The sequence below is a fragment of the Pseudomonas sp. S09G 359 genome (assembly GCF_002843605.1).
Lineage (GTDB): Bacteria > Pseudomonadota > Gammaproteobacteria > Pseudomonadales > Pseudomonadaceae > Aquipseudomonas.
In genome coordinates this window covers 3,000,712-3,058,382 of sequence record NZ_CP025263.1, presented here as the reverse complement: position 1 = coordinate 3,058,382, position 57,671 = coordinate 3,000,712, and the positions used below count along the sequence as shown (strand labels likewise).

The following is a 57,671-nucleotide window of genomic DNA, read 5'->3' as shown; positions in this document are numbered from 1 at the left end:
GAAGTGCAGTTTGCCGAGTGGACCCGCGAGGGCGTGGTACGTCAGGCGGCTTTTGTGGGGTTGCGTAGCGACAAACCCGCCGCGCAGATCATCCATGAGCAGCCACGTGCGGCCAAATCGTTGAAGGCAGCAAAAGCCCCGAAAACCAGCGGCGTGAACATCACCCACCCCGAACGAATCATCGACCCACAAAGCGGTACGCAAAAACAGCAACTGGCACAATTTTATCAGCGCATCAGCGAGTGGCTGCTGCCCTTCCTGCGCCATCGTCCCGTATCGTTACTGAGAGCGCCGGAGGGCATCGAGGGCGAACAGTTCTTCCAGAAACACTCAGAGCGCCTGGCGATTCCCAACATCAAGCAACTGGACCAAGCGCTGGACCCGGGCCATGCGCGCCTGATGGAAATCGACACTGCCCGCGCGCTGCTCGGCGCGGTGCAGATGGGCACTATCGAATTGCATACCTGGGGTGCGACCTCCGACAAGATCGAAACGCCGGACCAGTTTGTACTTGACCTCGACCCGGACCCCGCGCTGCCGTGGAAAACCATGCTGGAGGCCGCGCAGTTGACCCTCTCGGTGCTGGACGAGCTGGGCCTCGAGGCGTTCATCAAGACCAGTGGCGGCAAAGGCCTGCACCTGGTCATACCGCTGGCGCGACGCGACGGCTGGGATACGGTGAAGGCCTTTGCCAAAGCCATCGCCCAGTTCATGACCGCGCAACTGCCCGAGCGCTTTACTGCCACCTCTGGGCCGAAAAACCGCGTGGGCAAGATCTTTATCGACTACCTGCGCAATGCCCGTGGGGCCAGCACGGTAGCCGCCTATTCCGTGCGCGCAAGGCCCGGCCTGCCGGTGTCGGTACCGATCAGTCGCGAGGAGTTGCAAGGGTTGCGTAGCGCCCAACAATGGAGCGTGGCCAACCTGCAACAGCGCCTGGACGGTTTGCAAGCGGACCCATGGGCGGGCTATGCCAATCGGCAGAAAATCACCCGCAAGATGTGGGACAAACTGGGCGCCACGCCTCCGGCGTGAGCCGCGCCCAGCAGGCTTCAGATAAGGATGAAAATGGCCGCCAATGCCGCAAAGATCGCCCACTTTTCCAAGTAGTAACGTGTGCGATTGCGTTTTTTCAGCTCTTTGCCACGCAGGCGAATCTTGTACAGGCGAGTAAAGGCACGGTTCAAGCCACCGGTCTTGTCCCCCGCATCGTTGGGCGAACCAGCGGCCGCCATCACGTTGCGGCTGAACCAACGGTTGAACGCCGCCGCCCAGCGGTATTTCATCGGCCGTTCGATATCGCAGAACAGGATGATGCGATTCTGTTGCGTGGTGTTCTCGGCGTAGTGGATAAAGGTTTCATCAAACATCACCGCCTCGCCGTCACGCCAGTAGTAATTTTCGCCGTCCACATTGATGTAGCAGCCCGGATCATTCGGGGTATCCAGGCCCAAGTGATAGCGATAGGAGCCGGCATACGGGTCACGGTGGCGTACCAGCTTGGAGCCGGGTGGCAACTCGGCGAACATCGCCGCCTTGATCGAGCCGATGCTCTGCACCAGCTCGGTGGTCCGCGGGCACAGCTTCATCGCCGAGGGGTGACTGTCGCCGTACCACTTCAAATAAAAGCGCTTCCAGCCCGACTTGAAGAACGAGTTGAAACCGACGTCGTTGTATTCATCGGAGCGCTTGATTTCGCCGGCGCGCAGCAGGTTCTGGCCTTCCTCGCGGATTTCCTGCCAATGCGCCTGCAGCGGGCTCAGGTCAGGGAAATCGCTGGGTGACAGGTAGGGTCGGCTGGGCAGCTTGGAGAACAGATAGAGGAAACAGTTGATCGGTGCCAGGAAGGTCGAATGATCACTGAGTTGGCGGCCCAGCTTGTGCCGCACTCGACCGCGCAGATGTACATACGCGATGGATGCAACGTAGAGAACAACGATGATGAGTTTCAAGGGATTTCGTCACACGTCAGAAGAGAACAGGCTGCTCATGCGTGCCCACAACGGCCGAGGATCGATAGCAGCACCTGAAATCACAATTCACACAATCGGCACGCAGGGTTGCTGGACAACCCGGCTCATGGCCATTGGCAGTTATTTAGCCACAGGTTGTAACCAAAAGTTAACTAAGAATTGTGAAAAGCTGTCTTCTGAATGTGCTGGGTAAAGACCTCGGCCGGCTCGCCAGGTGGCAGACCCGCGAGGTCTCTGCCACCTCCCTATCGGCGCGGAAAACGACGTTCGTCGAGCACTGAAAAAGGCCCGGTTTCACGTCGAACCTGAACGAAATGCCGGATCAGGGCGAACAACACCCCCAACATCAACCCTGCGGCCACACTCAATGCGATGATCATGGCGCCCCTGGGCTTGATCGGGCTCAACGGCTCCTGCGCCTGGCGGTCCACCGTCACCAGTTTCAGTGCGCTCATGTCGATGTTCAGGCCGCGCAGCCGCGCCTCTTCCGCCCACAGTGGCTCAACGTTCTGCAAGAACACATCTTCATTCTCGCGGCTGGCGAGCACCTCGACTTCGCGGTTGATATCGAGCATACGCAATTCCTTGCCAATCTCGGCCACCCGGGGGTTGGTGAAGTCATCGTTGGTACGCCGACGCAGCGCATTCCGCTCAGCCTCCAGCACCTCGCTCCCCATGAAATACAGCGGCAGCTTCTGGTTGGTCACCACAGTGCGCATCACCTGCGTTGAGCCGCGGTATGCATCGGCGCCCATGGCCGAGGGCGCAGTGGGGCTCTTGATGCCAACCGAACTGGCAATCGAGATTGCCTCTTCCAGCTCCGCAAGATGGTTAGCACGTTCCATCTTCATCTGCAGGCGCAAGGCGGTGAGTTCGTCCTGCAATTGAGCACGCTTGACCTTGTCGGCCTCCAGTAACCGGGCGATTTTCGAAGCCTTGCCTGTTTCGTAGTTGGTACGCGCCGCGTCGATCTTGCCATTAAGCTCATTGAGGCGGTTGTTGACGATCACCTTGAGGTCCGCCCCTACCTGCTGGCGCTCCATCGCAATGGCGTAGTCGACAAAGCCATTGAGAATCGCCACACCGTCAACGCCCTGGGGGTACTGCATTTCCAGGCGGATGTAACTGTTGAGTGCGTCGGCCTTGTTCGAGCCCGGCAGCATCAAGTTGATGGCGTTGCGGTTGAAAGCCTCAAAGCTCTGCTCCAGGCTTTGGCCTGGCTGCTGAAAGGCTTCGAACAGCGCGGGGTTGTCCCTGAAAAACCCGAGACGGGCCTCATAGGAATCCAGTCGGGTGCCGACCTTGGCGAGTGCATCGGCTGGCGGCAACTTGTAGACTTCGGAGCGGTTGAGCGCATCCAGCTCATTGATCGCCGCAGGCCGCAGCACGCTACTCACCTGGTAGACCCTGGGTGCCAGAAATGCGTAGCCTACTCCCAGAAGGCCCGCCAGAATCGTGCAACCGATAACCAGTCTTTTTTGTTTCCAGATCGCGTGGAACAGTTCAAACAGATCAATTTCGTCCGAAGGCAAATGTTGATGTAGCTGGGGAGTGTTGTTCAAAGTTCATACACCCTGATGAGTTGAAATCCAGCGCCCAAAAACACAGACCTGAATAACAACGGAATAAACAGGGGGCAACGTCCGGGTCCAAGGCAAAAGCGACCCTCTACCAGCAACAGGACCACCCAATGGCCTTAAACCTCACACCTGAACAGAGCAAGGTTTCGTTTGCATTACACGGGTGTCATGTCAGACAGACACTTCGAGCATAGACGGTCCATTACAAGACGTTACCCGTCGGGCAGGCAAAATAACCCTAATTACCTGTATTTAAAGAAGAAATATGATGAAAATTCAAATATAAGAATATTCCTACGCCTGATTGCAGAGTCGGTGAATAAAAAGCCCGCATTTCCTACAACCCTCGGTGATTCGCCCCTTATCAAAAAGGAATTTGTATGACGTCCCGTTCAAATCCGGACTTTCAGGCCCTGCAAGGTGCCTGGGAACAAACCTCACTCGAAGACAGTGGCGTACTCAACCCCGTCGATGCCCACAGCGCCCCAGGGGCAATCACAACCATTACCGAGGACCGCTTCGAAGTGAAGACGGTCAGTGGTGAGGTGTTGTTGGCCGGCCGGTTTTTCCTCGACAGCAGCACCGTTCCCAAGAGCATTACCTGGATAGACTCCATAGGCGAAGACGCAGGCAAGCTGTTACCCGCCAGTTATCGCCTCCAAGGGGATGAGTTTGTGTTCATTGCGGCAGATGAAAGTATGCCCAGGCCGACCGTGTTCAGTACTGGCCCAGGTCAAACTATGCGCACCTTCGTTCGCCGCGCTTAATCAGTGGGCCATTGAACCGGCGCACGCATTCTCACAAAGCACGCACTTGCGGGTCTATAGGGCGAAGCCTGCCTATTCCGGTGAATCCCTTAGCCCGCCGCTGCTCGCGGGGCGCTTGGTAGCCGTCAAGGTAAAGCACAGGGGGATCTGGGCCGGCAGGTGCTCGTACTTGTCATACAGCTCTTCACGGTTGGAGTGGGCGTACTCGTGCAAATGGCTGATCTGCAATTGCGCGTCAATCGCAGCGCTGACCACCTCCCCCAGCGTGTGCACATACCAATAGGAGGTTGGCCCGGCGACTTCGCCCTGGCCCTCATACACAATCGATTCCTGCAGCACGAACGGTTCACGCTGAAAGTACGAATTGGCCGGCAGCAACGGGTTTTGGGCCCGGGGATCAAACACCTCCAGAAACGGATGGGTCTCATACATCACCAGTGTGCCGCCGGGTTTCAGGGTGCTGGCGACATGGCGCATGAACAGCCCGACATCCGGCATCCAGCCCAGCACGCCGATGGTCAGCAGGGCGATATCAAAACGCCCATGCACCTGCTCTGGCAGATGGTGGATATCGCTTTCGATAAACTCAGGGTTATGCGGCGACGCACCTGCCAATTCTCTGGCCTGCTCCAGGAACGCCCGGGATTGGTCCACGCCCACCACCGAGCGCGCGCCCAGGCTGAACAACGACAGGGCTTCACGACCGTTGTTACAGCACAGTTGCACCACATCCTTGCCGGCGACGCCGACCTCTTGCAGCAAGCCTGTAATGGTGGGGTCCAGGCAGGAAAAATCAGCGGCGCCGACCTTGCTCGACAGCGCGGCCCAGGTGTCGGTGGTTTTGTGCAAGTCGGCGGATTGATCCCAGGCGTCCTTGTTGCAGGCAATCGCCTGTTGAGCTGAGGGCATGTCCATTGCGTCTCCAGATAATCGTTACAGCGGGGCTCAGAAAATAAGCCAAGTGCCCACGGATTAAAACCCCGAGAAGCACGCGAAACTTAACGCATAGCGCGCAGGTCATTACGCCATGGGTGTTCAGCCGTTGAGCGCCCTTGCCGAAGACCGCGCCATGGCCAAACACTCCGATCTGCGTAATACCCTGTCTCTGGACAGCTTGAATTTTTTCCTGGCGGATGTTCGCGACGGCCTCGGGCCCTATCTCGCCATTTACCTGCTGGCCGTGCACAAGTGGGACCCGGCCAGTATCGGCGTGGTCATGACGTTGGCGGGTATCACTGCGCTGATCACCCAAGGCCCGGCGGGCGCATTGATTGATCGCACCCACAGCAAGCGTGCGGTGATTGCCGTGGCGGCGATTCTGGTGACCGCAAGTTGCCTGCTGCTGCCGTTTGTCAGCTCGTTCAGCCTGGTTGCCCTGACCCAAGCGGCCAGCGCCATTGCGGCGTCTGTGTTCGCGCCGGCCATTTCTGCGATCTCCCTGGGCATCACCGGGCCACGCGCCTTTACCCGGCGCACCGGACGCAATGAAACCTTCAACCACGCCGGCAATGCCGTGGCCGCGCTGCTGGCCGGTGGCCTGGCGTACCTGTTTGGACCGGTGGTGGTGTTCTACCTGATGGCCTTTATGGCGGCGGCCAGTGTAATCGCGGTCAGTTGCGTGTCGGCCAGTGCCATCGACCATGACGTGGCCCGCGGCTTCGACCCTGCCCACGCCGGCGATCACGAGCAACCCTCAGGCCTGCGGGTGTTGCTGGCGAACCGCCCCTTGTTGCTGTTTGCCATCTGCTGCGCCCTGTTCCACCTGGCCAACGCCGCCATGCTGCCGCTGGTCAGCCAGAAGCTGGCGCAGATCAACCTGCAGATGGCCACGCCGCTGACCTCCGCGTGCATTGTCGCCGCGCAATTGGTGATGGTACCGACCGCCTGGCTGGTGGGCATCAAGGCCGACCTGTGGGGGCGCAAGCCGCTGCTGCTGGTCGGGTTCATGATCCTGCCGCTGCGCGGCGTGCTGTATACGCTGTCCAACGATCCCTATTGGCTGGTCGCCGTGCAGATGCTCGACGGCATCGGTGCGGGGATTTTTGGCGCGCTGTTCCCGGTGATCGTCAAGGACCTGACCCAAGGCACCGGCCGTTTCAACGTAAGCCTTGGCGCGCTGTCCACGGTATTCGGCCTGGGCGCGGCATTAAGCAGCAGCCTGGCCGGTTTCGTGGTGCAGCAGGCCGGCTACGACGCAGCGTTCCTGACCCTGGCGGGCGTAGCCGCGGTGGCGTTGGCGCTGTTATGGCTGGCCATGCCGGAGACCTTGGTGAAAGCATCTTTCGTGTGCCATACAACTGTCGCCTGACATATGCGACAATGCGCGCCAAATTCCAACACACATCCCCCATTTTTTGCTCAGCGACCGGGTTTCGCGCCTTGATGTCGCTGTTGATGCATGCCTGAAGGCTCCTGCCGCCACGCTCGCAACCCATTGATAGGTAAAGTAATTGATCTCCACAGCTAACATCACCATGCAGTTCGGCGCCAAGCCGCTCTTTGAGAACGTCTCGGTCAAGTTCGGCGCCGGCAACCGGTATGGTCTGATCGGTGCCAACGGTTGCGGCAAGTCGACCTTCATGAAAATCCTCGGTGGCGACCTCGATCCGTCCGGCGGCCAGGTCATGCTGGAGCCGAATGTGCGCCTGGGTAAACTGCGCCAGGACCAGTTCGCCTACGAAGAATTCACCGTGCTCGACACCGTGATCATGGGCCACGAGGAGCTGTGGAAGGTCAAGGCCGAGCGCGACCGTATCTACTCGCTGCCGGAAATGAGCGAAGACGACGGCATGGCCGTGGCTGAGCTGGAAACCGAATTCGCCGAAATGGACGGCTACACCGCCGAATCCCGTGCCGGTGAATTGCTGCTGGGCCTGGGCATCCCCCTGGAACAGCATTTCGGCCCGATGAGCGAAGTGTCGCCTGGCTGGAAACTGCGCGTATTGCTGGCCCAGGCGTTGTTCTCCGACCCAGAAGTGCTGCTGCTCGACGAACCGACCAACCACTTGGACATCAACACCATCCGCTGGCTGGAAAACATCCTGACCCAGCGTTCGAGCCTGATGATCATCATCTCTCACGACCGTCACTTCCTGAACAGCGTGTGCACCCACATGGCTGACCTGGACTACGGCGAGCTGCGCCTGTTCCCGGGCAACTACGACGAGTACATGACCGTGGCGACCCAGTCCCGCGAGCAATTGCTGTCGGACAACGCCAAGAAGAAAGCGCAGATCTCCGAGCTGCAATCCTTCGTCAGCCGCTTCTCGGCCAACGCCTCGAAAGCCAAGCAGGCGACTTCCCGGGCCAAGGCGATCGACAAGATCCAGCTGGCCGAGGTCAAGCCTTCGAGCCGCGTAAGCCCGTTCATCCGCTTCGAACAGACCAAAAAGCTGCACCGCCAGGCGGTCATGGTCGAGAAGATGGCCAAAGGTTTCGACGGCAAGCCGCTGTTCAAGGACTTCAGCTTCCAGGTTGAAGCCGGCGAGCGCGTGGCCATCATCGGCCCGAACGGTATCGGCAAGACCACCCTGCTGCGCACCCTGGTCAACGAGTTGACCCCGGACGCCGGCAGCATCAAGTGGACCGACGCCGCGGAACTGGGCTACTACGCCCAGGACCACGCCCACGACTTCGAAGACGACATGACCCTGTTCGACTGGATGGGCCAATGGACCCAAGGCGAGCAAGTGATCCGTGGCACCCTGGGACGCATGCTGTTCTCCAACGACGAGATCCTCAAGTCGGTCAAGGTGATCTCCGGTGGTGAACAGGGTCGCATGCTGTTCGGCAAGCTGATCCTGCAAAAGCCGAACGTGCTGATCATGGACGAACCGACCAACCACTTGGACATGGAATCCATCGAAGCGCTGAACCTGGCGCTGGAAAACTACCCGGGCACGCTGATCTTCGTCAGCCACGACCGTGAGTTCGTATCGTCCCTGGCCACCCGCATCATCGAGTTGAGCGCCAACGGCGTGATCGACTTCAGCGGCACCTATGACGACTACCTGCGCAGCCAAGGCGTAGTTTTCTAATACACGCCCTGCTGCACCGAAAAGCCCCGCCCACTGTGACGGGGCTTTTTTGCATCCGGCCGCCCCTGGCAACTGGGCTTATTGTGGCAAACCCGCTTGTTGTGGGCACCAGGCTTGTTGTGAGCAGCAGGCTTGTGTGGGCACCAGGCTTGTTGTGAGCAGCAGGCTTGTTGTGGGCACCAGGCTTGTGTGGGCACCAGGCTTGTTGTGGGCAGCAGGCTTGTGTGGCGAGCGGGCTTGCCCGCGTTGGGGCGCGAAGCGGCCCTAAACCCTGCCACCGCGTTTTTTATTGGTAGTACTCGGCGACTGAATTGGGGCCGCTTCGCAGCCCAACGCGGGCAAGCCCGCTCGCCACAGCAAGCCCGCTCGCTACAGCAAAAACTGTTTGCCACAACAAGCCCCCTCGCCACAATGAACACTCGCTATCAGGCTGGGGGCTGTAAAAGTAGTTAGCCTGCTTTCTTTTCCCCCACACCCTTGCCATGATGCCCTCACCGCCCGCCCGCGAACGAGTGCCCATGTCCAACGCCGCCCCCTCCTCCCTGTCGATCACCCTGCAGATCGTCTCCATCGTCTTCTACACCTTCATCGCGTTTATCTGCATCGGCCTGCCGATCGCGGTCATCCCTGGCTTTGTGCATGAACAGCTGGGTTTCAGCGCCGTGGTGGCCGGGGTGACCATCGGTTCGCAATACCTGGCCACCCTGCTCAGCCGCCCGATGGCCGGGCGCATGTCCGACAACGTGGGCACCAAGCGCGCGATCGTGCTGGGGCTTGCGGGCATTCTGGTGAGTGGCGTGCTGACGTTTTTCGCCACGCTGGTGGCCAGCATGCCAGGCCTGAGCCTGGGCATTCTGATCGTTGCACGGCTGCTGCTGGGCGTGGCCCAGGGCCTGATCGGCGTCGGTACCATCAGTTGGTGCATGGGCGCAGTGGGCGCCGAACACACGGCCCGTTCGATTTCGTGGAATGGCATTGCGTCCTACGGTGCCATCGCCATCGGTGCGCCGCTGGGCGTGGTGATGGTCGCGGAATATGGCTACAACACCCTTGGCATTGCCCTGACGGTGCTTGCGGCGCTGGGCCTGGTACTGATCCGCAACAAGCCCTCGGTGCCGGTGGTGCGCGGCGAGCGGCTGCCATTCTGGGCGGTGTTCGGGCGCATCGCGCCGTTTGGCGCCAGCCTGTGCCTGGCCTCCATCGGCTACGGCACGCTGACCACCTTTATCACCCTGTACTACCTCAATCGCGGCTGGGCCGGTGCGGCGTACTGCCTGACGGTGTTTGGCGTTTGTTTTATCCTGTCGCGGCTGGTGTTTATCTCCGCAATCAACCGCTTTGGTGGCTTCAGCGCAGCGATTGCGTGCATGGCTATCGAAACCCTGGGCCTGACGCTTTTGTGGCTGGCGCCGTCCACCGGCGTGGCGTTGATCGGTGCCGGGCTGACCGGCTTCGGCCTGTCACTGGTGTACCCGGCGCTGGGTGTAGAGGCGATCAAACAGGTGCCCAATAGCAGCCGGGGCGCCGGGCTGAGTGCGTATGCAGTGTTCTTTGATCTGGCCCTGGCAATCGCCGGCCCGCTGATGGGGTTTGTGGCGTTGAACCTGGGCTATGGCTGGATTTTCTTCTGCGCCGCGCTGCTCTCGGTCACGGCCCTGGGCGTGACGCTGCTGCTCAAGCGTCGCGCTTACTGATCAGCGGTCTGCAAACCGGCGCGGGAGGATTGCCCTAAGGTGTGGCTAAAGAAGCGCCCGGCCTCGGAGATCAGGTCGCGGTGAATGCCTTCGCGGTCAACGCCATCGGCATCCGTGCAGATCGCCGGCATCGCGGCCAATTGGTCACTGTCGCACGGAGCCATGAACACGAAGTGCCCGGCCCCGGCCAGCAGCTTGAAGTCCGGTGGCTCCGGCAGCTTGCGCGCCAGGGCAGCGGCGTTCTTGTCCACGGCCACCAGCTTGTCGCCATCGCCGCTGTAGAGCAGCACCGGCACATGTACGTCGGCCAGGGTGTGGCGGCCAAACATCAGGCTCAGCGGCGCCATCAGCATCAAGGCATGGATACGCGGGTCGGATTGTGGCTGCAGGTCGTCACGGTCCACCACCAGCTCGCCTTTGGTGGTGCAGGCGTCGCGGTCTTCCGGACGCTCCTGGCAATAGCGGCGCAGGCGGTCGAAATCCGGCTTGGCACCGGCCAGGATCAATGCGGTTTCACCGCCGGCCGAATAACCGATCACCCCCACCTGATCGATGTTGACGAACGGCGACAGCATCGGGTCGCCGAGCGTGGCGGTGATCGCTTCGGAAATCTGGATCGGCCGGCCATACAGGTTGCTCACTGTGCCCAGGCGGCTGTGGTCCTTGTAGTTGTCGCCAGGGTGCAACACCGCGACCACCACAAAGCCCTTGCGCGCCAGGGACGTGGCCAGGTCATGCAGGGCCAGCGGCGTGCCGGTGTTGCCGTGGGACAGCATCAGCATCGGGAAACGCCCGATGGCAATCTTGGAATCTTCGGTGGCGGCGACGTGGTAGGCGCCTAATTGGGTAGTGTGCTCGTCGCCGGTGGAAGGATAGAACGCAACCGCTTTAATCGGCTGCAGGTCCAGCGGGTCGAGAAACGTCATGCGATGAAAGCCCACACTCCAATGGGGGTGCGGCGCAGGCGCGGCGTGCACTGAAATCAGGCCACCGAGCAGGGAAAGAACCATAACAGCACAAAGACGCATCATGAGGATGTCCACCTTTGCTGCATTAAAACCGCCATGTCTGAATGAAAAGTCCATGATTCATGGTGCTCGCACCGGGTGATAAACCCATGTGTGCATATCCTGGGCCAAGGTAAAGACAGCGGGTAAACGAAAAAACTCCGTACTCCAGTCATTTTCAGGCGACCAGAATACAGAGTTTAGGCGCTCGGTTTCAGATTGAAACCGAGAGCAGACGAACTTTACACAAGCCTTACGCGGCGGCGAACAATTGTTCGTTGATCAATACGTTGGCGTCGTTCAGCGACTTGCTGCGCACTTCATCACCGTAAGCCAGGCCTTCGGCCCGCACGATTTCGATATCGGTGATGCCGAGGAAACCGAACAGCAGCTTCAAGTAGCCTTCATGGGCGGCGCCCGACGCTTGGCCGGCGTGCAAACCACCGGCGGTGGACACAATGATAACTTTCTTGTTGCCGCACAGCCCTTCTGGGCCGGCTTCGGTGTAGCGGAAGGTCTGGCCGGCGACGGCGATGCGGTCGATCCAGGCTTTCAGCTGGGTGGGAATGGTGAAGTTGTACATCGGTGCGCCCACCACAATGGCATCCGCAGCCAGGAATTCAGCCAGCGACGAAGCGCTCAACTCGGCTTCGTGCTTTTGCGCCGCGTCACGCAGTTCAGCAGCGGTGCCCAGTGCACCCAGGGTCGCGCCGGAGAAGTGGTTGATGCCTTCGCTGGCCAGGTCACGGTAGGTCACTTCCACACCCGGCTCAGCCGCTTGCCAGGCCTTCACTACACCAGCGCTGAGCTGACGGGACGCCGAGTTGTCGCCGAGGATGCTGGAATCGATATGCAACAGTTTCATGGTGGTTCTCCGGGTGTCGATAAGATGTTGGTAAGACTACGCATGAAACCAATAGCCGATAAGCACGCTGAAATGCGATAGTTCGTCCCATCAACAGGACAATAGGCTGATCATGCAAGACCTCAACGACCTCTACTATTTCGCCAAAGTCGTCGAAGCCGGTGGTTTCGCGGCGGCCGGCCGGCTGTTGGGCATCCCCAAGTCTCGGCTGTCGCGGCGCATTGCCGAGCTGGAGGAACGCCTGGGCGCACGCCTGCTGCAACGCACCACCCGGCAACTGACCCTCACGGCCGTGGGCGAGCGCTACCTGCGTCATTGCCAGGCGATGCTGCTCGAAGCCGAAATGGCCGACGAGGCGGTGGCGAGTATGTCCAGTGAACCCCGTGGGCGGTTGCGGGTGAGCTGTCCGATAGGCATGGCGCAGCACATCCTGCCGGAGCTGGTGGCGGGGTTCCTGGCGGCGCACCCACTGGTGCAGTTAGAGATGACCCTGGTCAACCGCCGTGTCGACCTGGTGGCCGAAGGTATCGACGTGGCCCTACGCGTCCGCGAGCTGGGCGATGAAGACCCGCTGCTGGTGACCAAACGCCTGCGCCAGGCCCAGGCTGTGCTGGTCGCCAGCCCGGCCCTGGTGCGCGATCTGCAGATCAAGACCCTCGACGACCTCAAGCAACTGCCGATTCTTGGCGCCCTGGAGGCCGATCGGCTGGTGCACCAGCGCATCCTCGACCCCCAGGGCAACCCCCACGACCTGGCGATGGAAGCCCGCCTGGGCATCGACGATTTCATCGTACGCCGGGCCAGCGCCGTGATGGGCCTGGGTTTTACTGTACTGCCGATGATGTATTGCGAAGAGGAACTGGCCAGCGGTCGCCTGGTGCAACTGCTGCCGGAATGGTCGTTGCCTGGCGGCTGGCTGCAGGCCGTGTACCCGCATCGGCGTGGCGTGCTGCCGGCCATTCGCGCCTGGATCGACTACCTGGAAGAGGGCTTCAAGGGCTGTGGAGACCGTTTGCTATGAAGATGAATGAAGAACAGGTTGCGCAATTCTGCCTGGGCCTGCCCGGCGCGCGGGAGGACTATAAATGGGGCGGCGTGCGCGTATTTTCGATTGCCGGCAACAAGATGTTCGCCCTGCAAAACCTGCGCGGTGACTCACTGGCGTTCAAGGTCAACAAGGAGCTGTTCCTCGGCCACGTCGATCGCCCAGGCATCCACCCGGCGCCTTACCTGGCGCGGGCGCAGTGGATCATCATGAACACGCCCTACCCGCTGGGCGCCGAGGAGCTGCGCGGCCTGTTGCAGCGCTCCCACCAACTGGTGGTGAGCAAGCTGCCCAAGCGTACGCAGATCGGCTTGTTGCTAGAGGACTGAGAGCAAGGTGCCGCCGAGGAACAGCTGATCCAGCCAGAACACCTGGTGCAGCAGCACAATCACCCAGAACAGCACCTGGTACGACACCTTACGCGTCTTGTGCCGGAACACCTGCTGGGCAATCAACGCCCCCGGCCAACCACCCGCCAGCTCCACGGCGTGCAGGATGTTTTCCGGGGTGCGCCAACTGTCGGTGCGGGCCTTGCGCTTGTCGCTCCAGTACAGGAAAAACGCGATCACGCTGACCACGCCATAGGCCACCAGCGGAATTACGGTTTCGCCGCGGTACCACACCAATACCGAGCCCAGCAGCGGTGCCGCGCACAGCAGCACGAAGATCAGCGCCTTGAGGCGCGGATGCTGAATGTTCATGGCTTGACGGCGGACCAGTCGATCCAACCGAACTGCCACGTGGCCAAAATCACCAGGCCGAAGGCGATCCGGTACCAGGCAAATGCCGCATAGCTGTGGCTCGCGATAAACTTGAGCAAGGCCTTCACCGCAATCATCGCGAAGATGAACGAGGTGACAAAACCAATCGCAAACACTGGCAGGTCATCCGGCTGGAACAGGTGACGGTATTTGTAGCCCGAATACACCGCGGCTCCGACCATAGTCGGCATCGCCAGGAAGAACGAGAACTCGGTAGCAGTCTTGCGGGACAGGCCAAACAGCAGGCCGCCGATGATGGTCGCGCCGGAACGCGACGTGCCCGGGATCATCGCCAGGCACTGGGCCAGGCCGACCTTGAGCGCGTCTTTCCAGGTGATGTCATCTACCGTTTCCGCGCGCACCGCATGCTGGCGTCGCTCCGCCCATAACATGATGATGCCGCCGATCACCAGCGCCGTGGCCACGGTGATCGGGTTGAACAGGTAGTGCTTGATCAGGTCGGCAAAAATCACCCCCAGCACCACCGCCGGCAACACCGCGATGATCAGGTTGACCGTGAAGCGCTGGGCGTTAGGCTGGGTTGGCAAGCCGATCACCACATCGAGGATCTTGCGGCGAAACTCCCACACCACCGCCAGGATCGCGCCGAGCTGGATGATGATGTTGAACGCTTCGAAACGCTCGCCGCCGAAGCCGATCAGATCAGCCACGATAATCTGGTGGCCGGTACTGGAGATCGGCAAGAACTCTGTCAGCCCCTCCACTACGCCAAGAATCAATGCCTGAATGGCGGTCCACAAATCCATACTTCCCCCAAAGGTCATGCTCGACGGCATGCCTTATTGATCTTTTTTAGTGGTTCACTGACGGCACGGCCGGGCGTTTATTTTCAACGCCGGCCTGCAAAAATTGCGTGAAAAATCAGGCGGAACTCAGGTTTTCCGATTTCAGGCCGAAAGCCTATCAGACAAGCGGGAAAAGTCGATGCAACGCCCACAATTATAAAAAGCACGGAGTGACAGGACGATGAACAGTTTGCGCAATATGTCGATCAGCCGACGCCTCTGGCTGATCCTGATAGTCGCCGTGCTGATGCTGCTGGCCTTGGGTTTGCTGATGCTCAAGCAGATCCATGACGACCTTTACCAGGCCAAGCGCCAGCAGACCCAACACGTGGTCCAGACCGCCAGCGGGATCCTGACGTTTTATCACGGGCTCGAAACCACCGGCGTCATGACCCGCGAAGCCGCCCAGAAACAAGCCCTGAGCGCGGTGCGCGGGTTGCGTTATGACCATGACGACTATTTCTGGATCAACGACCTCACGCCGGTGATGATCATGCACCCGGCCAACCCCAAGCTCGACGGCCAGAACCTCTCGGCGATCCGCGACCCGGACGGGTTTGCGGTGTTCAACGAGTTCGTGATCCTGGCCAAGGCCAAAGGCGCCGGCATCGTCAATTACCGCTGGCCCAAGCCGGGTGCCGACGCGCCAGTGGCGAAAACCTCGTATATCCAGCTGTTCGAGCCGTGGGGCTGGATCATCGGTTCCGGCGTGTACGTGGACGATGTGCAGGCCGAATTCAGCGGCCAGGTGTGGAAAGCCTCGTTTATTGGCCTGGGCATCGCGCTGGTGATGGGCTTGCTGGTGGCGCTGATCGCCCGCAGCATCGTGCGGCCGTTGCAGGCAGCCGTGAACGCCATGGGCAATATCGCCAGTGGTGAAAGCGACCTGACCCGCAGCCTCGACACCCATGGCCGCGATGAAGTGACCCAACTGTCCCAGCACTTCAACAGCTTTACCGCCAAGCTGCGCCAAGTGGTCAGCCAACTGCAGGTGTGCGCCAATGCCCTGGGCCAGTCCTCCCTGGAACTGGGCACCAACGCCACCCAGGCCCATGACCGTAGCCAGCAACAGTCACAGCAGATGGAACTGGTGGCTACCGCGATCAATGAGGTCACCTACGGCGTACAGGACGTCGCCAAGAACGCCGAACACGCCGCCAGTGAAATGCGCGACGCCCAGGCCCAGGCGCAGCAGGGCCAGGTCAATATCGACAGCAGCCTGCAACAGATCGATCAGCTGTCCACCACCATCAGCCAGGCCGTGGAGGTGATTCGTACCCTGTCCAGCGAAAGCACACAGATCGGCGGCGTACTCGAAGTGATCCGCTCCATCGCCGACCAGACCAACCTGCTGGCGCTGAACGCCGCGATTGAAGCCGCGCGCGCCGGCGAACAAGGCCGTGGGTTTGCCGTGGTGGCCGACGAAGTGCGCCTGCTGGCCCAGCGCACGCAGAAATCCACCGCTGAAATCCAGGTGATGATCGAACGTTTGCAAGGCCATTCGGAAGCCGCGGTGAAGGTGATCAGCGACAGCCATAGCGCGTCACAACTGACCATCGAACAAGCCGGCCAGGCCGGCGCCAGCCTCACCGCCATCGGCCAGGCACTGCGCAACCTCAACGGCCTGAACGCCTCAATTGCCAGCGCCACCCTGCAACAGGCGCATGTGGTGGAAGACATCAACCAGAACGTGACCCAAGCTGCTGGGCTGTCCCACAGCACGGCGTTGGCCGCAGAGCAGTCGAGTGTGGCCAGCACACAATTGCGTGGCCTAAGCGAACAACTCGACGGGCTACTGCGCCAATTCAAAATCTGACTCGGTTGAAAATGTGGGAGGGGGCTTGCCCCCGATGGCGTTGCGTCAGCTGCAGATAAGCTAGCTGATACACCGTCGCACCGCCCCTCCCACATTTGCCCTCCGCTGTTTTGAAGATGGCTTGCCTCTGGTTACAATCCCCGCCCTCTCCCACTCCCTCAAGGAACCGCCATGTCCGGGCTTGAACTGTTCGCCGCTGCCCTGGGGGTGATCGCCGTCTGGCTGACGGTCAAGCAGAACCCCTGGTGCTGGCCCATTGGCCTGGTAATGGTGTTGCTCTACACCTGGGTGTTCTTCGAGGTAAAACTCTATTCCGACATGCTGCTGCAAGTGGTCTACGCCGTGCTGCAACTGTACGGCTGGTGGCAGTGGACGCGCGCCGGCGCGGTCAAGCAAGGGCGCCAGGTCACCAGCCTGGGGGTACCGGCGATCATGCTCAGCCTCGCCGTCGGCGCCGTCTTCAGCCTGTTGCTCGGCGCCGCCATGGCCCATTGGACCGACGCCGCGCAGCCCTGGCTCGACGCCGCCCTCACCGGCTTCAGCCTGGTGGCGCAAATGTGGATGGCGCAGAAACGCGTGCAATGCTGGCCGCTGTGGATTGCCGTGGATGTGATCTTCGTCGGGCTGTTCCTCTATAAAGGCCTGTACCTCACCGCCGCGCTGTACGCGTTGTTCACCGTGATTGCCGTACAGGGCTGGCGCGAGTGGCGCGCCGACCCGGCGTTACAGGCATGAAGGTGGTGGTACTGGCAGGGCCTGAATCCAGCGGTAAAAGCTGGCTGGCCGCTGAGTTGCACGCGCACTTTGGCGGGCTGATGGTGGGTGAATATGTGCGGTATTTCATCGACCACCACCAGCGCGACACCACGCTGGCGGATATCCCGGCCATCGCCCGTGGCCAACTGGCCTGGGAGGACGCCGCCCGCGCCCAACAGCCACGCCTGCTGATCCTCGACACACACCTGCTCACCAATACACTGTGGAGCCAGACCTTGTTCGGCGACTGCCCGGTCTGGCTGGACGATGAGCTGCTGGCCCGCCACTACGACCTGCACCTGCTGCTGTCGCCCGAAGATGTGGAGTGGAGCGCCGACGGCCAGCGCTGCCAGCCGGAGCTGGCGGACCGTCAGGCGTTTTTCCAGGAGAGCCTGGACTGGATGTACCAGCATCGCCAGCCAGTGCTGGTGATTCGCGGCGATTGGGAGGAGCGCCGCACGGCGGCGTTTACTGCAGTGGAACAACTCCTTCAGCCATAAACACTGCACTTAAATGTGGGAGCGGGCTTGCTCGCGAAAGCGGTGTGTCAGTCAATCAATGTGTTGCTGACACACCGCCTTCGCAAGCAAGTCGAATCGTCGCACCGCCCCTCCCACAGTTTTACACCGCGTCAGGCGTTAGTAACCCAGCGATAAGCCCGTATTGCGGCGCGGATCATTCGCGCCATAGAAGCGGTTATTGCCTACCGGTTTGCCACCCAATGCAGGCGCGCCCACCAGGATCGCCGCCAAGTGGTTGGCATCCTGCGGGCCGGCAAACTTGTGGCCCCAGCTTTCGAGGATTTTCTGCGTATCCGGGCTCACCGCAAAGGTCTCCAGGTTGGTGGTTTCCGGCATCCACTGCTGGTGGAAACGCGGCGCGTCCACGGCTTCCTGGATGTTCATCTTGTAGTCGATCACGTTGAGGATGGTCAGCAAGGTAGCAGTAATGATGCGGCTGCCCCCTGGCGTGCCCACCACCATCACGGCCTTGCCATCCTTGGTCACGATGGTCGGGCTCATCGACGACAGCGGCGCCTTGCCTGGGGCGATGGCGTTGGCTTCACCCTGGACCAGGCCGTACATGTTCGGCACGCCGACCTTGACGGTGAAGTCGTCCATTTCGTCGTTGAGGATCACCCCGGTCTTGCTGGCCATCACGCCCGCACCGAACCAGTCGTTGAGGGTGTAGGTGACGGACACCGCGTTGCCCCACTTGTCGACGATGGAATAGTGGGTGGTGTTGTTGCCTTCATGGGGCGACACACCGGGCTTGATCGCCTGGGAATCCCCGGCTTTCTGCGGTTCGATGGCAGCGCGCAGCTTGGCCGCGTAGTCCTTGTCCAGCAGATGGGCGATCGGGTTCTTCACGAAGTCCGGGTCGCCGAGGTAGCTGTTACGGTCCACATAGGCGTGGCGCATCGCTTCGATCTGGTAGTGCAGGCCCTGGGCCGAGTGGTAGCCCAGGTCGGCCATCGGGTAGCCTTCGAGGATGTTCATGATCTGGCAGATCACCACACCACCGGAACTGGGTGGCGGCGCGGAGACGACGTGGTAACCCCGGTAGTCGCACTCGATGGGCGCCAGTTCGCGGGTCTTGTACTTGTCGAGGTCAGCCTGGGTAATGATGCCCTTGCCGGCCTGGCTGGAATCCACCAGGGCCTTGGCCACCCAACCTTTATAGAAGCCGTCGCTGCCCTTGGCGGAAATTTCCTTGAGGGTCTTGGCCAGGTCTTTCTGCACCAGCTTCTGGCCCACCTGCATCGGCTGGCCGTTATGCAGGAAGATCCCGCGCAGGTCTTTGTCTTTCTCGAACTCGCCGGTGGCGGTGTGCAGCAGGTCGATATCACCCTGTTCCAGGGCGAAGCCGTTTTCCGCCAGCTTGATCGCCGGGGCAATCACTTGGGCGCGCTTGAGGGTGCCGTATTTGCTCAGGGCCAGTTCCATGCCGGACACGGTGCCGGGCACACCCACGGCCAGGTGACCCTTGGCGCTCAGCCCGTCGATGACGTTGCCGTCCTTGTCCAGGTACATATTGGCGGTGGCCGCCAGCGGGGCTTTTTCGCGGAAGTCGAGGAAGGTCTTGCGCCCGTCTGCCAGTTGCACGGTCATGAAACCGCCGCCGCCGAGGTTACCCGCCGCCGGGTACACCACTGCCAGCGCATAGCCCACCGCCACGGCCGCATCCACCGCGTTGCCGCCGGCCTTGAGTACATCCACGCCCACATGAGTGGCCAAATGCTGGGCCGTCACCACCATGCCATTTTCACCGGCCACCGGGGCCTGGGAAGCGGCTTGCACACCGCTGACCGTCAACACCAGTGCAGTGGCAATCAAGGTACGGCTGAAGGGTTGGTATTTCATCCATGGCTACTCTAGTTATTGAGACGCACCAAAATAGCCCGTTGCGGATTTAATCCCCAGCGCAATGGCGTTTTTATTACAGAACTTGTCGGTCACAGAACGGACGGCAAAAAGCCCATGCTATATTTCGCGCCCTGACTGTCTGCAAGGCGCTTTGAGATGGTGATCAAAAAGACCGGTATTCGGGCCCAACAGGCCGATCAGACGCGTGCGCGCATCCTGCAGGCGGCGGTCAAGGTGTTCACCCGCGACGGCTATTCCGGCGGGCGTGTCGACACCATCTCCAAGGAAGCCGACTCCAACGACCGCATGCTTTATTACTATTTCGGCAGCAAGGAGCACCTGTTCGTCTGCGTGCTCGAACACACCTATGAACAGTTCAACAAAGCCGAAAGCAAACTCAAGCTGGACTTGGATTCACCTGTGCAGGCCCTGCGCGAGCTGGTGGCGTTTATCTGGAACTACTACGTCAAGCACCCGGAGTTCGTGGCGATCCTGAGCATCGAGAATCTACACCAGGGCAAGCACGCCAAGCAGTCTGGCGAGATGCGCAGGTTGTCGGGGGAAGCGGTCGGCGTGCTGCGCCCGATCATCGAGGCCGGCCAGGCCCAGGGCGTGTTCCGCGAGGATGTAGACCTCAAGCACGTGTACTTGATGATCGCTTCGCTGTGCTACTTCTATAACTCCAACCGACACACCCTTAGCTCGTTTCTGGATCAAGACCTGGCGGATAAAGGCCAGCAGCAGGATTGGCTGGGGTTTATTACCGACCTGATAGTCAACGGAGTATCCCCTCTCTCCCGGCAAAAATGAGATCCAAATGTGGGAGGGGGCAAGCCCCCTCCCACATTTGGATCTCAATTGTGTCAGTGAGTACCGGGGTTCGCGCGAAGGTGTGCAACCCTTTGCGCCAGTCCCTTCCACTGCGGCGCATTCGGCGCAAATTGCCCGCGCAAGTATTCGGCCAAATCCGCCACCTGGCTATCCGACAAACTGTCCTTGAACCCCGGCATATACCCCAAATCCCTGGTCGCCGGCTTGCTGATGCCTTGCAGAATCACCTTGATCAAGTTATCCGGCTGGTCGCTGAACACATTGGTATTGGTCGCCAGCGACGGACTCACCCCGAACAACCTCGGCCCCAGGCCGTCGGCATGACAGGCCTTGCACGACCCTTCGAATACCCGTCGGCCGTTGGGATTGGGCACCGTAGTCGCCACCTGCACTTGGGCAACGGCCTCGCCATTCAACGACGCCAGGTACACCGCCATCGCACGGATATCCGCCTTGGGCAATTTCGACAGTTCACTCACCACCGGCCCCATCGGGCCCGCCGCCACACCATGGGCATCGGAGTAACCGGTGCTCAGATAGCTGAACAACTGGTCCTCGGTCCACGGCGTGGGCGCTTTGGACAAGCCCGTCAGCGCCGGCGCCTCCCAGCCGTCCACCGTGCCGCCTGCGAGAAAGGACTTGCCGCCCTTCTCCGCCCCCATCAGATTTCGTGGCGAATGGCACGCAGCACAGTGGCCCAGCCCATTCACCAGATAATTCCCACGATTCCATTGCTCACTGCGCTCAGGCTGCGGGGTGATTTCACCGCGCCTTAAGTTCAGTGCATTCCACCCCGCCATCAAGGGCCGAAGATTGAACGGGAACTTCATTGCATTCGGCGTCGGCGCCTGGCTCACCGGGGCCTGGGACATCAGGTAGGCGTACAGCGCCTGCATGTCCGCATCGTTGATATTGCGAAACGCCGTGTAGGGAAACGCCGGGTACAGGTTGCGCCCATCGCGGCCAATGCCGTCACGCATCGCCCGCTCAAACGCCGGGTACGACCAGGCACCAATTCCGGTATGCACATCCGGGGTGATATTGCTGCTGTACAACGTGCCGAACGGCGTCTGCATCGCCAGCCCGCCGGCATTCGGCGCGCCACCGGGCGCCGTGTGGCACACCGCGCAGTCGCCCACCGCGGCCAGCAGGCGCCCGCGCTCCAGGGTCGCCTTGGACCAGGTGCCGGCACTGGGCGGTGCAATCGGCGCAATTTCATTGTGGAACGGCCAGGCGGTTGCCAGCAGTGCGCCCAAGGCGGCGAACAACGCGCCAAACCACCACTTGCGGCGTTTTTCCGGGGACTTGGCCGGTTCGCCCAAGGTGCCTGCATTGAGGGCGGCCAGCACCCGTTCGGGGGTGATCGGCAACTCGCGAAAACGAATGCCGGTGGCATCGTAGATCGCATTGGCAATGGCCGCCGCACTCGGCACCGAGGCCGACTCGCCGGCGCCCATGGGCGGCTGGTCCTGGCGCGGCATCAGCATTACGTCAATCTGCGGCACCTCGGGAAAGGTCAGGATCGGGTAACCGCCCCACTCCTTGCTCGCCACCGTCGACTCTTCAAAGGTCACGCGCTCTTTGAGCACGCGGCTGGTGGACTGGATCACGTTGCCGTGGATCTGATGCTGTACCCCCGCCGGGCTGATCATCATCCCCGAGTCATGCCCGATCACCACCCGCGTCACCGACACATCGCCAGTGTGTTTGTCGATGGCGACATCCGCCACCCACGCCGCCCACGCTGCGCCGAAGCCGGGGAATTTGCTGTGGATGTAGCGCGCGTAGGCGAAGCCGCGACCACGCAGCAGGTGGTCCTCATTGGCGGTCTGCATCGGTGCGGTGCGCGGCGCCCAGTTGGCACGTTCAGCGGTGGACTTCACCAGGTCGATGGCGCGCTCATCCTTGAGGTAACGCAGGCGATACTCCACCGGATCGACGCCGGCGGCAAACGCCAGCTCATCGATATAGGATTCATGCGCAAAGGTGTTGGGCAACGCCGACACACCGCGCATCCATGACGCGCGCACGATGGGTGCCATGTCATTGATAGTCACGCGCAGGTTGTCGATCGCGTAGGGCGGGATCGAGGTGCGGTCGCCCATCTCGAACATCGCCGCCACCGGCTCGACGCGGCCGGTGAGCAGCAGCGCCAGGGTCGGCGCGCCGTTGGATGGGTAGCTGGTAGCAAAGTCGTAGGCGGCAATGCTGCCATCGGCGTTGAGGCCGCCGTCCACCTCCATCAACTGCGCCGTACCCTTGGGTTCCCACAGGTGTTCCTGTTCACGGGTGAGCTGCACACGCACCGGCTTGCCCACGGCACGCGACAACAGCAAAGCGTCGGCGCACACATCGTCCGCGCAATTGCGCCCGTAGCAGCCGGAGGCTTCCATGCGGATCACATCGATCAGGTTTTCGTCGCATTCCAGCAACCAGGCAAGATCCGCGCGCAGCAGGTGCGGGTTCTGGCTGCCGGACCACACGCGGCTGCCGTGTTCCTGGTAATCGGCGACGCCACAGGACGGGCCTATCGAGCCATGCATCTGATACGGCCACAGATAACTGCGTGGCATACGCTGGCTGGCGCCTGCCAGGGCCTGGTCGACATCGCCCTGATCGAGCACCGTGCGACGCACCCGTGGGTTGTCGCGGATGGCCTGCTCTACATCACTCATGTCCGGCAGCGCGTTATTCCACGGTTTCCACTGTACCTGCAGCTCATGGGCGGCCTTGATCGCCTGTTCTTCGCGCAGCGCGACCACGCCGACAAAATCGCGGATCACCACCACCGCGACAACCCCGGGGATATGCGCGATAGACGCTTCATCCACACTCAGCAGGCTATTGCCGACAAACTCACCGCAATCCAACCCGGCATACGGCGGGCGCACCACGCGGCCATGGAGCATGCCGGGCACGCGCATGTCGTGCACGTAGGTCAACTCGCCGGTGGCCTTGCCGGGGATATCCACGCGCGCGGCGCCCTTGCCCACCAGACGGTAGTCTTCGATGGCCTTCAGTGGTGCATCGCCGCTGATGCGCAACTGGTCGTGCTGGCCACGGACCAGCTCGCCATAACTGATGCTGCGCCCGTCTGCCGCATGGATAACCCCGGCTTCAACCTTGAGGCTGGCCGTGCTGACACCCCAACGCCCCGCCGCCCGCGCCAACAGAAAACGCCGGGCTTCAGCCGCCGCGTTGCGCAGCGGGATGGCGGAGATCTGCAACGTCGCACTGGCAATCGTTGCGCCCTGATTGGGCACACGCTCGGTGTCGCCAAGCACCATCGTGACCTGCTCAAGGGTCAGGTCCAACTCTTCGGCAACGATCTGCGCCAGCGCGGTGCGGATGCCGGTGCCCAGATCCACATGACCATTGAACGCATACACCAGGCCGTCATCGTTGACGGCGATAAACAACCCCAATTCCTTGGGCTTTACGGTTGGCGTGCCACCTTTTGCCACGGGGCCCGAGGGCGGCAGCACGTCATCGACAATCAACAAAACACCGGCCTTGGCCAGCCACTGGTCTCGGGAAAGGCTCATGGTCATCAATCCACGCTCATAAGGCGCGCGGCACGCAGCACGGCACGCAGGATTTCGATATGGGTACCGCAGCGGCAGAGGTTGCCCGACAGCTCGTTGCGCACCTGGGCTTCGCTGGGGTTGGGGTTGCGGTCGAGCAAGGCCTTGGTGGTCATGATCATGCCGTTGAGGCAGTAGCCGCATTGCGCCGCCTGCTCATCGATAAAGGCTTGCTGCACCGGGTGTGGCGCCTGCCGTGTGCCCAAGCCTTCGAGGGTGACAATCTCGCGCCCTGCCGCGCCGGCCAAGGGGAATACGCAGGACCGTGCAGCGACGCCATCGATGATCACCGTGCAAGCGCCGCACTCCCCCAGGCCGCAGCCGTACTTCGGGCCGTTGAGCGCCAGGTCGTTGCGCAGCACCAGCAAGAGCGGGGTGTCCGCCATGGCGCTGACTTCGCAGGTGTTGCCATTGACCTCAAGCGTTACCGTGATGTGCTGGCTGATCATTCGCTTCGCCCGTAACAGTTGATGAAGCAGCTACTACATGAAACAGCCAAAAAAAAGCATCGCGGACCTGGGGTCTCGCGACACACATGACTGATGAAGTGACCACTACATCAACTCAGAGCAAAAACGGTGCCAAGGGCAGATTGAGCTGCCGGAGGTGAGCTGGTTTTTTTGTGGTGAGCTGTTTCTTTGTGGTGAGCTGTTTCTTTGTGGTGAGCTGTTTTTCGTGGCGAGCGAGCTTGCTCGCGTTGGAGTGCGAAGCGCTCCCAGCTTTTTGGGGGCCGCTGCGCAGCCCAACGCGAGCAAGCTCGCTCGCCACAACAGCACACTTGCCACAACAGCTCGCTCGCCACAAAAAACAGCTCACTTGCAACAACAGCTCACTAGCCAAAATGGCTCACTCAGTACAACCGTCACTCTTGGGGATCGTCGATCATCTTGCGCAGCAAAAACAGCACCGCCACCCGTTCTGCCGGGTTGAGGTTGCTCATGGTCAACTCACTGATCTGCGCCGCGCGGGGCGCGGTTTGCGCGACCAGTTCAGCGCCTGCGGGAGACAGGTCGACCACGACTTTGCGCTTGTCCTGGGGGTCGGGCTCCAGGCTGATCAACTCCTTGGCCTTGAGCCGCTCGACAATACCGCGAATGGTTGCCTGGTCCACGGCAGTCGCCTTGACCAGTTCGGTGAGAGAACTTGCACCGTGATCGCGCAGCGCACACAGGGTCACGAACTGCACGGCGGTGAGCTGGGAATCGCCGACATTCTGCTGAAAAATCGCCAGGTGGCGCTGGTAGGCCTTGCGCAACAGGTGGCCAACTTGTTCAGAAAAAACGTAGGAATCAGGCACGGCGAGGCTCGGTGGGTGGTGGGCGTTGGGGAGGCATGATGGCGGGCTTGGTGGATGTTCTCAAGGTCAACACAATCAAAATGTGGGAGGGGGCTTGCCCCCGATAGCGGTGTACCCGTCAGCTTATTTGCAACCGACCCACCGCTATCGGGGGCAAGCTCCCTCCCACATTTGAATATTCAGCGTGCCAGGGAGGCTTGCGGTGCAACCACGTCCCCCGCAATCACCACTGCCTCATCATCCAGATACACATCGCAATGCCGCAGCGGGATATCCATATGGCACGGCGTCTTGCGCGTGCCGCCCACTTCGGTATTTGGCCCGGTAGAGAACAGGAAATTGCCATAGAACGCCCGCGCATCCATGCACATGCCGTCGTTCTTGTCGTGCAGGCCCATGGCCGTCCACTGCGCCTTTGGCTGCAAACCCCAGCCGATATGGGAGATGCCATACACCTCAGGGTCGTTGAAATACTTCATGTAGTCGCGCAGGTACTCGGCCTCGAACCCGCCGTGGATGCGGGTGATAAAACCCTTCTCGATCTCCAGGGTGATCTTCTCGCGGGTGTAGGTCTTGAACGGTAGCAGGATGTCGCCGATATCCAGTACCAGCACGCCCTCGGCCGTTTCTTCGTTGGGCCAGGAAAACAGGAAACCGCTCGGCCAGTGGTCCCAACGCCCAGGCTCATCGGCAAAGCCGTACTCGGTCACCGACGGGTATTGGCCCAATGCCGCGCGAAAATCACTGCCGGCGCGGGATTTCACCTGAATCGAGCGCGCCTTCTTCAGCATCTGTTCGGCCGCCAGCACGCGCACCTTGTCTGCTTCGGTGGGCAGCATACGCGCCAGCACTTCCGGTGGCTCTACGGCCAGGAGGATGCGCGTACCGGTCTTGAGGATCTGCTCCTGCTCCGGCGAGTGCAGCAGCATCATGGTGTCAACGATCAGGTCGGCAGCCTCCAACGCCCGTTGCGCAGCGATATTGCCGGTGAGCGCGGTGTCACCGCAGTAGGCGGTCATGTCATTGCCCATCGCCTTGGGATGGTTGAACGCCGGCAGCTCCACTGCGTACACCTTGGCCCCCAGGCGCTGCGCGGCGTCCATGGCGGCGCGCACCGTGCGCGGGTCGGAGTAATGGCTCTTGAGCACGGCGACGCTCTGGGTCGGGTCGACCTTGGACAGCGTCAACACATGTTCAAACATCTGGGTGAGTTCGCAATCGCTTACCGGCATGTTCCTGTCTCCTGTGGGCTGCACCAAGTTCAGGCGTCGCGCTTCACCTTAGTGCATTTTTATAGCGTATACGCCAATTAATAACGATAAGACCTGAATTGCAGGCGGACTGCAAGCGTCGAGCCAAAACGTTACATATCCACACATACCCAACATTTGCTAGCTACGACCGGTTAAACAAAGCCAGTACAGGCAAAAATAAAATTTCACCAGCAGTCTTCCCATTTCAAAAAATGAGCGTATACACTTTAAATGCCTTGCGGACAGACGCCGCCGAAACCAAAAAGAGAGAGGATCACGCCCCATGGGAAGCACACAAAAAATCGCCATTGTCGGTGCCGGCCTGGGCGGTGCCGCAGCAGCCACCCTGTTGCAACAAGCCGGTTTCGACGTAGACATCTATGAACAGGCGCCGGAGTTTTCCCGCCTGGGCGCAGGGATCCACATGGGCCCCAACATCATGAAAATCTTCCGCCGCATGGGCATCGAAAAACAGCTGGACCTGATGGGCTCGCACCCCGAGCACTGGTTCAGCCGTTGCGGCGAAACCGGCGACTACCTCTCGCGCATCCCTCTCACCGGCTACGGCGCGTCCTATATCACCGTGCACCGCGGCGACCTGCACGCCTTGCAGATGTCCACCCTCAAGCCCGGCACCCTGCATTTCAACAAGCGCCTGGAAACCCTCGAAGAAACCGACACCCAGGTGCGCCTGACCTTCGCCGACGGCGAAGTGACCTACGCCGATATCGTGATCGGCGCCGACGGCATCAATTCGAAGATCCGCGAAGAACTGCTCGGCGTGGAAAAACCGCTGTACAGCGGCTGGGTGGCGCACCGCGCACTGATCCGTGGCGACCAGCTGGCCAAGTACGATTTGAAGTTCGAAGACTGCATCAAGTGGTGGACCGAAGACCGCCACATGATGGTGTACTACACCACCGGCAAACGTGACGAGTACTACTACGTGACCGGCGTACCCCACGCCGAATGGGACTTCCAGGGCGCCTTCGTCGACAGCAGCCGCGAAGAGATGTTCGATGCCTTCAAGGGCTACCATCCCACCGTGCAAGCACTGATCGAGTCCACCGAAAGCGTGACCAAATGGCCGCTGCGCAACCGTAACCCGTTGCCGCTGTGGAGCCGAGGCCGCCTGGTGTTGCTGGGCGATGCCTGCCACCCGATGAAACCGCACATGGCCCAGGGCGCCGGCATGGCCATCGAAGACGCCGCGATGCTCACACGCTGCCTGCAGGAAACCGGCATCAGCGACTACCGCACCGCCTTCCAACTGTATGAGGCCAACCGCAAGGAACGTGCGTCCCGCGTACAGGCGGTGTCCAACGCCAACACTTGGCTGCGCACCCAGGAAGACCCGGCGTGGGTATATGGCTATGACTTGTACGCCCAGGAGCTGAAATCGGGGGTGGCCGCGTGAGCAGCTTTCTCTACGGCGGCAACGTACAGGCCAATGGCATCCGCCAGCACTACTTGCGCTACGGCGGCCAGGGCCCGGCGCTGATCCTCATACCCGGCATCACCAGCCCGGCGATCACCTGGGGGTTTGTGGCCGAGCGCCTTGGCGCGCAGTTCGACACGTATGTGCTGGACGTGCGCGGTCGCGGCTTATCCTCTTCCGGCCCCGAACTGGATTACAGCGCGGACACCTGCAGCGACGACATTGGCGCCTTCGCCGATGCGCTCAAGCTGGGCAGCTACCACCTGGTCGGCCACTCCATGGGCGCGCGTTTTGCCGTGCACAGTGCGGTCAAACACCCCCAGGGCGTGAACCGCGTGGTGCTGATCGACCCGCCGGTGTCCGGCCCGGGCCGCCGCGAATACCCGAGCAAGTTACCGTGGTACGTCGACTCGATCCGCCAATCCCTGGTCGGCATGGATGCAGAGGCGATGCGCGCGTTCTGCGCCACCTGGACCGAAGCACAACTGCAGCTGCGCGCCGAATGGCTGCACACCTGCTACGAGCCGGCCATCGTGCGTGCCTTCAATGACTTCCACGAGGTGGACTTCCACCAGCACCTGCCCCACCTCAAGGCCCCTGCCCTGTTGATGGTGGCCGGCCGCGGCGGGGTGATCCTCGATGCGGACATCGCCGAAATCCAGGCCTTGCAACCGAGTATTCAGGTCGCCCGCGTGCCCAACGCAGGCCACATGATCCCGTGGGACGACTTCGACGGTTTCTTCGACGCCTTCGGCGACTTCCTCACCCAATAAGAATGGAGACCACCATGCACAAGCTCTACCGCATCGGCCAGATCGTGCCGAGCTCCAACACCACCATGGAAACCGAGATCCCGGCGATGCTCACCGCGCGCCAGGCCATCCGCCCCGAGCGCTTTACCTTTCATTCAAGCCGCATGCGCATGAAGCAAGTCCGCAAGGAAGAACTGGCGGCCATGGACGGTGAGTCCGACCGTTGCGCCGTCGAGCTGTCCGACGCCAAGGTGGATGTGCTGGGCTATGCCTGCCTGGTGGCGATCATGGCCATGGGCCTGGGCTACCACCGCAACTCCGAGCAGCGCTTGCGCAAGGCCACCGCCGACAACGACGCCAACGCCCCGGTCATCACCAGCGCCGGCGCCTTGATCGAAGGCCTCAACGTGATGGGTGCCAAACGCATCGCCATCGTCGCACCGTACATGAAGCCACTCACTGAACTGGTGGTGAACTACATCCGCGAAGAAGGCTTTGAAGTGGTGGATTGGCGCGCGCTGGAAATCCCCGACAACCTCGAAGTGGCCCGCCACGACCCGGCCAAGCTGCCGGCCATTGTCGCCGGGATGAACCTGGAAGGCGTCGATGTGATCGTGTTGTCCGCCTGCGTGCAGATGCAGTCGTTGCCGGTAGTGGCCAAGGTCGAGGCACAAACCGGCAAACCGGTGCTCACCGCCGCCATCGCCACCACTTACGCGATGCTCAAGGCCCTGGACCTGGAGCCTATCGTGCCGGGAGCGGGCGCCCTGCTGTCCGGCGCTTATTAAGCAGGCTGAATGAGCTTTTGTGGTGGCCGAGATTTTGTGGTGGCCGAGCTTTTTTTGTGGCGAGCGAGCTTGCTCGCGTTGGGCTGCGTAGCGGCCCCAAAAAAAGCGGGAGCGCTGCGCACTCCAACGCGAGCAAGCTCGCTCGCCACAACAGCTCGCTCGCGACAAAAAGCTCGGCTGCCACAACAGGGTATGAGTAATACCAAAATGAGGAGTCGAACACATGCACCAACAATCTGCCGACGCCAACTATCAGGGCGTGTGGGGCAACCGTATTGGCTTCGGTAAAAAAGCCGCGCTGCTGATGATCGATTTCATGCAGGGCTACACCACCGAAGGCGCGCCGCTGTTTGCGCCGGGTGTAGTCACCGCCGTGGCTGAAAGCGTCGAGCTATTGGCCAGCGCACGGCAACACGGGATTGCGGTGGTGCACACCAATATCCGCTACCATCCCGGCCATTTCGTCGATGGCGGAATCTGGGTGAAAAAGGCCCCGGTGATGAAGGACATGGTCGAAGGCAACCCACTCGCCGCGTTCTGCACCGAAGTGCTGCCTGAGGAGCATGAGGTGGTGATCACCAAGCAATACGCCAGTGCATTCTTTGGCAGCAGCCTGGCGCCGATGCTGCATGCACAAGGCATCGACACCGTAGTACTGGCCGGTTGCTCCACCAGTGGCTGCATTCGCGCCACGGCGGTGGATGCGGTGCAACACGGGTTTCGCACCATCGTCGTGCGCGAATGCGTCGGCGACCGGCACCCGGCACCCCATGAAGCCAACTTGTTCGATATCGACAGCAAGTATGGCGACGTGGTGAGCAAGCAGGAGGCAATGCGCAAGTTCAGGGAGCAATAAGACGCTATTAAGAACTGCGCCATAGAGCGTGGTCTTGCATAACACTGAGGTCTCAAGGTTGACGCTTATCCTGTGGCGAGGGAGCTTGCTCCCGTTGGGCTGCGTAGCGGCCCCAAAAAAGCTGGGAGCGCTGCGCACAAGCTCGCTCGCCACGCAGGGAAATGCGAACCCCGGACCACCTCAGTCTTCTGACACTGCCTTTGGAAGTCGCTGCTACAGCATTCCGAAGTGCTGGAACACAGCGGCAACATAAAAACCATAAGTCACCGCCAGGAGACACCCCATGCCCATTGCGAATGCAGCGCCCGCGACCACGGTCGCCGACCCGGTCAACACGCTTTACCACAAGATCACCTGGAAGCTGATTCCCTTCCTGTGCTTCTGTTATCTAGCCGCCTACCTGGACCGGATCAACATCGGCTTCGCCAAACTGCAGATGCTCGACCAGCTCCAGTTCAGCGAAACCGCGTTCGGCCTTGGCGCCGGCCTGTTCTTTGTCGGCTACATCCTCTTTGAAGTACCGAGCAACCTGGTGCTGGAACGGGTCGGCGCGAAAATCTGGATTGCGCGCATCATGATCACCTGGGGCCTGCTCTCGGCCTGCACCATGCTGGTCACCTCCACTACCCAGTTCTACATCCTGCGCTTTCTGCTCGGCGCCGCCGAAGCGGGCTTCCTGCCGGGCGTGCTGTACTACCTGACCACCTGGTTTCCCACGCATCGGCGCGGGCGCATCATTGCGCTGTTCATGATCGGCCTGCCCCTGTCCAGCGTGATCGGCGGCCCGTTGTCCGGCTGGATCATGGGCCACTTCGACCACATGGGCGGGTTGCGCGGCTGGCAGTGGCTGTTCTTGATCGAGGCGGTACCCAGTGTATTGCTCGGCATACTGACCTTCTGGGCGCTGCCCAACACCTACCAGCAAGCCAAATGGCTGTCGGACGAAGAAAAGGCCTTGTTGGCCACTGAACTGCGCAAGGACGACGCCGACGCTACCGGCAGCAAGCACAGCTTCCGCGACGGCTTCTTCAACCTCAAAGTGTGGATGCTCGGCGGTATCGACTTCTCGATCCTGCTCAGCGCCTACGCCATGGGCTTCTGGATGCCGACCTTTATCCGCAACGCCGGCGTCACCGACACCTTCCATATCGGCGTGCTCACCGCGCTGCCCAGCGTCGCCGCCCTGCTGGGCATGCTGCTGATCGGCGCCAGTTCCGACAAACACCGTGAACGCCGCTGGCACATCATCGTGCCGTTTTTCATCGGCGCAGCAGCGATGGCCACCAGCACCTTTTTCACCCATAACGTGGCGGCTACCGTGGCGCTGTTCGCGATTGCCTCGGCGGCGATCATCGGCGCAGTACCGGTGTTTTTCAGCCTGCCGGCGACCTTTCTCAAAGGCACCGCCGCGGCCACCGGTTTCGCCCTGGCCTGTTCGCTGGCGAATATCGCAGGCCTGGTGAGCAACTCATTGATGGGGGTTGCGATCGACGTTACCGGCAGCAGCGCGGGGGCCTTGTGGTTTTTTGCCGGCTGCCTGATCCTCAGCAGCTTCCTGGTCATCGCCTTGCCGGCGAAACTGGTGAACCGTTAACAACAACAATTTTTGCGGATGAATCACCATGCAAGGCTTCTTTAAAAGCTGTGCGCTGCTTGTGGCAGTCGGCCTGTGCGCCGGCACCGCCCAAGCGGCGGAAAAAGTCATATTCGACACCGATTTCAACGTGCTCAACGATGACGGCCAGGCCTTTATCATGCTCGCCCAGTTGCATGCGCAAAAACGCATCGAGCTGCTGGGCATGACCCTGGTCAGCGGCAACGCCTGGGTCGATCAGGAACAGGTCGACGCCCTCAAGGCCGTGGAACGCATGGGCGTGGAAAAAGACGTCGGCGTCTACTCCGGCGCCGCCTACCCGCTGCTGCACGACTACGCCACCTACGCGGCGGAAAAAGCCCTGTTCGGCTCAGGCTGGCCGGGGGCGTTCAAAAACCCGCGGCCTACTTCGCCGTCGCAACTGGTAGCGCCACCGGATGGCCTGGCCACCCACACAAAGTTGCGCAAGGAAACCGCCGCGCAGTTCATTGTCGACAGCGTGCGCGCCAACCCGCACCAGGTCACCATTCTGGCCGTGGGCCCGCTGACCAACGTGGCCCTGGCGATTCGCTCGGCACCGGACATTGTGCCGCTGATCAAGCGCATCGTGTACATGGGCGGCGCCCTGGAGATTCCGGGCAACACCACGCCGGCGGCGGAATTCAACTGGTGGTTCGACCCGGAGGCGGCGAAGATCGTGTTGCGCTCGCCGATCGAACACGTGATTTTCCCGAATGACGTGTGCGAGAAAGTCACCTTCGACAGGTCGGTGTATCAACGCGTGATCTCCCAGAAAGGCGCAATTGCCGACCTCTACAAACACGAGTTCGGCGCGCTTTTCGACAAGGACCCGAACTACCACAGCTTCACCTGGGACAGCCTGCCGGCGCTGTACCTGGTCAACCCGCAGATCGTCACCGAATCCCGCGATATGTGGGTGGATGTCGACGCCACGTTCGGCGCCGACTACGGCCGCGCCCTGGGCTACAAGAAAGGCGCCCCCGTAGGCACGCAGAAAGCCAAGGTGGTGTTTGGCGTGGATCAGCAGAAATTCTGGGATGGCTACGTCAACCTGGTGACCCTGCCCACGCCGGTCAAGCACTGACCGGCCGAGCGCTCCCACCTCGGGTGGGAGCGCTTGTCACTTACCCCGCCAGTGCAAAGCCGCGCTGTAGGTCTTCGATCAACGCGGCCACATCTTCCAGCCCGATATGCAAGCGCACCACCGGGTTCAGCGCGCGGTCCGGCGCACTCTGGCGGTCCTGGGTGTCGGCCACGGTAACCAGGCTTTCATAGCCGCCCCACGAAGCCCCCAGCCCAAACAGCTGCAAGCCATCGATAAAGCGTTCGAGGTAACCGGCGTCGGCATTCGCCAACTCGAACGACAACAACCCATTGCTGCCACTGAAATCCCGACGCCACAGCGCATGCCCCGAATGCTCGGGCAAGGCCGGATGGAACACCCGCTTGACCTGCGGCTGCGCCTGCAACCACAGGGCGATGTCCACGGCCTGGCGTTCGTGTACATCCAGGCGCGAGGCCAGGGTTCGCGCGCCACGCAGGATCAGGTAGGCATCGTCGGCGCTGACCGCATTGCCGAAGGTGTCGCTCATCTTGCCGAGTGCCGGCCAGGCCGCTGCAGTGGTGCAGACGCTGCCCATCATCACATCACTGTGGCCGCCGAGGTATTTGGTCAGGGCCATGATCGAGATATCCGCACCCAATGCCAATGGCCGGTACAGGTAGCCCGCGCCCCAGGTGTTGTCCACGGCCAGCAGGATATTGCGCGGCTTACACAGCGCAGCAATCGCCGGCAAGTCGCACAGCTCATACAGCAACGAACCCGGCACTTCGGCGTAGACCAGCTTGGTATTGGCTTGCAGCTGCGCTTCAAGGCCCTGGCCATCCGCTGCGAAATAACTCACCTCGATGCCGAATGGCTGCAGGAATTCACGCGCCAGCTTGCGCACCGGCGAATACACCGCGTCGGTGATCAGCACATGATCGCCGGGGCGCAGGTAGGCCAGGAATACCTGGGCGGCGGCGCCGAGGCCGGTGCCATAGAGGCGGGTGCGGAAGCCGCCTTCCAGCTCGGTCACCAGGTCTTCCAGGGCATGGGATGTCGGGTTGCCACGGGCACCATAGGTCAGCACGCGCTCAGCGTCACGGCGCGCGCGGGCATCGCGCATTTGCGCCAGGTTGTCGAACAGCACGGTGCTCAGGCGCGTGACCGGCACGTTGACCGCACGCCCGCCGTGGCCCTTTTCGGTGCGGGCGGCGTGGATCAACCGCGTGCGCACCCGCGACGGTGGCGCCAGGGGCTTCAGACTGGCGATTTCCGCGTCACTCATTTGCGCCAGCAAGCCGATTTCCCAGGCCAAGTACTGGCGCGCGGCGTCTTTGTTGCCACTGTGGCGGTCGTGGGTAAAAAACAGGAAGTCGATGCACTGCGCGTCGGCCAAAGTGTGCGCGCCCTCGTTGACCGGCAAGCCAGCGCTGGCCCAGGAGGCGAAGCCGCCGTCCAGCAACCGCGCCGACAAACCCTCGGCGGCAAACGCCGCCAACGCCGGGTCATCCGCCACCAGCACCAACGGGCGATGATCGGTATTGAGCAGCGCACGAATCGACCAGCGCGAACCGGCAATATGCCCCTTGCGATAGACCATGCTGGGGCGCAGGTCGATCAGGTTCACGTCGCTCAGTTCCAGCGCCAGAGCCTGGGCGCTGATCAACGGCAGCGCCTCAAACGCCACCGGCTGCAGCGGCGGCAAGGCCAGGCCACTGTCGATGCCGTCGCGCAATACATAGGCTTGATGCCCCAGCTGACGCAGCCAACTGGCGACAATCGGCGCACGCACGCCATCGCTGTCCACCAGCACGATGCGCGCCTGGCGCACGCCGATGTACAGGTCGGTGGACTGGATCAACTGGCCGCCCGGCGTGTGCTGTGCGCCGGGCAATGTGCCGAGGGCAAACTCCTCGGCGGTACGCACGTCACACAGGAACAGGCTGCGTTGGGTGTCATCGGCCCACTGGCGAACCTGATCCGCCGCCACCGTTACCACCCCTGCCCGTTCGGCCAATTGCCGCGCGGCCTGGCGCTGTTGGGCCAAGTTCGTGCTGACCTGCTCGGCATAGCGCCGGGTGCTGCCGTGCTCCAGCTGGAAATCCTCCAGGTACCAGCCCTGGGTGCCGTTTTCCAGCGCGTAAATCGGGTTCTTCAACCCCAGGTTGATCAGGGTCTGTGCGCCGATAATGCTGCGGGTGCGCCCGGCGCAGTTGACCACGATCGGCGTGCTCGGGTCCGGCACCAGATCATGCACGCGGTAGCCCAGCTCGCCATTCGGGCAGCAGATGGAACCGGGGATGGTCATCTTGCGGTACTCATCGAACGGCCGCCCATCCAGCACCACCAATGGCTCGCCACGCGCCTGCCACTCGGCCAGTTGACGCGCGGTGACGTGCGGGGTGTGGCTGGCCTCTTCGACCAACTCACCAAAGGCCTTGGACGGCACATGCACCCCAGCGAACAACTGCAAGCCTGCCGCTTGCCAGCCATCCGCACCGCCCGCCAGTACGTGCACATGGCGGTAGCCCAGCACCTGCAAGCGTGCGGCGGTACGCGCCGCCACTGTGCCGCCGTCCTGGTCGTAGATCACCAGGCGCACCTGCGGGTTGGGCGCCAGGCGGCGTACCTCCAGCTCCAGGCGGCTGTAGGGCAGGTTCACCGCATGGAACAGGTGGGCCTCGCCGTACTGCCCGTGTTCGCGCACGTCGAACAGGGCGATTTCCTGCCCGTCGAACAGCCATTGTTGCAGTTGACTGGGGGTGATGGTCTGGCTCATGGAAGTCCCAACAAGTTAAAAGAAGAGTTACTGCAACGCCAACGAGCGCTCGCCCGCTGCCACTTCGCGGCCCCTGGCATAGGCCCGCTGCACCGCCGGCCGTGCCTTGATGCGCTCACGCCACGCGTGGATATGCGGGTAGTGCGCCAGGTCCTGGCCCTGGCGTTGCGGTTGAATCCACGGAAAAATCGCCATATCCGCCACCGAATAGTCGCCAGCCACGTACGCCACTTCGGCCAGGCGCTGCTCCAGCACGCGGTACAGGCGCGTAGCCTCGGCATTCAACAGGTCGAGGGCGAAGGGAATCGGCTCCGGCGCCTTCTCCTTGAACAGCTGCAGCTGGCTCAGGTACGGGGTGATATGCCCCACTTGCCAGAACAGCCACTCCTGCACCTTTTGCCGCTCGGCAGTGCCAGCCGGCGGTAGGAATTGCCCGGCGCTGTCGGCCAGGTAATTGAGGATCGCGCCGGACTCGAACAGGCTCAACGGGGTGTCAGGGCGATGGTCGACAATCGCCGGTATCCGCCCATTGGCGCTGATGCGCTGGAAGCTCGCCTGCCGCTGCTCGCCTTCGCGGATATTCACCGGCAGCAGGCGGTATTCAAGCCCAAGCTCTTCGAGCAGGATGCCGACTTTCAAGCCGTTGCCGGTTGGCCAGTAATAAAGATCAATCATAAAAACCCATGGATAGATGCGGTCAAACTGTGGGAGGGGGCATACCCCCTCCCACAGTTGAAAAAGCTGGTGTGTCAGGCATACGCCTTGATCGACGGCGCCATCTGCGAGGCGTTGTAGTTGAGGATGCGCCCGTCCGCTTCCACGCCGTAACGGCCGTTGAGCGATTCCAGCGGCAAGCCGTAGAGGTGGAAGTGCAGCGTCGCCTGCTCGCCTTCAACCTTGATTCCGTGCAGGTCTTCGCCGAGGAACGAAATCGAGGTGCCTGGCTGCACGATCACTTCTTTTTCAAGACTCAGGGTGGTGAAACCCGGCTCACGGCCGTCGTCATTGCGGGCGTAGACGTAGTTGATTTCCTGGCCTTCCACCGCGCTGATGATCGCCCAGGTTTCGTGGTTGTGCGCGATGGTGCTTTTACCCGGCAACAGCGAATTCAGGTACAGGGTCGGAGTATCGCCGTCGTCATTCAGGCGATAGCGGAACGCGGTGCTGCCCTGCCCCGGCACCGGAGCGGGGAAGGCCTCGAAGTTGAACAGGTCGCGGCGCTCGGCAAGCTGCTCCAGCAGGCCGACGATTTCTACCAGGGCCGCACGGTCTACGCCGCGCTTGTTGATGACGCGAATCTGCTGCAAGAACGCTTCGATAACGGCGGCACGGTTTTCGATACTCATCACGGGTTTCCTCTTATCAGACAGACAGGCTGTAACGGCTCAAATTGGTCAACAGGTACGGATCGTGAGCGATGGGGCCACGGCGCCCCGAATCACCCAGGGCATGGCGCAGGAACGTCTGGGTGCGTTCGCTGGCCGGGTTCTGGAAAATCTGCGCGGCGCTGCCATGCTCGACAATCACACCGTTTTCGGTGAAGTACACGACGTCGCTGATCTCTTCGGCGAAGCGCATTTCATGGGTGACCAACACGCAGGTCATCCCCTCTTCGGTGAGTTCGCGGATCACCGTCAGCACTTCGCCGACGGTTTCCGGGTCGAGCGCCGAGGTCACTTCATCGAACAGGATCAATTCAGGCCGCATCGCCAGGGCACGAGCAATCGCCACGCGCTGCTGCTGGCCGCCGGAGAGCTGGCCGGGGTAGGCATCGGCCTTGTGCTCCATGCGCACCTTGGCCAGCAGCGCCCGTGCATCTTTTTCGGCATCGGCGCGGTTGCGGCCGAGCACCTTGCGCGGCGCGATCACCAGGTTTTCCAGCACCGACAAATGCGGGAACAGGTTGTATTGCTGGAACACAAAGCCCACGCGCTTGCGCAGCTCGATGCGCTGGGCTTCCCCGGCCAAGATGTCGACCTGGGTCTGGCCCACGCGAATGCTGCCGCGCTGGGGCTGCAACAGCCCGGTGATGCAGCGCAGGATCGTCGATTTGCCCGAACCCGACGGGCCGATGATCGACACTGCCTGGCCACGCAGCACGTCAAGGTCGATACCCTTGAGCACCGGGTTGGCACCGAATGACAGGTGCACATCGCGCAGGCTCACCAGGGGTTCAATAGAAGGCATAACGACGCTCCAGGTGTTGGGTCAGGCGGGAAATCGGGTAGCAGTAGGCAAAGAACAGCACCAGCAGGCTCAGGTAGATCAGTACGGTAAAACCGGTCATGTTCACGGTGTTGCTGGCGATCTGCGCGGTGTCGATCACGTCATGCACACCCACCAGGGAGGCCAGCGCGGTGCCCATGGTGACCACCGCGTAGAGGTTCATCCACGGCGGCAACATGCGCTTGAAACACTGCGGCAGGATGATCGAACGGAACAACTGGCCCCGGGTAAACGCCAGCGAGCGCGCGGCTTCCCACTGGGTGCTGGGGATTGAGCCGATGGCGCCACGGAATATCTCCGCCACGTTGGCACTGGCCGGCAAGGCCAGCCCGATCGTGACCTTGACCCAATCGGGGAACGATACGTAGCTGTTGCCGATATGAATCTCGAACGGAAACACGTAGGTGGTGAAGTAGATCAACACCAGCCACGGCGCATTGCGAAATACCTGCACCCACAGCCGCGCCACGAAGCCCAGGGGCGACAACGCCAGCGCGCCAATCAGCAGGCCCAGTACCGAACCGATGGCAATAGCCAACAGGCTGATCAGAATGTTCTGGCCAAAACCGGCAATCAGGGCGGGCGACCACTGCCATAAGGCCGACAGCACCGGGAATGAATCAATGGCCATAGCCGGGCATCCTCAGGCGCGCTTCCAGCCAGCGCCCCACACAATTGACGATAAAACTCAGCAGGCCGAAAAAGCCCAGGATCAGGATCATCAGCTCCAGCACGTTGTCGCTCTGGGTCCAGATCATGATCGCCGCGTAGGTGATGTCGCCCACGGCAATGGCCGAGGCCACGGCGGTCATCTTCACCAGGTCGATCAGGTTGTTGATCAGCGACGGCAAGGCGAAACGCAGCGCCAGCGGCAGTTGCACATTCCACAATAATTGGCGGCTGCTGAAGGCCAGGGAGCTGGCGGCTTCCAGTGTTACCGTGGGCACCGCTTCAATCCCGGCGCGCAAGGCCTCGGCATGGAATGCGCCCTTGTGCAGCGAAATCACGATGACCACCCAGGCAAACGGCGTGAGCGGGTTAGCGGCGCCGACGGCCTGGGTCAGCAGCATGTTCAGCACCAGGAACGCGCAGTACAGCTGCACCAGGGTCGGCGTATTGCGCGTGACTTCGATAAACACCCGCGCCGGCTTGGCCAGCCACGGGTTGCCCGAAGTCAGCATCGCCGCCAGGCTGATGCCCGCCAGCAGGCTGCCGATGATGGTGAACAGGCACAGCAGGCCGGTGGTCAACGCGCCCTGGACCAGGCTGCCGCGCTGGTAGGCGTCGAGCAGGAAGGTGTAATTGAGGCCGATACCAGCGGCCCAGTGGACGAACAATTCCATCATTGCAATTGCTCGCAGGCGGCGGCGATGCGCCGCCCGGCCTCGGCTACGCTGTCGGTCGCGGTGGCGATGGACAAACGGAACCACGGCGACAGCCCATAGGCACTGCCCGCGACACCGGCCACGCCCGCTTCCAGCAGCCAGGCGACCACATCAGCGTCGTTGTCGATGCGCTGGCCGTCCGGGCGCTGGCGCCCCAGCAAGCCGGCGCAACGCACAAATACGAAGAAGCCACCTTGGGGTTCGAGGACTTCCAGGCCTTCGACGTTTTTCAACGCCGCGAGCAAAATGTCCCGACGCAACTGATAGGCCGCGACCTGCTCCCCGAGAAACTCCAGCCCGCCGCTGTACGCCGCCAATGCAGCCGCCTGCCCTACCGAAGAAGCGCCGGAAGTGGATTGCGACTGAACCACAGCCATCGCGTCAGTAAGGATTCTGGGCCCAGCGCCGAAGCCGATGCGCCAGCCGGTCATGGCATAGGTCTTGGACACACCGCCCACCAGCAGGCAACGGTCCTGCAAGTCCGGAGCAACATTGAGCAGGCTCTGGGCCGGGCGGCCATCGAAGCGGATGTGTTCGTACAGCTCGTCCAACAGCACCAACACCTGAGGATGGCGACGCAGCACCGCAGCCAACGCCTGCAACTCGGCTGCGCTGTACACCGCGCCGCTGGGGTTGCCGGGGCCATTCAGAATCAGCCAGCGGGTGCGCGCACTGATGTGCTGCTCCAACTGCGCCGGCAGCAGCTTGCAGCCCTGTTCCAGGCCGCACTCGATGAACACCGGCTCGCCACCGTTGAAGCGCACGCTGTCCGGGAACGACGGCCAGTACGGCGTCGGCACCAGCACTTGATCACCGTCATCCAGGGTGGCGGCAAAGGCATTGAAGATAATCTGCTTGGCGCCGTTGGCGATCACGATGGATGCCAGCGGGTAGTCCAGCTGGTTTTCCTCGGCCAGTTTGCGTTGCACGGCAAGGCGCAGGGCTTTGACGCCGGGCGTCGGCGTGTACTTGGTGGCGCCGCCCGCGATGGCGGCATAGGCGGCTTTCTTGATGTGTTCGGGGGTATCGAAATCCGGCTCGCCGGTGGTGAGGTCGAGGATATCGCGGCCGGCTTCACGCAATTCAGTGGCGCGGGATTTGGCGGCGGCGTTGGCCGACAGCGACACCCGCTGCACGCGCCGGGACAGGCGGACGGTCATGGCTGTACCTCAAGGACTTTGCCGGGATTGAGCAGGTTATGCGGGTCAAGGGCCTGCTTGATACGGCGCATCAGGTCCAGCTCCACGGCACTTTTATAACGGCCGAGCAGGCCGACCTTGCGCTGGCCGATGCCGTGTTCGGCGCTGATCGAACCGCCGTGGGCGTGCGCGCTGTCATGCACCAGGGCACTCAGCTCGGCGTAGTGGGCCATATGCGCGTCCACCGTCGATTGCAGCGGATGGGCCACGTTGTAATGCAGGTTGCCATCGCCCAAATGGCCGAAAGTGAAGTTGCGCACGCCAGGGAAATGCTGCTGGAGCAAGGCGTCGGTATGGGCAACGAAGGCCACCACCTGGGAAATCGGTACCGAGATATCGTGCTTCATATTGCGCCCGGCGCGTTTCTGCGCCTCGCTCATGTTCTCGCGCAGCAGCCACAGGGCTTGGCTTTGCGTCAGGCTTTCGGCGATCAGCGCATCACTTAACAGCGCGTGTTCAAAGGCTTCGCCAAGGACGTGCTCGAAGGCCTCGCGCGCATGGCTTTCGCCGTGGTTATCCGACAGTTCGATCAAGGCAAACCAGGGCTGGCTGGCCGCATTGAAGGGCTGCGGGCCGTCTGGAAATTGCTCACGCAGCAGTGCCAGGCAATCGGCACTCAGCAACTCAAACGCGGTAAGGCTGGCGCCAAACCCGGCCCGGGCATGGGACAGGAATGCAACGGCCTGCGCCAACGCATCAAACGCGAGCAGCGCGGTGGCTTGGGCCTTGGGTAACGGGAACAGCTTCAAGGTCGCCGCGGTGATAATGCCCAGGGTGCCTTCGCTGCCGATGTACAAATCGCGCAGATCGTAGCCGGTGTTGTCCTTGCGCAAGCCACGCAGGCCGTGCCATATCTCCCCTTCGGCCGTCACCACTTCAAGCCCGAGGGTCAGTTCGCGGGTGTTGCCATAGCGCAGCACTGCGGTGCCGCCGGCATTGGTGCCCAGGTTGCCGCCGATGGTGCAACTGCCCTCCGCGCCCAGGCTCAGCGGAAACAGGCGATCCGCCTCGCGAGCCACGTCCTGGATGGTCTGCAGGATGCAGCCGGCTTCCACCGTGAGGGTATCGTTGTCGGTATCGATGTTGCGCACCCGGTTCATGCGGTCGAGCAGCAGCAACACCGCACGCCCGCTGGCATCGGGTGTGGCGCCGGCCATCAGCCCGGTATTGCCGCCTTGCACCACGATCGGCGCCTTCAATGCCACACAGGCGCGCACCACTGCCGCGACTTCTTCCGTGTTGGCCGGGTGCACTGCCGCAATCACCCGGCCGCTGTAGCGGCCCTGCTTGTCGGTGAGGTAATGCGCCGCTTCATCGCTGGTTTGTACATGGGCCGCGCCGAGCAGTTGTTGCAAGGTGGCGAACAACGCATCACTCATGGCTGTACTGCTCGTGCAGGTCACGCAGGGCCTGGGACGGCGCCATGCCGGTGCGCTCGCCGAGGGCAATCAGGAAACCGCTTTTATGCCACTCACGCACGATGGCATCGAGCTTGGCCTGGGTGTCGTGCTCGCCTTTGCGAATCCAGATCACCGATTTCGACGGGATCAAGTCACCCGGCAGCGGTATTTCATACCCGGCCCACTCCGCATCCCCGAGCAGCGCATGCATGGTCGGGCTGACGTGCACTGCCGCCACGCAGCCATTGCCACGCAGCGACAACAGCGATTCGGACTGGCTGCGGAACGCCTTGATCTGCGCACCGTAGGTTTCCTGCAGCGGCTTGATAAAGTTGCTGCCCTGGGACACGCACACCGGCTTGTCCTTGAGGTCGGCCCATTGGGTGATGCCGGCACCCTTGCGAATCAACGCTGCGCCACCGACTTCTTCGTAAGGCGTGGGCACGTAGTCGAGGATCTCGGCGCGCTCTTCGGTAAACTGCATATTGGCGATCAGGATGTCGACCTTGCCCTGCTGCAAAAACTGCACGCGGTTGGGCGCCAGTACCGAGACGGTCTTGGTCTCGACACCCAGGGCCTGGCCGATGCCCTTGGCCAGTTCGACGTTGTAGCCCAGGTGCTCGCCCGTCTTGGGGTCAATAGTCCCGAACGGCGGGCCACTGAGGATCACGCCGACGCTGATCGCGTGGCGCTGCTGGATTTTGTCGAGGGTGGCGTCAGCCTGGGCGAAGCCGGCGCACAGGGCCAGGCCGAGTGCGGCAAGGGTTTTCACAGACATGCTCAGGCGCCCTTGAACTGTTGCTGCAATTCCACCAATGCCGGCGAGGCCGGGCTGATGCGGTTGCGGGTCTGGGCTTCGATCAGCCAGCCGCTGCGGTGCAGTTCCTTGACGATCGGGTCGAGTTTGGCCTGGGTGTCGCTTTCGCCGCGACGCGTCCAGATCACCGAAGGCGCCGGGTTGAGTTCGGGGCCAATCACGCGGTAGTCCTTCCACTCGGCGCTGTCATTGACCAGCGGGTTGATCAACGTGGAGTCATGCACCGCCGCTACACAGTTGTTGCCGCGCAGGGCCAGCAGCGATTCGGAAGAACTCTTGAAGGCCTTGAGCTGGGCGCCGAATTCGGTCAGCGGCTTGACGTAGCTGCTGCCCTGGGAGGTGCATACCGGCTGGTCCTTGAGGTCTTCCCAGCGGGCGATCTTGCTGTCCTTGAGCACCGCAGCGGCGCCACCGATGCGATAGAACGGCGTCGGCACAAAGCCGAGGATTTCACCGCGCTCGGCGGTCCATTCCATATTGGCGATGAGCAAATCGACCTTACCCTGTTGCAGGAACTGCACGCGGTTGGCCGGCAGTACCGGCACCAGCTGCACCTGGGCCTTGAGCTGGCGCCCGAGTTCGTTGGCCAGGTCCACATTCAAGCCCTTGGGCTGTTGCGTGGCCGGGTCGATGCTGCCGAACGGCCCGCCGGACAACAACACCCCCACCACCAGCACGTGGCGCTGCTCGATTTTGTCCAGGGTCGCATCGGCCTGCGCCGCCACACTGCCGCCCAAGGCGAGCATCGACCCCAGGGCCACCGGCAACCATTTCTTGAATTTCATTGGACTTCCCCCTGGCTGATGATCGGCGTACCCCGACCTGATGGAGGGGCATGCTAGGGAGAGTGCGAGGCCAACGGAAATGCAAATATCTCATATCGTTATAACTTGCCGTATCAGCACGGCCTACCATTTTGGAATAACCCAATATTTATTGATCCACGCAAAAAACTTTTTCAGCAATACATAAATATATGTAATGTTTAACTTCGCACCCTTGATGTAAAACTGCCCCTGGAAATGGCCATGTCCACCCTCGACCTTGAACTGCTGCGCACCTTTATCGCGGTGGTCGACCACCACAGCTTCGCCGAAGCCGGCACGCACCTGGCGCGTACCCAGTCGTCTGTGACCCAACATATGCAGCGGCTGGAGCAACAGGTTGGCGTGAGCCTGTTCGAGAAACGCGGCCGGCAAAAACAGCTGACCGAGCCGGGCATGCAGTTGCTGCGTCATGCACGGCAGATGCTCTCGCTGAACGATGACGCGTTGAATTCCCTGCGTGAAAGCAGCCTCAGTGGCGTGCTGCGCATCGGCTCGCCCCACGATATCGCCGACACCATCCTGCCGCCGATCCTCAGCCATATCGCCCGCTCCGCGCCGCGCCTGCGCCTGGAGATAGACGTGGGCCGCAGCCCGTTCCTGATGGACGACCTGCACCGTGGCAAGGTCGACATGGTGATTTCCACCCGCGCCGACCCGAACCTGGAAGGCTTTGCGCTGCGCACCTCGCCGGTGTGGTGGATCTGCTCGGCGCAGTACATTCACTCGCCGAGCGAACCACTGCCGCTGATCCTGGTGGACGAGCCGAGCATCTACCGGCGCTACGCCCTGGAGGCGCTGGAGCGGGCAAATATTGCCTGGCGCCAGGCGTACCTGGCGTCGAACCTGATCGGTATCAAGGCCGCCACCCGTGCGGGGTTGGGTGTGACCCCGCGCAGCATGGAAATGCTCGGTCCGGATATGCGCGTGCTGGGTGAAACAGACGGGCTGCCACGGCTGCCGGACGTCACCTATTACCTGTGGATTCGTCCGAACACGGCCAACCCGATTGCGCGCAAGGCCTATGACTTGATTCGTGCCAGCCAGGGCTTATAGAAATCCAAATGTGCGAGGGGGCTTGCTCCCGATGGCGGTGTATCAGTCTCAATAGCTTTGCCTGACACACTGCTATCGGGGGCAAGCCCCCTCCCACATTTTGATCTCCATACACCTGTCCCATCAGCTAGAATCGGCGCCATTATTTGCCCGCCTCCCTGACACGAGCCCCTCATGAGCTTTGATTTCGACACGATCCACCCTCGCCACGGCACCGGCAGCACCAAGTGGAACCGTTACCCCGCCGACGTATTGCCGATGTGGATCGCCGACATGGACATCGCCGCGCCGCCTGCCGTGCTGCAGGCCTTGCATGCGCGCCTGGACCAGCAGATCCTCGGCTACAGCGTGGCCGGCTCGGATGTGCGCGAGGCCATCATCGCCGACCTGTGGGCCAAGTACGCTTGGCGTGTGCAGCCGGAAGACCTGCTGTTTCTGCCTGGCGTAGAACCGGGTTTCAACATGGCGCTGCACGCCTTTGTGCAACCGGGCCAGCCGGTGGTGCTGCAAACCCCCAACTATAGGCCGATCCGCCTGGCGCCCGGGCACTGGAACCTGCCGCGTATCGAAGTGCCGTTCGAGCTGGTCAATGGCGAATACCTGACCCCACTGCCAACCCTGCACCAGGCTCTGAACGGCGCTGGCGCGCTGCTGTTGAGCAACCCGCACAACCCGATGGGCAAGGTATTCCCCCGCGAAGAACTGCTGGCCGTGGCCAACGCCTGCCTGGAACACGGCGCGTTGATCATCAGCGATGAAATCCACGCCGAGCTATGCTTCGACGGCCGCCGCCATATCCCCACCGCCAGCCTCAGCCCTGAAATCGCCCAGCGCACCATCACCCTGATGTCGGCGAGCAAGGCCTATAACGTCGCCGGCCTGAAGACCTGCTTTGCGGTGGTGCAGAACGCCGAGATCCGCGAGCGCTTCAACAACGCCCGTTGCGGCATGGTTGACAGCGTCAGCCCCCTGGGCCTGGAAGCCACCCGCGCCGCCTACAGCGAATGCGGCGAATGGCTCGACGCGTTGAAGCAGTACCTGCAAGCCAACCGCGATTACCTGCTCGACGCGGTGCAAAACCGGCTTCCCGGTGTGGTGATGCATGCACCGCAGGGCACGTTCCTGGCCTGGCTGGACTGCAGCGCCCTGGGCCTGGACGACCCACAGCAGTTCTTCCTCGAACAGGCCAAGGTCGGCTTGAGCGCCGGCATCGAATTCGGCGACGACAGCCAGCAGTTCGTGCGCCTGAACTTCGGCTGCCCACGGGCAATGCTGGAAGAGGGTTTGCAACGCATGGAGCGTAGCCTGCAAAACCGCTAAAAACGTCGGGAACCCACGCAGGCGCTTTCATCACTCATAGCAGTCCCCTCTGCCCATTGTGCTGTTGAAATTTCCCTGGAGTCCGTCGTCTATGCTTGCGATCAGTCCGTCTACCGCCACGCCGGTGTATCCCTTCGATTCATACACCGGGGAGGCGCTCCCGCCTGGGCCGTCATACCGCGTTGATGAGACAGATAGCAGACAAAGCCCGCGTCCTTCCGTGCGTACAACAGGGTTCGGACACCCGCTGGCGGTCCCCCCTGGCGAGCGTGAGAAGGCCAACTACAAGAAATTGGCGCAGGCCGTGCAAGCCGCACTCCCCTACCCACGCGCGGTGGCCAGGCAGTGGGCGCAAGACATCCTGTCCAAGCTCGGCGCACCGCAGCAAGATCCAGACACGCTGTTCTTGAACCGCTTCCGGCATGCGCAAAACGCCGACACGGTCACCGGCTGGGAACACCTGAATGAAGAGCCGAGCCTTTCCCAGCCACTGCCGCAAGCATTGCTGAGCAATTTCAGCGAGCACGACCAACTGCCCGGAGTGCTCGACCAACTGGCGGGCGTTTACAAGGTAGGTGCCGGGCACAGCAAAAAGGGCGGTTACGGCGCACACAACCAGGTTGCGCTGCTGCCGTCAGATATCATGAAGGAAGCGCGCAAGACTGATTTCCAGGCGCGCATCACCCAGATGCAAGCGCGTTTCTGGCGCGATCAAGGCGATAACTACCGCACCACGTTGAAAGGTGAATTTATCCACCGCGCCCGCCAACAGCTCAAGAACTACACACAGGCATCACCCGCCGAGCGTGACAAGATGCCGGCAGAGCAGCGTTTTACCCGCGAAGACTATCGCCTCGTCATGGGCGCTGCAGCCAACGTGCCACTTGACCGAAAGCAGCCCCTTACGGTCGCGCACTTACAGGCCCAGAGCCCGGCAAAGGGTGTGGTGCACGTTCATGCGTTTGATATCAACGGCTACCGCTCCAACGATATCCTGCGCTTTACCGCGCCTGACGACGGCACCCTCCCGCCATTGCGCGACCGTCGTGATGGCGTGCAAATACTCTACGTGCCCGGCCATCAACCAGCGTTTCTGCGGTTTGCCTCGTTGACGAAAATGGATGAGTGGGTCGCCGCCCAAGGCGGTGACGATAAAACGCGCAAAGCCATGGAATCGCACTTCTCCTTAAGGCACCTGCAAGACAACAGCGTCGGCTTCTGGAGCGGCGTCAAAGCGTTCATCACCGGTGACGAGCAATCCGACAAAGGCGTGGACACGTCCTTCAAATACCTGTCCAGAGGCTACTGGGACTCGATGGAGGGCACCGTAATCGACCGCACCAACGAGGTCATTCACGGTGATGTATTCAGCGCCATGCGGGACGCTACCCGACTGCGCATGAGCAGTGATGCGGATGTGCTGATCAAGTCCAATGGTGAAGTCAGCCGGGACACCTGGCTCAACGACCTGACAGTGGCAGCGGGGCTTGTCAGCAAGCTCGCGGTGATCGCCGAGCCGGCAGTGGTCGGCACCGCCGTCGCTACCAGCCTTGCAGAGACTGGCCTGGGCATTGAAAAGGCCGCTTCCGGCGACACCCAGCGCGAGCGCACGGAGGGCACCGCCAGCGCGCTGGATGGAGCAGTCAATACCTTGTTCTCGGTGGTGGGCAACGTGCGGGTGCCAGCCCGTGGACAGCCTTTCAGCAAAACGGCCTACACATTGCCACGCGCCAATGGCTATGACGTGGTGAGTGACGGCAAGGTCTACCGTTACCAGCAAAACAAACCTGGAATTTTGACCGACCTCGAATCAGCTGGGCATAACGACCCGCTTGAAAGCTTCGAAGCGACATGCCCTGCTCCCACGACGAGTGGGCGCGCGCGTCGTGGGGGCAGCGATGAATGTTTCACTAAGAGTATTGCGGACCTGCCAATGCCCGCCGCCCAGCTCCAGGCCATGGAACATGTCCAACTGTTTCCATCAAAAGCGGGGTTACTCAACAAGGGCAAAACGGTGATCTATGAAAAACGCCTGCACATTATGGTAGACACCGATACCGGGCCTCGGCTGGTTCCCGGCACCACTGCCAAGCGCATTACCTACAGAAAGAAAGTGAATGGCAAAATCGTTGCCGATCCGGGCTTCGGCTTGTATTCAGCTGGCACCGAAGGCGCATGGGCCAAAGACACGCGCGTGGTCAGGCTGAAAAAGATCAGCAACGCCAGTGATGACGAGCGCCAGGTCAGGGGGGTGGTCGTCACCAGTGGCGCCGACACGTATCTGGTGGTGGAGGCGGATGTCGGCGAGTTCTACTACGCACGGCTAGGCCCGACGCAGACCGGCACTATCACGTTCAGCAAATGCGGGCCCTTTCAACAAAGCCTCGTGAACGGCTACCGTCGGTTTCTGGGCAGTGACCTCGACACGGGCGCAGACCTCGTCGCCGCGAGCAAACTCCAGCAGGCCAACCGGCCAGCGGAAAAACCGGGCGCCTCGACCCGCCGGATAAAGCCCCCTGCACCGCCGAAACCGAGCAAAACCGTGCATGTCGAGATGAGTGAGTCGATAACGCTGGACACACGCAGCGACGTGCTTTCGACCCGCGGCCTGTCTGACTGCTCGGCACTGGTGGTGCTCAGCGGCTGGAACGGCGCCATCTACCAGACGCGCACGCTGATGCACCTGGGTGGCAGCAGCCTGGAACTGGGCCTGCGCGGTGGCAACACCCAGCAGCTGATGCACACATTGCGGGCTTCATTGAACAATGACAGCCAGGTCATCCTGGTCGGAGGTATCAATTCAGACTCGCTGCAAGGCATGGCAACTACCATCGGGCAAACGTACCGTGGCGAGCAACCGATCCGCGACCTGCTCGACCCTCGCTCAGGCGCGAAAGTGACGCTCGCCAGTTCGTCCGGCATTACCGTCAACGCCGATGGTACGTTCGAATTGGTCGAGGGGTCTGGCAAAGGCGTATTTTCCCGCGAAGACATCGCAAGGATCTTCGAACGCGTTGACTGAACAGGCGCGCACCGGGCCTGACTTCACGCATGTTGGAGGGGCGGTGCGACGACTCGACGTGCTCCCGATAGCGTTGCGTCAGTCAGCTTATCTCTATCTGACCCACTGCCATCGGGGAGCCCCTCCCGCATTTACAGCTTGGCGATGGACACTTCGGTGGACTTCACGAAGGCAATCACTTCGCTGCCCACTTTCAATTCCAGGTCACGTACCGAACGCGTGGTGATCACCGAAGTCACGATGCCGGAGGCCGTTTGCACGTCGATTTCAGACACCACTTCCCCCAGCAGAATTTCCTTGATCACACCCTTGAACTGGTTGCGCACGTTGATCGCTTTAATGGTCATGTCGGGTTTCCTTTAGCTGTTGGGTCAATCCGCACGAATGCGCAGGCCCTCAAAATGCGCCATCGACCAGAACATTAAAAGGAATATATATCTATTTGTTTATTCCATACAGATATATCAATCGCCACGCCCAGGTCATGCCACTAGAAATGGCTTGCTTCAATTTTCACCCCGTTCACCTGGGGCACTCGCAAGGACGAGCCAGCCTTACGTGGGGCAGTGATCGTCATCAGCAGGCCGTCGTTGGTGATAAATGTCGGCCGCGCCCTATCGTCCGTTGAGTCCTTGGCAAATGCCTGCCGGATAACCAGCTTCTGCGTTTGCCGATCAGTTTGCCCGTACAGGATCACCACCAGATCGCCCTCGGGTGAAACACTCCAATCCGCGACTTGCGCGGCGCTGTAGTCCAGCCTGATCACACTGTCGGCCGGATCAACAATGGTCACACCCAGATGGTGCTTGTTGATCACGTACGTATTGAACCCGCCCTCGGCAAAGATATCGGCGCCACCGTTGACAACAATCACGTTCGCGCCCTTGCCGGTGTAAGCCACATCGTTATCACCATTGAGGGTGATGAGATTGTTTTCGTCATTGCCCTGGACCAGGCTTTCGCCGTTCTCCACCGTCGTCACATTGGAAAATGACTGGGCGTGGGCGATTTTTTTCACGCCGTCCGTATTCGACTGTTCGGTTTTTATCGCGACGGTGTGGGTCTTGAGGTTGATCACATGCCCTACGTATTGGGCGGTTTTATCCTCTCCTCCCTCCCTATAGGTGCTGCTGAGCGCCCCCGAAAAGGTCAACGTATTGCGCCCGCCGCCGCCATCGATTGAGATTTGCCGGGGGCTGAAACCGTCCTTTTCGGTTTCCGCGACTTGTCGGGCGCGCTCCAGGGTCTGGCGTGCATCGGCGTTGATGACAACCGTATCGTCCGCACTGCCCCCCTTGATTGCTTTTTTGCCACCGCCGAGTAAGAAATAGTTGGGTTTGGTTTCCATCCCTACCACCCAGTCATCGCCGTCCCCCATGTCCCAGAGCGTGGCCTTGTGTTCGCCCTGCTCGCCTTCTACAGCGTGAACCGGCTTGCCGTTCATTGATTTGAAAGGGCCGAGAAAGCTATCGCCGCCCCCTTTGGCACTGACTGTCGGGACCTGGCCCGGTACCTTGATCTGATGCAGCAGCCACGTGACCGGTGAGTACCAGAGCGCGGGCGTAAGCCGGACCTTGCCCGGAGTCTGTTTGGCCTCTACATCAGTCGAACCAAAGACAACACGCTCGAAATACTCCTTGCCCTCACCCTTGAGGAAAGCCTCATAACGGGCCTGGTTCTGCGCCGCGTACTCTTTGGCGTATTTCGCTTCCAGATAGGGTTTCATCACCGCGAATCCAGGCTCAAACCCCAGGAATGACTGCATGCCGAGCGTGAATTTCTGCACACCTGACAGCGATGTATGTTTATCGATGTCCTCGACGGTGCGCACGGCTGAATAAATCGACTGCGCAACCATCAATGTGCCCGCCACGATCAGGCCCACCGGCCCGGCGACCCCGGCACCCGCCATAAATGCAGCGCCCAGAGTGATGGAAGTGACGGCATTGGTCACGGCGAAAGCCCCATTGACGTAGTGGTCCTGGGCCTCTTTGCCGCTGCTGCGGGCGGCTTTCTTGAACGAGTCGACGGCGTTATAGGTATCAAACGGCACGCTGAATACCAGGCCTACCCCGCCGGCGGCCTTGCCGATCATCTTGCCCAGGCTGCCGGCCTTGAAACGCATGATGGACGGCGCCTTATCCGCGATGGCTTTTTGCGCGACCTTGTTCAAGCCGATTTCTGCACCCAAGCCGACATAATCCGCAGCCAAGGCACCCAGGCCGATCGCGCCGGCAGTGGTATTGCCCTGTTGCAGGTTATCGACGGCACTGCGCAGCGCCTGAAAGGTGCTGAAGGCCCGAAACCCCAGCCCTGCGGCTTTGCTTGCACCCGCTGTATCCGTAGACCCCGAGGAGAAAAAATCCGCTGCCAGCGGTTTGTTGTTGCTCTGCAACCCTTGCATGTCCGCGGCGTGCTGCGCCATTTCGCGCAGGGGCGTTTGCAGCGATTCCGGCACATGCCCACCGTCGGCGCGGCTGATCAAGGGGGGATTGGCTGGGTCACGGTTCGTCGCGATTTCACCGAGGATATTTGCCACGCGGTCAGTGACGTCACTGGACGCCGCCTTCAGGTTCGCCGCAAAGCGGCTGTAATCGATCTGTAAGCTGCTAGCCAGCTTGCGCCCCTGCGGGTCTGCCGTCAGCGCGTCTTCAATCGGCTGGCCGTCGAGCCTCGCGCCCATCTTGTAAAGGTCGACACGGCTGACCTGCGCTTCGCCGATGCGGATCGGGGGGCGGGTCTTATCGAGTTTTTGCAAGCGTGCGATATCGGCCTCGTCGGTCGACCTGCTCGCGCTGGCCAGTGGCGTTGCAACCGGCCTGACGTTGGGAACCGGTGCCGGTGGCGGTGACAGCAGCGTTTTGAGCCCAGCCTCCGCGCGGTTGTCGAGTTGCCCATCGTAGAGACGAGCGGTGAAGGCTTCCGAGAGGAAATCACCTGCACTTCTGTGCGCACGTTTGCTCAGTTGATGACCGCCGCCGGTATACGGGTCGCGGTTTTCAGCCATCGCGAGGAACGCCTTGGGCTGTGCCTTGTAGTAGCCCACCATGCCGAGTTTGCCGGCAATCAGCGCGGCCTGCTTTTGCACGATGGGATCACCGGCAGAGCCTGGGGCCTGGTTTGCGATTCGATCGGCGACGCTGTTGTCGCCCAGAGAAGGCGGCGCAAAAAAATCGTCGCCGATAATCAGGGTGGGCGGTTCTCCCAGACACAAGCGTGTTTCCGGTTGATCGCCGGGGTTGGCAACCACCACGTCCATCTTCGTACCCAGTGAATTCGCCGTTGCCGGATCACGCTGTTGAAGCTTGAGCAGCGCGGCGTCAACAGCGGTGAATACCAGCCTGAGCTTGTTCAGATTGAGGTGGCCATGGTTTTCTATCCTGACGTTTACGCCCTGTAAAACCTTGTTCCGGGCCTCTCTGGGCTCCCCCAGGTTCTGCGCGGCCAGCCTTGCCCGCTGCTGCTCAATAAGTTCAAAGGCATAAGGATAATCCGCAGGCGCGCTAGCTTCATTGATCGTGTTGGTAAGCTTTTGTTTGAGCATTCCCATAACGGATTTCAATAGGCTATCTGGGTGATCCGCAATAAATTTTTTGACACGGCGCAATACCTTCAGCGCCTGCTCGTACTGGGACATACCTTTGAGCTGGTGGAGTTTATCCAGCCCTTCTGACACTTGGCTGTAGGCTCGACGGTGCGACGCGGCCGGGGCCGGGCCATAGCTGCGAAAGTCGTCTGCCGTCGGCACGCGGGAGGCATTGATGATCTCGACGGAATCGAGCCCGCTCAGGGGCAGGTCATAGGTAAACCTGACACTATTGTTGGCACTGGAATATTCAGGAATGCGATTTGGGTTAAATACACTGATCCTGTATTTCGGATCGTTTGGTGCGCTTTGCTTGATAGGGGGAACGGCTGACTTCAGCTCGTCGCTGGTGAAGATCTTTTTCAACCCCTGTTCAAACGCCTTGGCCGAAAAGAATTCGACAAAACCAAGGTTCGGGTCGTTGTAGTAGTAACTACGCTGGCCTTGGGGGGTGACGATTACACCTGCGGTCACACGATGGGCCTCGGCACCTATAAAGAGTGTTTTGGTGGTGGGCGAACCGATCAGCTGGGGCGCTATCGTGGTGTACGGAGCAACCCTCAAGGTGGCGGGGTCATGCCCTATTGAAATAATACTCACCCGCGCCTGGATTTCTCTGACAATCTGAAAAAACGCCTTGGATTCGGGAGCACCTGGGTTGGCCAACGCCTGATAGAAATTGCCCAGCAGGACATGCTGTTTACCCTCCGCCACGGCGAACGCCAACAAATGTGAGATTGCCGCGCATTCACCACCCGATGCCTGGTTAGTGAAGGAGAGATAGTAACCTTGTGCCATCGGCGTCACTTTCACCTTCTCGCCCGTCATCAGCTCCGTGAATTGCAGCACCGCGGCCTGATAAGGAAAGGCACTGCGCTGTTCGCTCAAACGCCACAACGCCCCCAACTGCTGCGGGCCTAAGTGTTTATCCAGCGCCAGCCGCATGAGGGCCACGTGGCTCATCGTTGCGGAATAACCCGGCAACTTGACGGTGGTAGGAGACTCGTAGCCTTTCAGGTATGCACTGTGATCCATGTGCCTGGCGTCAATCACCTTGGCGTGAAAGTGCTTCGGTACGTCTTGTTCCGGTATTGCTTTGGAGGCCGCTTCGTAGTCGTCGTCTACCGCTGCCGAGTCATCCTCGCGAACGCGGTTATGTGCTGATGCGGAGTGCTGTTCAAGCGGCACGTTTGAAAGGTTACTGGCGGACTCGCCAGGGATGGGAAAACCTGAACCTGCCGGGAAAGACGACAGCTGCATGGCGAACTCCTGATAACGACTCAACCTCCCTGTCCCGTGGATGTTCCTAGGCCGCCAACCTATCAAGCGGAGGCGAAGGTTCTCTATCAGACTTTTCCTCGCAGCCCGTGAAGATGTTGCTCTGGCAACATCAGTTCAACAATTTGCCCGGTAACACCACAGCGCCCTTCCCACCCAGCCCCGAAAATACGTTTGCACGCCTAATGGCACAGAGACTGCATATTCCTGTAAAGCATGAACAACCATGCCAGTTCGATTTTCTGAATATAAGAAAAGCCTTCTCTCAAACGCCTTGCCGGAGCTGTTCCATGAAACCCTTTACCAGACGTCTATTGAGCGCTTGCGCCCTCGCCCTCTGCCTGCAACCGCAGGCCTTTGCGGCCGACACCGATCCGGCCGAAGTCAACCTCGACTACGCCTACTACTCGCCTGTAAGCCTGGTGCTCAAGCACTTCGGCTGGCTGGAACAGGCGCTGCCCCAGAGCAAGGTCGGCTGGGTACTGAGCCAGGGCAGCAACCGCTCCCTGGAATACCTCAACAGCGGCGGCGTGGATTTCGCCTCCTCGGCCAGCCTGTCCGCCGTATTGAGCCGCGCCAACGGCAGCCCGATCAAATCGGTGTATGTCTACAGCCGCGCCGAATGGACCGCCCTGGTGGTACGCAAGGACTCGCCGCTCAAGAGCGTCACCGACCTCAAAGGCAAAAAAATCGCCGCCACCAAAGGCACCGACCCGTACCTGTTCACCCTGCGCAGCCTGCAGTTGGCCGGGCTGAAAAAGGACGATGTGGAACTGGTGCACCTGCAACACCCGGACGGCCGCACCGCGCTGGAAAAAGGTGATGTGGACGCCTGGGCCGGCCTCGACCCGCACATGGCCGCGAGTGAAATCCAGGCCGGTTCACGCCTGCTGTACCGCAACAAGGATTTCAACAGCTATGGCGTGGTCAGCGTCACCGAAAAGTTCGCCAAGGCGCATCCGCAAACCATCACCAAGGTGCTTGGTGCCTATGAAAAAGCCCGCGACTGGGCGGTGAAGCACCCGGATGAGTTCGCCAAGCTGCTCGCCGATGAGTCCGGCCTGCCGCTGGAAGTGGCCAAGCTGCAACTGTCGCGAACCGACCTGAGCACTCCATTCCTGAGCAGCAAGGATGTGCTGGCGTCGAAAGCGGCCGCACCGATCTTGGTGTCCGAAGAATTGGTGCGCAAAGGCGTCAATGTGGACCAAGTGATCGACCAGTTGATCGACACCTCGTTCGGCCAGTAAGGAGTCCGTGATGACCAGCAAAAGCCAAGCATTGCCCCTTCCTGTACCGGTGACGGTCAACCGCAGCGCCTGGCCACGCAGGCTCAAGGGGCTGGTGTTGCCGGTGCTGATCCTGCTGGTTCTGGAGGCGGTGGTGCGCGTGGGTTGGCTGCCGTCCTACCAGATGCCAGCGCCGAGCGAGATCGCCGTGACCCTCGCCGACCTGGCCCAAGGCGCCTTGTGGAAACACATCAGCGCCAGCCTCGCACGGGTGCTGCTCGGCTTTGCCATCGGCGCCAGCCTGGCCCTGGTATTCGCCGCCTGGGTGGGCTTGAGCCGTGAGGCCGAGGCGTATCTTGAGCCGACCTTCGCCGGGCTGCGTTCGATCCCGAGCCTGGCCTGGGTGCCGCTGTTGCTGCTGTGGCTGGGAATCGATGAAACCTCGAAAATCGTGTTGATCGCGATTGGCGCGTTTTTTCCGGTGTACCTCAATGGCGTGGCAGCGATCCGTGATATCGACCGCAAGCTGGTGGAGGTCGGGCAAATGTACGGCTTCAGCCGGCGGCGCCTGGTGCGGCGCATCCTGTTGCCTGCCGCGCTGCCCGGGCTGTTCACCGGGTTGCGCAGCGGGTTGAGCCTGGCGTGGATGTTCCTGGTGGCGGCCGAGCTGATCGCGGCCACCAAAGGCTTGGGTTACCTGCTCAGTGATGGGCGCGAAACCTCACGGCCGGACATCGTGCTGGCGGCGATCATCGTGCTGGCGTTGCTGGGCAAGGTCAGCGATGGCCTGCTCGCCGCGCTGGAGAAACGCTGCCTGGCGTGGCGCGATACCTTTCAGGGAGCCGGACAATGAGCACGCAGCCTTTGCTGGATATTCACGTCGCGCGCAAAAGCTTTGCCGACACCACCGTGCTGCAAAACGTGCGCCTGGCCTTGCAACCACGGGAGGCCGTGAGCCTATTGGGCCCCAGCGGCTGCGGCAAAAGCACCTTGCTGCGCATCGTCGCCGGGCTGGAAAAGGACTTCCAGGGCGAACTGCGCAGCCCCGATGGTGAAGTCGCCTTTGTATTCCAAGAGCCGCGGCTGATGCCCTGGCTCACGGTGGAACAGAACATCGGTTTCAGCGATGACAACGGCTACGACAAGGCCTGGGTCGCGCAGTTGATCGAGGAAGTCGGGCTCAAGGGCTTTGCCCAGGCGCTGCCCAAGGCGTTGTCCGGCGGCATGGCGCAACGGGTGGCCATCGCGCGGGGTCTGTACTCACGCCCGCAGGTGCTGTTGCTCGATGAACCCTTCAGCGCGGTGGATGCCTTTACCCGTATGAAACTGCAGGACCTGCTGCTGCAGCTGGCCGCCCACCATGCCATCGCGCTGCTGCTGGTGACCCATGATGTGGACGAGGCGCTGTACCTGAGTGATCGGGTGCTGGTGATGGATAACCGGCCGAGCAGCATTCGCCAGGAACTGACGGTGGACCTGCCCCACCCGCGGGACCGTCGTGACCCGTTGCTGGCGCAGCTCAAGGCGTTGTCCTTGACCGAGTTGCAGCGGGCGCATGTGATCTAGGCTATCGAGCCAAGGTTTTGTGGCGAGCGGGCTTGCCCGCGTTGGAGTGCGTAGCGCTCCCAAGATTTTGGGGCCGCTGCGCAGCCCAACGCGGGCAAGCCCGCTCGCCACAAAAGCCCGTTTGCCACAAAAGCACTCCCCCACAAAAGCCCGTTTGCCACAAAAGCGCCCCCACAAAAGTCTGCTTGTCACATAAGCCGCATCAGGCAACAACTTAGTCGGGCTCAAGGGCTTTGCCCAGGCACTGCCCAAGGCGTTGTCCTTGCCCGGGTTGCAGCGGGCGCATGTGATCTGACACCACAGTGAGAACACTGCTGATCAAATGTGGGAGGGGGCTTGCCCCCGATAGCGGACTGTCAGTCGCCAGATGTACTGGCTGACACACTGCTATCGGGGGCTAGCCCCCTCCCACATTAACCTTTGGTGTATTCAGGAAAGTGTCACCCAATACTTGGTGCGGGCCTGCACTTTGAACCCATGGGTCTGGGCCAGCAGGTTCAGGATACGGTCGGTGTCGTCGAGACGGAAACTGCCGGTCACGCGCATCGCCTCCAGGCTTGAATCCCAGCGCAGCACACCCGGGCGATAGCGCTCCAGTTCCCGCAGGAAATCCCCCAAAGGCTGGTTCTGCGCCGTCAACACACCGTCACGCCAGCCCAGTTGCAGCACATCAAAGGGCGCCCAGGCGCCGAGCCCGGCGGCTTGCAACGGGGCTTGCTGGCCGCCTTGCAGCGTCGCCAGTTGCCCCTTCAGGTCACGCACCTGCACCGCCCCCTTGAGCACCGACACCAGGCAGCCGGACGCCAGTTGCCGCACACACACTTCGGCCTGGCTGACGCGCAACTGGCCGTAGCGGGTGTGTACGGTCATTGCCGTGCCCCCCGGTACGTTCAGCGCCAGCTCACCGTCCACCAGGGTGATGCGCCGCTGCGCCAAGTCCACGTCTACCGCCGTGGCGGTGTTGAGTTGCAGGCTGGCGCCATCGGCCAACGGCAGCCGTTTGCGCTCGCCGGTGGCGGTGTGCAAGTCGGCACGCCAGGCCTCGATGGGCAATT

48 protein-coding genes (2 of these 48 only partly in view) are annotated in these 57,671 nt (G+C 61.4%); 23 read left to right on the top strand and 25 right to left on the bottom strand.

What is annotated here, in order from left to right; all coding sequences use genetic code 11:
* Positions 1-1,035: the final stretch of a DNA ligase D gene (gene ligD, locus CXQ82_RS13680; RefSeq protein WP_101269781.1), read on the top strand. 1,449 nt of this gene lie to the left of the window's left edge; 1,035 of the gene's 2,484 nt are visible here — the last part of the coding sequence; its start codon lies off the left edge, out of view; the stop codon is at positions 1,033-1,035.
* Between the two features lie 17 nt (positions 1,036-1,052).
* Here the strand turns inward: ligD and lpxO are convergent, their stop codons facing one another.
* Both lpxO and CXQ82_RS13670 read right to left on the bottom strand, forming a co-directional pair.
* Positions 1,053-1,952 (bottom strand): lipid A hydroxylase LpxO, encoded by a 900-nt coding sequence (gene lpxO / locus CXQ82_RS13675; RefSeq protein WP_101269779.1) that lies wholly within the window; start codon positions 1,950-1,952, stop codon positions 1,053-1,055.
* Positions 1,953-2,218: 266 nt separating this feature from the next.
* Positions 2,219-3,535: a Wzz/FepE/Etk N-terminal domain-containing protein gene (locus CXQ82_RS13670; protein WP_101269777.1), complete on the bottom strand. Its 1,317-nt coding sequence runs from the start codon at positions 3,533-3,535 to the stop codon at positions 2,219-2,221.
* 398 nt (positions 3,536-3,933) lie between these two features.
* Here CXQ82_RS13670 and CXQ82_RS13665 point away from each other — a divergent pair, with 398 nt between their 5' ends.
* A complete protein-coding gene (locus CXQ82_RS13665; RefSeq protein WP_101269775.1) occupies positions 3,934-4,320 on the top strand; it encodes a TIGR03067 domain-containing protein in 387 nt (128 codons plus the stop codon).
* Positions 4,321-4,392: 72 nt separating this feature from the next.
* Here CXQ82_RS13665 and CXQ82_RS13660 read toward each other — a convergent pair whose 3' ends face one another.
* On the bottom strand, positions 4,393-5,235 hold the full coding sequence (locus CXQ82_RS13660) for a bifunctional 2-polyprenyl-6-hydroxyphenol methylase/3-demethylubiquinol 3-O-methyltransferase UbiG (RefSeq protein ID WP_101269774.1): 843 nt from the start codon (positions 5,233-5,235) through the stop codon (positions 4,393-4,395).
* Between the two features lie 154 nt (positions 5,236-5,389).
* Here CXQ82_RS13660 and CXQ82_RS13655 point away from each other — a divergent pair, with 154 nt between their 5' ends.
* From CXQ82_RS13655 to CXQ82_RS13645, 3 genes are all read left to right on the top strand, one after another.
* Positions 5,390-6,628 carry an MFS transporter gene (locus CXQ82_RS13655; RefSeq protein WP_101273781.1) on the top strand — a complete coding sequence of 413 codons (1,239 nt, stop codon included), beginning with the start codon at positions 5,390-5,392 and terminating at the stop codon, positions 6,626-6,628.
* Positions 6,629-6,770: 142 nt separating this feature from the next.
* The gene (locus CXQ82_RS13650; RefSeq protein WP_101269772.1) at positions 6,771-8,357 is read left to right on the top strand and encodes an ABC-F family ATPase; all 1,587 of its coding nucleotides are present in this window, start codon (positions 6,771-6,773) and stop codon (positions 8,355-8,357) included.
* 518 nt (positions 8,358-8,875) lie between these two features.
* Entirely contained in the window at positions 8,876-10,051 is a 1,176-nt protein-coding gene (locus CXQ82_RS13645; RefSeq protein WP_101269770.1) for an MFS transporter, read from the top strand.
* On the opposite strand, the gene CXQ82_RS13640 is transcribed toward CXQ82_RS13645, so the two are convergent.
* Entirely contained in the window at positions 10,045-11,082 is a 1,038-nt protein-coding gene (locus CXQ82_RS13640; RefSeq protein WP_101269768.1) for a dienelactone hydrolase, read from the bottom strand. The genes CXQ82_RS13645 and CXQ82_RS13640 overlap by 7 nt on opposite strands.
* A gap of 229 nt (positions 11,083-11,311) precedes the next feature.
* Positions 11,312-11,923 carry an FMN-dependent NADH-azoreductase gene (locus tag CXQ82_RS13635; protein ID WP_101269766.1) on the bottom strand — a complete coding sequence of 204 codons (612 nt, stop codon included), beginning with the start codon at positions 11,921-11,923 and terminating at the stop codon, positions 11,312-11,314.
* Positions 11,924-12,035: 112 nt separating this feature from the next.
* On the opposite strand from CXQ82_RS13635, the gene CXQ82_RS13630 reads away from it, so the two are divergent.
* Both CXQ82_RS13630 and CXQ82_RS13625 read left to right on the top strand, forming a co-directional pair.
* The gene (locus CXQ82_RS13630) at positions 12,036-12,944 is read left to right on the top strand and encodes a LysR substrate-binding domain-containing protein (protein WP_101269764.1); all 909 of its coding nucleotides are present in this window, start codon (positions 12,036-12,038) and stop codon (positions 12,942-12,944) included.
* On the top strand, positions 12,941-13,297 hold the full coding sequence (locus tag CXQ82_RS13625) for an MmcQ/YjbR family DNA-binding protein (protein WP_101269762.1): 357 nt from the start codon (positions 12,941-12,943) through the stop codon (positions 13,295-13,297). The genes CXQ82_RS13630 and CXQ82_RS13625 overlap by 4 nt, the downstream gene beginning before the upstream one ends.
* Here the strand turns inward: CXQ82_RS13625 and CXQ82_RS13620 are convergent.
* The gene (locus tag CXQ82_RS13620; protein WP_101269759.1) at positions 13,286-13,669 is read right to left on the bottom strand and encodes a DUF1294 domain-containing protein; all 384 of its coding nucleotides are present in this window, start codon (positions 13,667-13,669) and stop codon (positions 13,286-13,288) included. The two genes, CXQ82_RS13625 and CXQ82_RS13620, sit on opposite strands and share 12 nt — an antisense overlap.
* The gene (locus CXQ82_RS13615) at positions 13,666-14,496 is read right to left on the bottom strand and encodes an undecaprenyl-diphosphate phosphatase (protein ID WP_101269757.1); all 831 of its coding nucleotides are present in this window, start codon (positions 14,494-14,496) and stop codon (positions 13,666-13,668) included. Before CXQ82_RS13615 ends, CXQ82_RS13620 begins: the two co-directional genes overlap by 4 nt.
* Positions 14,497-14,716: 220 nt before the next feature.
* On the opposite strand from CXQ82_RS13615, the gene CXQ82_RS13610 reads away from it, so the two are divergent.
* The 3 genes from CXQ82_RS13610 to CXQ82_RS13600 all read left to right on the top strand — a co-directional run bounded on the left by CXQ82_RS13610 (position 14,717) and on the right by CXQ82_RS13600 (position 17,607).
* Positions 14,717-16,351 (top strand): methyl-accepting chemotaxis protein, encoded by a 1,635-nt coding sequence (locus tag CXQ82_RS13610; protein WP_101269754.1) that lies wholly within the window; start codon positions 14,717-14,719, stop codon positions 16,349-16,351.
* 171 nt (positions 16,352-16,522) lie between these two features.
* Positions 16,523-17,086 carry a nicotinamide riboside transporter PnuC gene (gene pnuC, locus CXQ82_RS13605; protein WP_101269752.1) on the top strand — a complete coding sequence of 188 codons (564 nt, stop codon included), beginning with the start codon at positions 16,523-16,525 and terminating at the stop codon, positions 17,084-17,086.
* Positions 17,083-17,607, top strand: a complete 525-nt coding sequence (locus CXQ82_RS13600; protein ID WP_101269750.1) for an AAA family ATPase — start codon at positions 17,083-17,085, stop codon at positions 17,605-17,607. The genes pnuC and CXQ82_RS13600 overlap by 4 nt, the downstream gene beginning before the upstream one ends.
* A gap of 138 nt (positions 17,608-17,745) precedes the next feature.
* Here CXQ82_RS13600 and ggt read toward each other — a convergent pair whose 3' ends face one another.
* Positions 17,746-19,470 (bottom strand): gamma-glutamyltransferase, encoded by a 1,725-nt coding sequence (ggt, locus tag CXQ82_RS13595; protein ID WP_101269748.1) that lies wholly within the window; start codon positions 19,468-19,470, stop codon positions 17,746-17,748.
* A gap of 159 nt (positions 19,471-19,629) precedes the next feature.
* Here ggt and CXQ82_RS13590 point away from each other — a divergent pair, with 159 nt between their 5' ends.
* Positions 19,630-20,283, top strand: a complete 654-nt coding sequence (locus tag CXQ82_RS13590; RefSeq protein WP_101269746.1) for a TetR family transcriptional regulator — start codon at positions 19,630-19,632, stop codon at positions 20,281-20,283.
* A 53-nt stretch (positions 20,284-20,336) separates the two neighbouring features.
* Here the strand turns inward: CXQ82_RS13590 and CXQ82_RS13585 are convergent, their stop codons facing one another.
* From CXQ82_RS13585 to CXQ82_RS13565, 4 genes are all read right to left on the bottom strand, one after another.
* Entirely contained in the window at positions 20,337-23,855 is a 3,519-nt protein-coding gene (locus CXQ82_RS13585) for a molybdopterin cofactor-binding domain-containing protein (protein WP_101269743.1), read from the bottom strand.
* Positions 23,855-24,337 (bottom strand): (2Fe-2S)-binding protein, encoded by a 483-nt coding sequence (locus tag CXQ82_RS13580; protein ID WP_101269741.1) that lies wholly within the window; start codon positions 24,335-24,337, stop codon positions 23,855-23,857. Before CXQ82_RS13580 ends, CXQ82_RS13585 begins: the two co-directional genes overlap by 1 nt.
* A 413-nt stretch (positions 24,338-24,750) precedes the next feature.
* On the bottom strand, positions 24,751-25,185 hold the full coding sequence (locus CXQ82_RS13570; protein ID WP_025858281.1) for a MarR family winged helix-turn-helix transcriptional regulator: 435 nt from the start codon (positions 25,183-25,185) through the stop codon (positions 24,751-24,753).
* 179 nt (positions 25,186-25,364) lie between these two features.
* Positions 25,365-26,417 (bottom strand): 2,5-dihydroxypyridine 5,6-dioxygenase, encoded by a 1,053-nt coding sequence (locus CXQ82_RS13565; RefSeq protein ID WP_101269735.1) that lies wholly within the window; start codon positions 26,415-26,417, stop codon positions 25,365-25,367.
* A gap of 304 nt (positions 26,418-26,721) precedes the next feature.
* On the opposite strand from CXQ82_RS13565, the gene CXQ82_RS13560 reads away from it, so the two are divergent.
* The 6 genes from CXQ82_RS13560 (at position 26,722) to CXQ82_RS13535 (ending at position 32,971) form a co-directional block, all read left to right on the top strand.
* Positions 26,722-27,855, top strand: a complete 1,134-nt coding sequence (locus tag CXQ82_RS13560; protein ID WP_101269731.1) for an FAD-dependent monooxygenase — start codon at positions 26,722-26,724, stop codon at positions 27,853-27,855.
* Positions 27,852-28,649, top strand: a complete 798-nt coding sequence (locus tag CXQ82_RS13555) for an alpha/beta fold hydrolase (protein WP_101269728.1) — start codon at positions 27,852-27,854, stop codon at positions 28,647-28,649. The genes CXQ82_RS13560 and CXQ82_RS13555 overlap by 4 nt, the downstream gene beginning before the upstream one ends.
* A 14-nt stretch (positions 28,650-28,663) precedes the next feature.
* Complete coding sequence (locus CXQ82_RS13550) at positions 28,664-29,416, top strand: Asp/Glu racemase (RefSeq protein WP_101269726.1); 753 nt, start codon at positions 28,664-28,666, stop codon at positions 29,414-29,416.
* Between the two features lie 223 nt (positions 29,417-29,639).
* Positions 29,640-30,272 carry an N-carbamoylsarcosine amidohydrolase gene (locus tag CXQ82_RS13545; protein ID WP_101269723.1) on the top strand — a complete coding sequence of 211 codons (633 nt, stop codon included), beginning with the start codon at positions 29,640-29,642 and terminating at the stop codon, positions 30,270-30,272.
* Positions 30,273-30,555: 283 nt separating this feature from the next.
* The gene (locus CXQ82_RS13540) at positions 30,556-31,866 is read left to right on the top strand and encodes an MFS transporter (RefSeq protein ID WP_101269721.1); all 1,311 of its coding nucleotides are present in this window, start codon (positions 30,556-30,558) and stop codon (positions 31,864-31,866) included.
* A 28-nt stretch (positions 31,867-31,894) separates the two neighbouring features.
* Entirely contained in the window at positions 31,895-32,971 is a 1,077-nt protein-coding gene (locus CXQ82_RS13535) for a nucleoside hydrolase (protein WP_101269719.1), read from the top strand.
* 40 nt (positions 32,972-33,011) lie between these two features.
* Here CXQ82_RS13535 and metC read toward each other — a convergent pair whose 3' ends face one another.
* The 10 genes from metC to CXQ82_RS13485 all read right to left on the bottom strand — a co-directional run bounded on the left by metC (position 33,012) and on the right by CXQ82_RS13485 (position 43,523).
* Positions 33,012-35,711: a cystathionine beta-lyase gene (metC, locus tag CXQ82_RS13530; RefSeq protein ID WP_101269717.1), complete on the bottom strand. Its 2,700-nt coding sequence runs from the start codon at positions 35,709-35,711 to the stop codon at positions 33,012-33,014.
* Between the two features lie 27 nt (positions 35,712-35,738).
* The gene (locus CXQ82_RS13525) at positions 35,739-36,386 is read right to left on the bottom strand and encodes a glutathione S-transferase family protein (RefSeq protein ID WP_101269715.1); all 648 of its coding nucleotides are present in this window, start codon (positions 36,384-36,386) and stop codon (positions 35,739-35,741) included.
* 74 nt (positions 36,387-36,460) lie between these two features.
* A complete protein-coding gene (locus CXQ82_RS13520; protein ID WP_101269713.1) occupies positions 36,461-37,057 on the bottom strand; it encodes a cysteine dioxygenase in 597 nt (198 codons plus the stop codon).
* Between the two features lie 16 nt (positions 37,058-37,073).
* Positions 37,074-37,898: an amino acid ABC transporter ATP-binding protein gene (locus tag CXQ82_RS13515; protein ID WP_101269711.1), complete on the bottom strand. Its 825-nt coding sequence runs from the start codon at positions 37,896-37,898 to the stop codon at positions 37,074-37,076.
* Complete coding sequence (locus CXQ82_RS13510) at positions 37,885-38,568, bottom strand: amino acid ABC transporter permease (RefSeq protein ID WP_101269709.1); 684 nt, start codon at positions 38,566-38,568, stop codon at positions 37,885-37,887. The genes CXQ82_RS13515 and CXQ82_RS13510 overlap by 14 nt, the downstream gene beginning before the upstream one ends.
* Positions 38,558-39,283, bottom strand: coding sequence for an amino acid ABC transporter permease (locus CXQ82_RS13505; RefSeq protein WP_101269707.1), 726 nt, complete (start codon positions 39,281-39,283; stop codon positions 38,558-38,560). Before CXQ82_RS13505 ends, CXQ82_RS13510 begins: the two co-directional genes overlap by 11 nt.
* Positions 39,280-40,482 carry an aminotransferase class I/II-fold pyridoxal phosphate-dependent enzyme gene (locus CXQ82_RS13500; RefSeq protein WP_101269705.1) on the bottom strand — a complete coding sequence of 401 codons (1,203 nt, stop codon included), beginning with the start codon at positions 40,480-40,482 and terminating at the stop codon, positions 39,280-39,282. Before CXQ82_RS13500 ends, CXQ82_RS13505 begins: the two co-directional genes overlap by 4 nt.
* Positions 40,479-41,900 carry an FAD-binding oxidoreductase gene (locus CXQ82_RS13495; protein WP_101269703.1) on the bottom strand — a complete coding sequence of 474 codons (1,422 nt, stop codon included), beginning with the start codon at positions 41,898-41,900 and terminating at the stop codon, positions 40,479-40,481. The genes CXQ82_RS13500 and CXQ82_RS13495 overlap by 4 nt, the downstream gene beginning before the upstream one ends.
* The gene (locus CXQ82_RS13490; RefSeq protein WP_101269701.1) at positions 41,893-42,699 is read right to left on the bottom strand and encodes a transporter substrate-binding domain-containing protein; all 807 of its coding nucleotides are present in this window, start codon (positions 42,697-42,699) and stop codon (positions 41,893-41,895) included. The genes CXQ82_RS13495 and CXQ82_RS13490 overlap by 8 nt, the downstream gene beginning before the upstream one ends.
* 2 nt (positions 42,700-42,701) lie before the next feature.
* Positions 42,702-43,523 carry a transporter substrate-binding domain-containing protein gene (locus tag CXQ82_RS13485; protein ID WP_101269698.1) on the bottom strand — a complete coding sequence of 274 codons (822 nt, stop codon included), beginning with the start codon at positions 43,521-43,523 and terminating at the stop codon, positions 42,702-42,704.
* A gap of 243 nt (positions 43,524-43,766) precedes the next feature.
* Here CXQ82_RS13485 and CXQ82_RS13480 point away from each other — a divergent pair, with 243 nt between their 5' ends.
* The 3 genes from CXQ82_RS13480 to CXQ82_RS13470 all read left to right on the top strand — a co-directional run bounded on the left by CXQ82_RS13480 (position 43,767) and on the right by CXQ82_RS13470 (position 48,960).
* Entirely contained in the window at positions 43,767-44,618 is an 852-nt protein-coding gene (locus tag CXQ82_RS13480; protein WP_371917344.1) for a LysR substrate-binding domain-containing protein, read from the top strand.
* Between the two features lie 174 nt (positions 44,619-44,792).
* Positions 44,793-45,938: a MalY/PatB family protein gene (locus tag CXQ82_RS13475; RefSeq protein WP_101269694.1), complete on the top strand. Its 1,146-nt coding sequence runs from the start codon at positions 44,793-44,795 to the stop codon at positions 45,936-45,938.
* Positions 45,939-46,029: 91 nt separating this feature from the next.
* A complete protein-coding gene (locus CXQ82_RS13470) occupies positions 46,030-48,960 on the top strand; it encodes a dermonecrotic toxin domain-containing protein (protein ID WP_157832157.1) in 2,931 nt (976 codons plus the stop codon).
* A gap of 131 nt (positions 48,961-49,091) precedes the next feature.
* On the opposite strand, the gene CXQ82_RS13465 is transcribed toward CXQ82_RS13470, so the two are convergent.
* Together CXQ82_RS13465 and CXQ82_RS13460 are read right to left on the bottom strand one after the other, a co-directional pair.
* A complete protein-coding gene (locus tag CXQ82_RS13465; protein ID WP_003173733.1) occupies positions 49,092-49,307 on the bottom strand; it encodes a molybdopterin-binding protein in 216 nt (71 codons plus the stop codon).
* Positions 49,308-49,450: 143 nt separating this feature from the next.
* Positions 49,451-53,806: a hypothetical protein gene (locus CXQ82_RS13460; protein WP_101269690.1), complete on the bottom strand. Its 4,356-nt coding sequence runs from the start codon at positions 53,804-53,806 to the stop codon at positions 49,451-49,453.
* Positions 53,807-54,114: 308 nt separating this feature from the next.
* On the opposite strand from CXQ82_RS13460, the gene CXQ82_RS13455 reads away from it, so the two are divergent.
* From CXQ82_RS13455 to CXQ82_RS13445, 3 genes are read left to right on the top strand one after another with little or no spacing between them, the layout of a single operon-like run.
* The gene (locus CXQ82_RS13455; protein WP_101269688.1) at positions 54,115-55,071 is read left to right on the top strand and encodes an aliphatic sulfonate ABC transporter substrate-binding protein; all 957 of its coding nucleotides are present in this window, start codon (positions 54,115-54,117) and stop codon (positions 55,069-55,071) included.
* Positions 55,072-55,081: 10 nt separating this feature from the next.
* Complete coding sequence (locus tag CXQ82_RS13450) at positions 55,082-55,903, top strand: ABC transporter permease (RefSeq protein WP_101269685.1); 822 nt, start codon at positions 55,082-55,084, stop codon at positions 55,901-55,903.
* Positions 55,900-56,616 (top strand): ABC transporter ATP-binding protein, encoded by a 717-nt coding sequence (locus tag CXQ82_RS13445; protein WP_101269682.1) that lies wholly within the window; start codon positions 55,900-55,902, stop codon positions 56,614-56,616. The genes CXQ82_RS13450 and CXQ82_RS13445 overlap by 4 nt, the downstream gene beginning before the upstream one ends.
* A 429-nt stretch (positions 56,617-57,045) precedes the next feature.
* On the opposite strand, the gene CXQ82_RS13440 is transcribed toward CXQ82_RS13445, so the two are convergent.
* Positions 57,046-57,671 carry the 3' portion of a FecR domain-containing protein gene (locus CXQ82_RS13440; protein ID WP_101269680.1) on the bottom strand. The gene runs 283 nt beyond the window's last position, so the window shows 626 of its 909 coding nt (coding positions 284-909); its start codon lies beyond the right edge, outside the window; it ends in the stop codon at positions 57,046-57,048.

Excerpts from the sequence above, each read along its gene's own strand:
- CXQ82_RS13665 (WP_101269775.1), top strand. The coding sequence starts at position 3,934 with ATGACGTCCCGTTCAAATCCGGACTTTCAGGCCCTGCAAGGTGCCTGG.
- CXQ82_RS13660 (WP_101269774.1), bottom strand. The coding sequence starts at position 5,235 with ATGGACATGCCCTCAGCTCAACAGGCGATTGCCTGCAACAAGGACGCC.
- CXQ82_RS13655 (WP_101273781.1), top strand. The coding sequence starts at position 5,390 with ATGGCCAAACACTCCGATCTGCGTAATACCCTGTCTCTGGACAGCTTG.
- CXQ82_RS13645 (WP_101269770.1), top strand. The coding sequence starts at position 8,876 with ATGTCCAACGCCGCCCCCTCCTCCCTGTCGATCACCCTGCAGATCGTC.
- CXQ82_RS13640 (WP_101269768.1), bottom strand. The coding sequence starts at position 11,082 with ATGATGCGTCTTTGTGCTGTTATGGTTCTTTCCCTGCTCGGTGGCCTG.
- CXQ82_RS13635 (WP_101269766.1), bottom strand. The coding sequence starts at position 11,923 with ATGAAACTGTTGCATATCGATTCCAGCATCCTCGGCGACAACTCGGCG.
- CXQ82_RS13630 (WP_101269764.1), top strand. The coding sequence starts at position 12,036 with ATGCAAGACCTCAACGACCTCTACTATTTCGCCAAAGTCGTCGAAGCC.
- CXQ82_RS13625 (WP_101269762.1), top strand. The coding sequence starts at position 12,941 with ATGAAGATGAATGAAGAACAGGTTGCGCAATTCTGCCTGGGCCTGCCC.
- CXQ82_RS13620 (WP_101269759.1), bottom strand. The coding sequence starts at position 13,669 with ATGAACATTCAGCATCCGCGCCTCAAGGCGCTGATCTTCGTGCTGCTG.
- CXQ82_RS13615 (WP_101269757.1), bottom strand. The coding sequence starts at position 14,496 with ATGGATTTGTGGACCGCCATTCAGGCATTGATTCTTGGCGTAGTGGAG.
- CXQ82_RS13610 (WP_101269754.1), top strand. The coding sequence starts at position 14,717 with ATGAACAGTTTGCGCAATATGTCGATCAGCCGACGCCTCTGGCTGATC.
- pnuC (WP_101269752.1), top strand. The coding sequence starts at position 16,523 with ATGTCCGGGCTTGAACTGTTCGCCGCTGCCCTGGGGGTGATCGCCGTC.
- CXQ82_RS13600 (WP_101269750.1), top strand. The coding sequence starts at position 17,083 with ATGAAGGTGGTGGTACTGGCAGGGCCTGAATCCAGCGGTAAAAGCTGG.
- ggt (WP_101269748.1), bottom strand. The coding sequence starts at position 19,470 with ATGAAATACCAACCCTTCAGCCGTACCTTGATTGCCACTGCACTGGTG.
- CXQ82_RS13590 (WP_101269746.1), top strand. The coding sequence starts at position 19,630 with ATGGTGATCAAAAAGACCGGTATTCGGGCCCAACAGGCCGATCAGACG.
- CXQ82_RS13585 (WP_101269743.1), bottom strand. The coding sequence starts at position 23,855 with ATGACCATGAGCCTTTCCCGAGACCAGTGGCTGGCCAAGGCCGGTGTT.
- CXQ82_RS13580 (WP_101269741.1), bottom strand. The coding sequence starts at position 24,337 with ATGATCAGCCAGCACATCACGGTAACGCTTGAGGTCAATGGCAACACC.
- CXQ82_RS13565 (WP_101269735.1), bottom strand. The coding sequence starts at position 26,417 with ATGCCGGTAAGCGATTGCGAACTCACCCAGATGTTTGAACATGTGTTG.
- CXQ82_RS13560 (WP_101269731.1), top strand. The coding sequence starts at position 26,722 with ATGGGAAGCACACAAAAAATCGCCATTGTCGGTGCCGGCCTGGGCGGT.
- CXQ82_RS13550 (WP_101269726.1), top strand. The coding sequence starts at position 28,664 with ATGCACAAGCTCTACCGCATCGGCCAGATCGTGCCGAGCTCCAACACC.
- CXQ82_RS13545 (WP_101269723.1), top strand. The coding sequence starts at position 29,640 with ATGCACCAACAATCTGCCGACGCCAACTATCAGGGCGTGTGGGGCAAC.
- CXQ82_RS13540 (WP_101269721.1), top strand. The coding sequence starts at position 30,556 with ATGCCCATTGCGAATGCAGCGCCCGCGACCACGGTCGCCGACCCGGTC.
- CXQ82_RS13535 (WP_101269719.1), top strand. The coding sequence starts at position 31,895 with ATGCAAGGCTTCTTTAAAAGCTGTGCGCTGCTTGTGGCAGTCGGCCTG.
- metC (WP_101269717.1), bottom strand. The coding sequence starts at position 35,711 with ATGAGCCAGACCATCACCCCCAGTCAACTGCAACAATGGCTGTTCGAC.
- CXQ82_RS13525 (WP_101269715.1), bottom strand. The coding sequence starts at position 36,386 with ATGATTGATCTTTATTACTGGCCAACCGGCAACGGCTTGAAAGTCGGC.
- CXQ82_RS13520 (WP_101269713.1), bottom strand. The coding sequence starts at position 37,057 with ATGAGTATCGAAAACCGTGCCGCCGTTATCGAAGCGTTCTTGCAGCAG.
- CXQ82_RS13515 (WP_101269711.1), bottom strand. The coding sequence starts at position 37,898 with ATGCCTTCTATTGAACCCCTGGTGAGCCTGCGCGATGTGCACCTGTCA.
- CXQ82_RS13510 (WP_101269709.1), bottom strand. The coding sequence starts at position 38,568 with ATGGCCATTGATTCATTCCCGGTGCTGTCGGCCTTATGGCAGTGGTCG.
- CXQ82_RS13505 (WP_101269707.1), bottom strand. The coding sequence starts at position 39,283 with ATGATGGAATTGTTCGTCCACTGGGCCGCTGGTATCGGCCTCAATTAC.
- CXQ82_RS13500 (WP_101269705.1), bottom strand. The coding sequence starts at position 40,482 with ATGACCGTCCGCCTGTCCCGGCGCGTGCAGCGGGTGTCGCTGTCGGCC.
- CXQ82_RS13495 (WP_101269703.1), bottom strand. The coding sequence starts at position 41,900 with ATGAGTGATGCGTTGTTCGCCACCTTGCAACAACTGCTCGGCGCGGCC.
- CXQ82_RS13490 (WP_101269701.1), bottom strand. The coding sequence starts at position 42,699 with ATGTCTGTGAAAACCCTTGCCGCACTCGGCCTGGCCCTGTGCGCCGGC.
- CXQ82_RS13485 (WP_101269698.1), bottom strand. The coding sequence starts at position 43,523 with ATGAAATTCAAGAAATGGTTGCCGGTGGCCCTGGGGTCGATGCTCGCC.
- CXQ82_RS13480 (WP_371917344.1), top strand. The coding sequence starts at position 43,767 with ATGTCCACCCTCGACCTTGAACTGCTGCGCACCTTTATCGCGGTGGTC.
- CXQ82_RS13475 (WP_101269694.1), top strand. The coding sequence starts at position 44,793 with ATGAGCTTTGATTTCGACACGATCCACCCTCGCCACGGCACCGGCAGC.
- CXQ82_RS13470 (WP_157832157.1), top strand. The coding sequence starts at position 46,030 with ATGCTTGCGATCAGTCCGTCTACCGCCACGCCGGTGTATCCCTTCGAT.
- CXQ82_RS13465 (WP_003173733.1), bottom strand. The coding sequence starts at position 49,307 with ATGACCATTAAAGCGATCAACGTGCGCAACCAGTTCAAGGGTGTGATC.
- CXQ82_RS13460 (WP_101269690.1), bottom strand. The coding sequence starts at position 53,806 with ATGCAGCTGTCGTCTTTCCCGGCAGGTTCAGGTTTTCCCATCCCTGGC.
- CXQ82_RS13455 (WP_101269688.1), top strand. The coding sequence starts at position 54,115 with ATGAAACCCTTTACCAGACGTCTATTGAGCGCTTGCGCCCTCGCCCTC.
- CXQ82_RS13450 (WP_101269685.1), top strand. The coding sequence starts at position 55,082 with ATGACCAGCAAAAGCCAAGCATTGCCCCTTCCTGTACCGGTGACGGTC.
- CXQ82_RS13445 (WP_101269682.1), top strand. The coding sequence starts at position 55,900 with ATGAGCACGCAGCCTTTGCTGGATATTCACGTCGCGCGCAAAAGCTTT.